The 57671-nt window shown below is 60.0% G+C and carries 38 protein-coding genes and 2 tRNA genes (2 of these 40 cut by a window edge); 13 read left to right on the forward strand and 27 right to left on the reverse strand.

Annotated elements, in window-relative coordinates:
* From M3090_RS03260 to M3090_RS03295, 8 genes are all read right to left on the reverse strand, one after another.
* Positions 1 to 240, reverse strand: partial view of an endonuclease/exonuclease/phosphatase family protein gene (locus M3090_RS03260; RefSeq protein ID WP_249053959.1) — the beginning only. Its footprint begins 627 nt before the window's first position; the window shows 240 of its 867 coding nt (coding positions 1-240); its start codon is at positions 238 to 240; its stop codon lies off the left edge, out of view.
* Positions 241 to 676: 436 nt separating this feature from the next.
* Positions 677 to 3004 carry a beta-glucosidase BglX gene (bglX, locus tag M3090_RS03265; RefSeq protein ID WP_249053960.1) on the reverse strand — a complete coding sequence of 776 codons (2328 nt, stop codon included), beginning with the start codon at positions 3002 to 3004 and terminating at the stop codon, positions 677 to 679.
* Positions 3005 to 3472: 468 nt separating this feature from the next.
* A tRNA-Leu gene (locus M3090_RS03270) sits at positions 3473 to 3557 on the reverse strand.
* Between the two features lie 78 nt (positions 3558 to 3635).
* Positions 3636 to 4649: a S41 family peptidase gene (locus M3090_RS03275; RefSeq protein ID WP_249053961.1), complete on the reverse strand. Its 1014-nt coding sequence runs from the start codon at positions 4647 to 4649 to the stop codon at positions 3636 to 3638.
* A gap of 6 nt (positions 4650 to 4655) precedes the next feature.
* Positions 4656 to 5480, reverse strand: coding sequence for a DUF3316 domain-containing protein (locus M3090_RS03280; RefSeq protein WP_249053962.1), 825 nt, complete (start codon positions 5478 to 5480; stop codon positions 4656 to 4658).
* Positions 5481 to 5491: 11 nt separating this feature from the next.
* Positions 5492 to 8170, reverse strand: coding sequence for a DNA gyrase/topoisomerase IV subunit A (locus tag M3090_RS03285; protein WP_249053963.1), 2679 nt, complete (start codon positions 8168 to 8170; stop codon positions 5492 to 5494).
* 69 nt (positions 8171 to 8239) lie between these two features.
* Positions 8240 to 8644 (reverse strand): HEPN domain-containing protein, encoded by a 405-nt coding sequence (locus tag M3090_RS03290; protein WP_249053964.1) that lies wholly within the window; start codon positions 8642 to 8644, stop codon positions 8240 to 8242.
* The gene (locus tag M3090_RS03295) at positions 8641 to 8955 is read right to left on the reverse strand and encodes a nucleotidyltransferase domain-containing protein (RefSeq protein WP_249053965.1); all 315 of its coding nucleotides are present in this window, start codon (positions 8953 to 8955) and stop codon (positions 8641 to 8643) included. The genes M3090_RS03290 and M3090_RS03295 overlap by 4 nt, the downstream gene beginning before the upstream one ends.
* 191 nt (positions 8956 to 9146) lie before the next feature.
* On the opposite strand from M3090_RS03295, the gene M3090_RS03300 reads away from it, so the two are divergent.
* Positions 9147 to 9222: transfer RNA gene (locus M3090_RS03300), tRNA-Pro, on the forward strand.
* A gap of 142 nt (positions 9223 to 9364) precedes the next feature.
* On the forward strand, positions 9365 to 10582 hold the full coding sequence (locus M3090_RS03305; RefSeq protein WP_249053966.1) for an anaerobic sulfatase-maturation protein: 1218 nt from the start codon (positions 9365 to 9367) through the stop codon (positions 10580 to 10582).
* Between the two features lie 468 nt (positions 10583 to 11050).
* Here the strand turns inward: M3090_RS03305 and M3090_RS03310 are convergent, their stop codons facing one another.
* The 4 genes from M3090_RS03310 to M3090_RS03325 form a co-directional block, all read right to left on the reverse strand.
* Positions 11051 to 12340 (reverse strand): MgtC/SapB family protein, encoded by a 1290-nt coding sequence (locus tag M3090_RS03310; protein WP_249053967.1) that lies wholly within the window; start codon positions 12338 to 12340, stop codon positions 11051 to 11053.
* 195 nt (positions 12341 to 12535) lie between these two features.
* Positions 12536 to 13066, reverse strand: coding sequence for a CYTH domain-containing protein (locus M3090_RS03315; RefSeq protein ID WP_249053968.1), 531 nt, complete (start codon positions 13064 to 13066; stop codon positions 12536 to 12538).
* 5 nt (positions 13067 to 13071) lie between these two features.
* On the reverse strand, positions 13072 to 13209 hold the full coding sequence (locus M3090_RS03320) for a hypothetical protein (protein ID WP_249053969.1): 138 nt from the start codon (positions 13207 to 13209) through the stop codon (positions 13072 to 13074).
* Positions 13210 to 13301: 92 nt separating this feature from the next.
* On the reverse strand, positions 13302 to 14201 hold the full coding sequence (locus M3090_RS03325) for a helix-turn-helix transcriptional regulator (protein ID WP_249053970.1): 900 nt from the start codon (positions 14199 to 14201) through the stop codon (positions 13302 to 13304).
* A 313-nt stretch (positions 14202 to 14514) separates the two neighbouring features.
* Here M3090_RS03325 and M3090_RS03330 point away from each other — a divergent pair, with 313 nt between their 5' ends.
* On the forward strand, positions 14515 to 16398 hold the full coding sequence (locus M3090_RS03330; RefSeq protein ID WP_249053971.1) for a TonB-dependent receptor: 1884 nt from the start codon (positions 14515 to 14517) through the stop codon (positions 16396 to 16398).
* A gap of 172 nt (positions 16399 to 16570) precedes the next feature.
* Here the strand turns inward: M3090_RS03330 and prfB are convergent, their stop codons facing one another.
* On the reverse strand, positions 16571 to 17689 hold the full coding sequence (prfB, locus tag M3090_RS03335) for a peptide chain release factor 2 (protein ID WP_249053972.1): 1119 nt from the start codon (positions 17687 to 17689) through the stop codon (positions 16571 to 16573).
* 484 nt (positions 17690 to 18173) lie between these two features.
* On the opposite strand from prfB, the gene M3090_RS03340 reads away from it, so the two are divergent.
* Positions 18174 to 21101, forward strand: a complete 2928-nt coding sequence (locus M3090_RS03340; protein WP_249053973.1) for a M16 family metallopeptidase — start codon at positions 18174 to 18176, stop codon at positions 21099 to 21101.
* A gap of 410 nt (positions 21102 to 21511) precedes the next feature.
* Here M3090_RS03340 and M3090_RS03345 read toward each other — a convergent pair whose 3' ends face one another.
* The gene (locus M3090_RS03345) at positions 21512 to 23125 is read right to left on the reverse strand and encodes a DUF6377 domain-containing protein (RefSeq protein ID WP_249053974.1); all 1614 of its coding nucleotides are present in this window, start codon (positions 23123 to 23125) and stop codon (positions 21512 to 21514) included.
* A 211-nt stretch (positions 23126 to 23336) separates the two neighbouring features.
* Here M3090_RS03345 and M3090_RS03350 point away from each other — a divergent pair, with 211 nt between their 5' ends.
* The 8 genes from M3090_RS03350 (at position 23337) to M3090_RS03385 (ending at position 32193) form a co-directional block, all read left to right on the forward strand.
* Positions 23337 to 23909 carry a sugar O-acetyltransferase gene (locus M3090_RS03350; RefSeq protein ID WP_249053975.1) on the forward strand — a complete coding sequence of 191 codons (573 nt, stop codon included), beginning with the start codon at positions 23337 to 23339 and terminating at the stop codon, positions 23907 to 23909.
* Positions 23910 to 23920: 11 nt separating this feature from the next.
* Complete coding sequence (locus M3090_RS03355; protein WP_249053976.1) at positions 23921 to 24628, forward strand: hypothetical protein; 708 nt, start codon at positions 23921 to 23923, stop codon at positions 24626 to 24628.
* Between the two features lie 183 nt (positions 24629 to 24811).
* Positions 24812 to 25216, forward strand: a complete 405-nt coding sequence (locus M3090_RS03360; protein ID WP_249053977.1) for a hypothetical protein — start codon at positions 24812 to 24814, stop codon at positions 25214 to 25216.
* Positions 25217 to 25265: 49 nt separating this feature from the next.
* Complete coding sequence (locus M3090_RS03365) at positions 25266 to 25967, forward strand: hypothetical protein (RefSeq protein WP_249053978.1); 702 nt, start codon at positions 25266 to 25268, stop codon at positions 25965 to 25967.
* A gap of 123 nt (positions 25968 to 26090) precedes the next feature.
* A complete protein-coding gene (locus M3090_RS03370) occupies positions 26091 to 26963 on the forward strand; it encodes a helix-turn-helix domain-containing protein (protein WP_249053979.1) in 873 nt (290 codons plus the stop codon).
* Between the two features lie 135 nt (positions 26964 to 27098).
* Positions 27099 to 29462, forward strand: a complete 2364-nt coding sequence (locus M3090_RS03375) for a TonB-dependent receptor domain-containing protein (RefSeq protein ID WP_249053980.1) — start codon at positions 27099 to 27101, stop codon at positions 29460 to 29462.
* A 345-nt stretch (positions 29463 to 29807) separates the two neighbouring features.
* Entirely contained in the window at positions 29808 to 30383 is a 576-nt protein-coding gene (locus M3090_RS03380) for a helix-turn-helix domain-containing protein (protein WP_249053981.1), read from the forward strand.
* Positions 30384 to 30546: 163 nt separating this feature from the next.
* Positions 30547 to 32193, forward strand: a complete 1647-nt coding sequence (locus tag M3090_RS03385) for an AMP-binding protein (RefSeq protein WP_249053982.1) — start codon at positions 30547 to 30549, stop codon at positions 32191 to 32193.
* A 54-nt stretch (positions 32194 to 32247) separates the two neighbouring features.
* Here the strand turns inward: M3090_RS03385 and M3090_RS03390 are convergent, their stop codons facing one another.
* From M3090_RS03390 to M3090_RS03400, 3 genes are all read right to left on the reverse strand, one after another.
* Entirely contained in the window at positions 32248 to 32472 is a 225-nt protein-coding gene (locus M3090_RS03390) for a winged helix-turn-helix domain-containing protein (protein ID WP_249053983.1), read from the reverse strand.
* 131 nt (positions 32473 to 32603) lie between these two features.
* Complete coding sequence (locus M3090_RS03395) at positions 32604 to 33095, reverse strand: S-ribosylhomocysteine lyase (RefSeq protein ID WP_249053984.1); 492 nt, start codon at positions 33093 to 33095, stop codon at positions 32604 to 32606.
* Between the two features lie 15 nt (positions 33096 to 33110).
* On the reverse strand, positions 33111 to 33818 hold the full coding sequence (locus M3090_RS03400) for a 5'-methylthioadenosine/adenosylhomocysteine nucleosidase (RefSeq protein ID WP_249054020.1): 708 nt from the start codon (positions 33816 to 33818) through the stop codon (positions 33111 to 33113).
* A 290-nt stretch (positions 33819 to 34108) separates the two neighbouring features.
* Between M3090_RS03400 and M3090_RS03405 the strand changes: the two genes are divergently transcribed.
* Positions 34109 to 36664, forward strand: a complete 2556-nt coding sequence (locus M3090_RS03405) for a YfhO family protein (RefSeq protein WP_249053985.1) — start codon at positions 34109 to 34111, stop codon at positions 36662 to 36664.
* Between the two features lie 288 nt (positions 36665 to 36952).
* On the opposite strand, the gene M3090_RS03410 is transcribed toward M3090_RS03405, so the two are convergent.
* From M3090_RS03410 to M3090_RS03455, 10 genes are all read right to left on the reverse strand, one after another.
* Entirely contained in the window at positions 36953 to 37684 is a 732-nt protein-coding gene (locus M3090_RS03410; RefSeq protein WP_249053986.1) for a helix-turn-helix domain-containing protein, read from the reverse strand.
* A 303-nt stretch (positions 37685 to 37987) separates the two neighbouring features.
* Positions 37988 to 40144 (reverse strand): glycoside hydrolase family 97 protein, encoded by a 2157-nt coding sequence (locus M3090_RS03415; RefSeq protein WP_249053987.1) that lies wholly within the window; start codon positions 40142 to 40144, stop codon positions 37988 to 37990.
* A gap of 100 nt (positions 40145 to 40244) precedes the next feature.
* Positions 40245 to 42743 carry a glycoside hydrolase family 31 protein gene (locus tag M3090_RS03420; RefSeq protein WP_249053988.1) on the reverse strand — a complete coding sequence of 833 codons (2499 nt, stop codon included), beginning with the start codon at positions 42741 to 42743 and terminating at the stop codon, positions 40245 to 40247.
* 31 nt (positions 42744 to 42774) lie between these two features.
* Positions 42775 to 44592, reverse strand: coding sequence for a glycoside hydrolase family 66 protein (locus tag M3090_RS03425; protein ID WP_249053989.1), 1818 nt, complete (start codon positions 44590 to 44592; stop codon positions 42775 to 42777).
* Between the two features lie 171 nt (positions 44593 to 44763).
* On the reverse strand, positions 44764 to 46263 hold the full coding sequence (locus M3090_RS03430) for a SusF/SusE family outer membrane protein (protein ID WP_249053990.1): 1500 nt from the start codon (positions 46261 to 46263) through the stop codon (positions 44764 to 44766).
* 256 nt (positions 46264 to 46519) lie between these two features.
* Positions 46520 to 48016 (reverse strand): RagB/SusD family nutrient uptake outer membrane protein, encoded by a 1497-nt coding sequence (locus tag M3090_RS03435; RefSeq protein WP_249053991.1) that lies wholly within the window; start codon positions 48014 to 48016, stop codon positions 46520 to 46522.
* A gap of 26 nt (positions 48017 to 48042) precedes the next feature.
* Positions 48043 to 51045 (reverse strand): SusC/RagA family TonB-linked outer membrane protein, encoded by a 3003-nt coding sequence (locus M3090_RS03440; RefSeq protein WP_249053992.1) that lies wholly within the window; start codon positions 51043 to 51045, stop codon positions 48043 to 48045.
* Positions 51046 to 51249: 204 nt separating this feature from the next.
* Entirely contained in the window at positions 51250 to 52905 is a 1656-nt protein-coding gene (locus tag M3090_RS03445; protein WP_249053993.1) for a DUF6377 domain-containing protein, read from the reverse strand.
* 115 nt (positions 52906 to 53020) lie between these two features.
* On the reverse strand, positions 53021 to 55354 hold the full coding sequence (locus tag M3090_RS03450) for a glycoside hydrolase family 3 N-terminal domain-containing protein (protein ID WP_249053994.1): 2334 nt from the start codon (positions 55352 to 55354) through the stop codon (positions 53021 to 53023).
* A gap of 89 nt (positions 55355 to 55443) precedes the next feature.
* Positions 55444 to 57671 carry the 3' portion of a beta-glucosidase family protein gene (locus tag M3090_RS03455; protein WP_249053995.1) on the reverse strand. It continues 100 nt past the right edge of the window, so 2228 of the gene's 2328 nt are visible here — the last part of the coding sequence; its start codon lies off the right edge, out of view; the stop codon is at positions 55444 to 55446.

A 57671-nucleotide genomic window follows, 5' to 3' on the forward strand; every position in this document is an offset into this window, starting at 1 on the left:
CAGGGCTGTCATCTGTTGGGGCAACACTTCCTGCATGCCCAGTAGGTCGGGGGCATAGTAGCCCAGCATCCGGCCTACTTCGGCACGGCGGTGGGGCCAGGCGTTCAGGCTGTCCGACTCGGTGTCGAGGCGGATGTTGAAGGTCATGACGTTCACAGACTGGGGAGCGTCGGAGGTTTTCGTCCCGCAACTGCTCAGCAGGAGCAGGGCGGAAGCAAGGGTAAGGAAGAAGGTTTTCATAAATTGAGAATTGAGAATTGAAAATTAAGAAATAAAAGATGAGTAAATGGAGAATTGAGAATTGAAAATTAAAAAATAAAAGATGAGTAAATGGAGAATGAGAAATTCTTTAATTGAGAATGGAGAATTAGGAATTGAGAAATAAAAGACGAGTAAATGGAAAATGGAGAATGGAAAATTAAGAAATAAAAGATGAGGATGTTGAGAATGGGAAATTCATAAATGGAGAACTGAGAATTAAAAATTAAGAAATAAAGGCGGAGGGTATTCCACTGTGAAACAAACTAAAGACATTTCGGACAAAGGCTACGAAGCCTCTCGCAGAAGCAAACTCCGAAGGACAAGCGCGCCCCGTGTCCGGACGAAGCGCGCCCCGTGTTCGCCGCAGCCTACAGCCCTCGCCTTTATTTCTTAATTTTTAATTCTCAATTCTCAATTAAAGAAGCGTAATCCGCGCCGTCTTCACGCGGTCGCTGCTACCGCCAATCATCACGTCGAAGTCGCCCGGCTCGCAGACGAAATCCAGGTCGTAGTCGTAGAACTTCAGCAGGTCGGCCGTAATCTTGAAGCTGACCTCGCGGCTTTCGCCGGCCTTGAGGAAGACTTTCTGGAAGCCCTTCAGCTCTTGCACGGGACGGGTGATGCTGCCCACGCGGTCGCGCAGGTAGAGCTGGACCACCTCGGCCCCGTCGCGCGAGCCGGTGTTGGTCAGGGTGACGGTGGCGGTGATTTCGCCGTTCTGGTTCATCTGCGTCTTGTCCAGGCGGATGTCACTGTACTGGAACGTGGTGTACGACAGGCCGTAGCCGAAGGCGTAGAGCGGCTCGTTGGGCACGTCAAGGTAGTTGCTGCGGAACTTCGTAAACCAGTGGCCCTGTTCGAGCGGGCGTCCGGTGTTCTTGTGATTGTAGTAGAGCGGAATCTGCCCCACGTTGCGGGGGAAGGTCATGCTCAGCTTGCCGCTGGGGTTGACGTCGCCGAACAGCACGTCGCCGATGGCATAGGCGGCCTCGCTACCCCCGAACCACACGTTCAGGATGGCCGGCACGTTCTCCTGCTCCCAATCCAGCGTCATGGGACGTCCCGCGAAGAGGGTCAGCACGACGGGCTTGCCGGTCTGCAGCAAGGCTTCGAGCAGGCGGCGCTGCGTGTCGGGGATGCCGATGTCGCTGCGGCTGGAGCTCTCGCCCGACATTTCGGACGATTCGCCCAGGGCGGCCACGATGACGTCGGCACGGGCAGCCACGGCCAGCGCCTCGTCCAGCAGCTCCTGGTCGGTGCGGTTGTCACGGTTCAGCGAGCGGCCGAACATGGTGGAGTTCTCCTCTTGCTTGGCGTCGCTCATCAGGTTGCTGCCCTTGGCGTAGAGGACTTCGACCTTCTTTCCGGCGACTTCTTTCAGTCCTTCGTACAGCGAGGGATAGTCGTTCAGGCGGGCGGCCACGCTCCACGTGCCGGGCATGTTGCTGCGCGAATTACCCATCGGGCCGATGACGGCCACCGTGCCCTGCTTCTTCAGCGGGAGTACGGGCGCCTGTCCGGCCTGGGCGGGCTCGTTCTTCAGCAGCACGAAACTGCCGGCGGCGATGCGTCGGGCAGCGGCGCGGTGTTCGGCGTTGAACACTTCCTTGGCCGGACGCTTCAGGTCGCAATACTTGTAGGGGTTGTCAAACAGGCCGAGCTTCCACTTCGCCTCGAGGATGCGGCGGCAGGCCTGGTCGACGTATGCCATGCTGATTTTGCCTTCGTCGAGCGACTTCTTCAGCGTGCCGACGAAGCCGTTGCTGACCATGTCCATGTCTACTCCCGCTTCGAGGGCGCGGGCCGACACCTGCTGCAAGTCGCCTATGCCGTGGGCAATCATCTCATAGATGCCCGTGTAGTCGGTCACGACAAAGCCGTCGAACTTCCACTGGTCGCGCAGCAGGTCGGTCATCAGCCAACGGTTGGCCGTGGCGGGCACCCCGTCGACCTCGTTGAACGAGGCCATGACGCTGCCTGCTCCCGCCTCGACGGCTGCCTGGTAGGGCAGGAAATATTCGTTGTACATGCGGTTGCGGCTCATGTCGACCGTGTTATAGTCGCGTCCGGCCTCCGAGGCGCCGTAGAGTGCGAAGTGCTTGACGCAGGCCATGATTTGGTTGTCGGCCTGGAGCTGTGTCGCACGGTCGGCGCCCTGGTAGCCACGCACCATGGCCCGTGCAATGGCGGCGCCCAGGAAGGGGTCTTCACCGCTGCCCTCGCTGACGCGTCCCCAGCGCGGGTCGCGGCTGATGTCAACCATCGGGCTGAACGTCCAGCAGATGCCGTCGGCGCTGGCTTCGGTGGCCGCGATGCGGGCCGACTCTTCCACGGCGTCCATGTCCCACGAGCACGACAGGCCCAGGGGGATGGGGAACACCGTTTCGTAGCCGTGTATGACATCCATGCCGAACAGCAGGGGGATGCCCAGGCGCGAGTTCTCGACCGCCAGGCGCTGCACGTCGCGTATGCGTTCGACGCCCTTCAGATTGAACAAGCCGCCCACCAAGCCTTGCTCGATAAGCTTGGCCACGTCGCTGCTCTTGGCCTGCCCGGTGACTATCTCGCCGGTGACGGGCAGGTTGAGCTGGCCGATTTTTTCTTCTACTGTCATCTTGCTCATCAGTTCAGAGATGAACGTGTCCATGTCGCGAGGCGTGGTCGTCGGGGTTTCGCCCTTGGGCGAGGCCGAGGCCAGCAGGGCCGACACAGAAGCTACAGCTAATAAGGATAATCTTTTCATGTTTCTTCAGTTTGTTTATCAGGTTTATTAATATTAGGTATCCGGTCCGTCTGCCTGCCCGTTCGGGCAAGCGGGGCACGGCGGGGGCGGACGCTCGCCCGGCTGCCAATGCTTCGTACAAATATAAGAAAGAGAAGGCGATGAAAGCAAAAAAAAAGATACGTATTTAATACGTTTTCCGCTTTTTTTACTGAAAGGGCACTACTGTTTTATTGCTCAAACGCGTGTATCTGGCTGTATGACAAAGACTTGAAAACAGGCTCCCGACACGGCGGAGAAAACCGGGGAAACACTCCGGCCCGACCCCGCTGCGGCCGCCACGCGCAAGAGCCGCGCCCCGTGCGGACAAGAGCCGGCGCCGGAACGGACGGGAGGCAACAAAAAAGCCCCCGCGTCGTCACGACGCGAAGGCCCATTTATGCCATATTATAAGAAATCAGAAAAACCTCAACGGAAGTAGAGGCCATCTGGTGCGGGTGACAGGACTCGAACCTGCACGCCTCGCGGCACCAGATCCTAAGTCTGGCGCGGCTGCCAATTACGCCACACCCGCTTGTGCTTGCGTATGCGGGGCAAAGATAAGGAGTTTTTTCTTTCCGACCAACATTCCAGGCAGGAAAGTGCACGGCGGTCAGTCCGAAGGGCTGTTCAGCAGGGCGCGGGCAGCTTCGATGAGGGTGTCGCGGCCCTGGTCTTCGTCTTCGTCGGTCATGTCGAGCTTGACGTCGGGGTCGATGCCGAACTCGATGTGCTGCTTCTGCGCGTCGAGCATGGGGCTGGCAGAGAAGCGCACACCCCAGCCGTTGGGCAGTTCGGAGGAGAAAGGCAGGCCGGAGCCGCCGCCGGTCTTGTCGCCCAGCAGGGTGACTTGGGGCAGGCAGTTCATGGAGTTGACGAAGTCGTTGGTGGCGCTGTACGCATGGCGGTTGGTCAGCACGACGACGGGTTTCTGCCAGCGCACGCCGTCGGATGGGTCGAGGTAGACGGGTTCGGGGTCGGAGAAGTCGGAGTGTCCGGGGCCGGTTTTGTGCTGGATGTAGCCGGTCAGCACCCGTTCGTTGGTGAAGCGGGCGGCCAACTGCGAGGCGGTGGTCAGATTGCCGCCTCCGTTGTTGCGCACGTCGATGATGAGCCCGTTGCACACGGCCAGGTAGAGCAGCATCTCGTCCAGGTTACCATCCCCAATGCCGGAGGAGAAATCGCCGTAGCGCACGTATCCGATGTTGTCCTGGAGGATGGTATATTCCGCCCCGCCGCCGATGCGGTAGTCACGGCCCAGGTACTGCTCTACGAGCGCCTCGTCGAAGTTGCGCGGATAGTCGAGGTACCAGTCCCAGTAGCGGGCCGTGTTCCAGGCGGAATAGAGGTTGACATGCCCGTCTTTCAGCTCGGCCAGCATATTGCCCAGCACTTCGAAGAGGGCGTCCTGGCCCATGTCGTCCGTAATCTGGACGCGGTATTGCTCGTAGATGGCATCCCAGTCGATGCCTTTGTAGTCCAGGAAACAGTAGTGTTCGTCGATGAGCTTCCAGAGGGCTTCGAAATTGCCCGTAGGACTGTTGTCGTATTCGTCTTCGCGGATGCAGCCGCCCAGGACGAGGGGCAGCGCACACATTATATAAATATAGGAAAGCAATCGTTTCATACGGCATCAGCGGTTAGGGAGGAGGGAGAATTGTTTGACAAAACCCACCATGAAGATGTGCCCGTAGGCGTGCGTCTCCAAGTGGTTGAGTTTGGATTGCCGGACATCCCACAGGTAGGTGAAACGCATCTTGAGGCGCCCGGCCGGAAAGTCGAGCGAAAGACGGTGCCGCCAGGAGGGAGCATTGTGCAGAGACGTGAACTTCACCACGCCTCCGGCATTGCCCAGCGAGAAGATTTCGTAGTACGATTGCCCGTAGTGGGGCGAGAAGGCCATGCCCAAGAGGGGTACGTCGAGCTGGTAGCGGAGGGTCAGGGGCACACGCCGCACGCGGAAGTCCCACACGGCGGCCACCGAAGCATCCAGCGCCACGGAGGCACGGGCCGAGGCAGGGTTGTTGCCGTTGCGCAGGTTCCACACGAAGCCGCCCGCCGCATCCACCAGTCCGCCGGCCAGCAGGCGCAGGCCGCCCGTGCGGTAGAGGCGGTAGTGCAGCCCGTAGTTCCAGTTGACGAGAGCAGACAGCGTGTTATTGTTGTCCACGTGGTTATGCGTGTAGTTGGCGTAACCCTGAAAGAAAGCTTGACGCATCCACCGGCCGTCGCCCCACTTGGTCTGACGCAGGCTCTCGCGCGACAGACGGAACTCCACACCCCGGTATTCCTGGGGCGAGAGATAGGTGTCGTACATGTTCGCCCAGCCCAAACCGTACATCGTGGCCCGCTGGATGGGGCGGTCGGGCACGGAGTCGTTCGTCTCCTCCTCCGGTACGGCGGCAGCCCGCACGAGCGGCAGGAGCAGTAACAAGAAGAATAATGCGTTTCGTTTCATCGGCAGTCAGATCAGAATAGTTTCATTTGTCCGGTCAGCTCGTCCAAGATGTCGCCCGGCGTCTTGTCCTTGTCCGGGTCCAGGTCTTCGGGCTCTTCTTCAGGCTCTGTCGAGGCCGGGCCGACAGGCTCGGGAAGGCGCGTCGGCTCCAGTTCGTTCACCGTGTCGAGCGTGTAGGTGGTCAGGCGTTTGCCCTTGGCCTTGAAGCCCTTGACGCCGATGAAGTCGTCGGCCTCGATGACCAGGGGGTCACGGAAGGCATCGTGCCCGCCGAACACCACCTCGAGGCGCGGATACGGCTCGTCGGTCAGCAGGATGAGGCGGTTCTTGCGGTTCTCGCCCAGGTAGTTCTGCTTGCGGGCCGTTGCCTCCAGGCAGAAACGCTTGATGTAGGGATAGTTCTGCTGGTCGGCGTCGTAGAGCACGGCGGTCCACACCTTCCCGGAGTCGAACTTCTCCAGCAGGCGGATGTCCGGCTCGTAATGGTTGGCCAGGTCGAAGTTGGTGGTATAGAAGTCGCCGCTTTCCAAGATGACCAGGATGCGGTCGTCGGTCTGAAACTCGCCCACGTATTCGCCCCGCCCGTCGTAGTTCAGGCGCAGCACGTCGCGGTCGAACCATACCTTGCGGCCCCCGAGCGTAGAAGCGCCGCGCTGCTTCAGCACAATCTTGTGCACCGGCAGCCGTGTCAGGATGTTGCCGATGGCTTGCCGGCCCTTGATGGCCAGTTGACTGAAGTCTTCTTCAAATACTATCTTGCGCACCCTGGGGTTCGGTTTGAGGGTGACTTTGATGACTTCGGCCTCGCCGTTTGGATTGGCGCTGAAGTAGAGGATGCGCGAATCGGGCTTGCCTTGGGTGAGGTCGTACTCGCGGTCGCGTACGACGCCGGTGACGAAAAACCGCTTGTAGAAACACGTACCTTCCTTGCCGTCGCGGTACGCCACGTTATAGATGGTTCGCTTGTCGTTTTTCTTGAAGACGTTGACGTAAAGGATGTTCTTGCCCACGAACTTCTTGTCGGCCACGGGGGTCACCAGGTAGCGGCCGTCGCGGTAGAAGATGATGATGTCGTCAATGGGCGAGCAGTTGGCCACGAACTCGTCTTTCTTCAGCCCCGTGCCGATGAAACCCTCCTCGCGGTTGATGTAGAGCTTTTCGTTGGCCTCGATGACCTTGGTGGCCTCAATCACGTCGAAGCTGCGCAGCTCGGTGCGGCGGGGGAAGTTCTTGCCGTATTTCTCGCGGAGCATCCGGAACCAGTCGACGGTGTATTCGACGAGGTTGGCCAGGTGGCGGTCGGTCTCGGCCACGTCGGCCTTCATGCGGGCAATCTGCTCTTCGGCTTTGTCGCTGTTGAACTTGAGGATGCGGGCCATCTTTATCTCCATCAGGCGCAGGATGTCGTCCTTGGTCACTTCGCGGATGAACGAGGGGTAGTAGGGCGTCAGCCGCAGGTCGATGTGCTCGCAGGCGGCATCCATCGACTTGGCCTGTTCGAACTCGGCGTCCTTGTATATCCTTTCTTCGATGAATATCTTCTCGAGCGAGGCGAAGTGCAGCGCTTCCATCACTTCGGCACGGTGAATCTCCAGCTCGCGTTGCAGGAGGTGCTTCGTGTTGTCCACCGACTTGCGGAGGACGTCGCTCACCGTCAGGAAGTGCGGCTTCTGGTCATCAATGACGCAGCAGTTGGGCGAGATGTTCACCTCGCAGTCCGTGAAGGCATAGAGGGCGTCGATGGTTTTGTCCGACGACACGCCGGGGGCGAGGTGGACGAGTATCTCGACGCTGCCGGACGTCAAGTCTTCTACCTTCCGTATCTTTATTTTCCCCTTCTCGCTGGCCTTGACGATGGAGTCGCACACGCCGGCCACGGTCTTCCCGTAGGGTATTTCGCGAATGGCGAGCGTCTTGTTGTCCACCTTTTCTATCTTGGAGCGGACGCGCACGGAACCGCCGCGCTCGCCGTCGTTGTACTTGGACACGTCGATGCTGCCGCCCGTCTGGAAGTCGGGATAGAGGGCGAAAGGCTCGTCGTGCAGGTAGGCGACGGCAGCGTCGCACAGCTCGTTGAAGTTGTGCGGCAGTATCTTCGAGGAGAGGCCGACGGCAATGCCCTCGACGCCCTGTGCCAAAAGCAGGGGGAACTTGACGGGCAGGGTGACGGGCTCGCGGTTGCGACCGTCGTACGACTGCTTCCACTCGGTGGTCTTGGGGTTAAAGACGACGTCGAGGGCGAACTTCGTCAGGCGCGCCTCGATGTATCGGGCAGCCGCCGCATCGTCGCCGGTCAGGATGTTGCCCCAGTTCCCCTGGCAATCGATGAGCAAGTCTTTCTGCCCCAACTGCACCAAGGCGTCCTTGATGGAGGCGTCCCCGTGAGGGTGGAACTTCATGGCTTCGCCCACGATGTTGGCCACTTTGTTGTATCGCCCGTCCTCCATGCGGCGCATGGTGTGGAGGATGCGCCGCTGCACGGGCTTCAGGCCGTCCATGATGTGGGGCACCGCACGCTCCAGGATGACGTAGGAGGCGTAGTCCAGAAACCAGTTCTGGTACATGCCGTTCAGCCGGTGGCGCACCTCGCCGTCGCCGATGTCGGCCGGTTTATAGTCGGTATGTTCGGCACCTTCCTCGTGGAAGGGGAGCTGGTCTTGTTCGTTGATGTCGTCTATATCTTGGCTCATAAATGGTTACAATGCGTTCGAGAGGCAAATATACGAAAAAAAGCAAAAACAGGAAAAGACAGGCACAGGTTATTTGCCCAACAGGGCACGCACGAAATCAATAAAGGCTTCTGCTTGCGGATATAGCGCATCGACGGTTTCTTCGTCGCAATAAGCAAAGTCGTCATAATCGCCGCTGTGCCGTTTCTCGAACAAGGTGCCGAAGACCTTCCCTATCCGCACGGGCATCTTCCCGGTTGCGACGAAATGCAATCCCAACATGGTTTTCACCCCGCTATGTGTCTGCGCCTGGATGTCGTTGGCGAGGAGCAATGCCACCGCCGCATAATAACAGGCATAGTACAGGCGGTTGATAGCCGCATTGCAGAAGCCTTCGCGCCTCATCACGGCGGCTTCCTTCAATGTGCCATACGCACGCTCCAGCCGGTAGGCCACCAGTGCCCGTCTGCTTTCTTCGTCTAATTTCTCTTTCATAGCCTCACTCCTTCGTTTATTACATTGATATAGAACGGCGTCTTGAACGGCCTGTCGCGCCACTGTTTCTTCAGCAGGACGATGGGGCTGATGCAGACGCCCGTCCGCAGTTCCAGCTCATAGAGAGGAAGGGTCACCGTCTCTTCGCGGGCCAGCGTGAGCCGGTCGCCATCCAGCAGTATGAGCAGGTCGATGTCGCTGTCGGGACGCGCGTCGCCCCGCGCCTCCGAACCAAACAGGACGACTTCTGCCGTAGGAGCCGTCTGCCGGACCACTTCCTTGATCTGCCTGATGATTTCCGGTCGTCTCATTCCGTTCCTTTCTTTTCCGAATAGATGCACAAATATAGGCATTTTCCGCCAATCACGCAACCCGTCAAGGCAAAAAAGCCCCTCCCCTGCCCTCACTTCTGCCTTCCGGACAAAAATAAATCCTCCTTCGCTTGGCAGTATCGAAATCTTTGCGTACCTTTGCGCCGTCAAAACAAAACGAGACAAAGCATCGGAATGTAGCGCAGTTGGTAGCGCACTACGTTCGGGACGTAGGGGTCGGGCGTTCGAGTCGCCTCATTCCGACCAAGCCAAAAGGGCAAGCCACTGCACCCCGCAGCGGCTTGTTTCGTTTATGCCCCGCGCCCACGCCGGACAACGGCCGCGCTTCTTGCGAACAGTAGCCGCGCCCGCATCGGACAAGAGGCTTCACACCTTAATACCTGATTGTATGACACCTACCTACGCACCTTTCGCCCACCCGCTCTACGTCATGCCCAAGCCAGCCGGACCGCTGTGCAACCTGGCCTGCGAATACTGCTACTATCTGGAGAAGGCGAACCTTTACCTCGAATCACCCCAACACGTGATGAGCGACGAACTGCTGGAAAAGTTCGTGCGCGAGTACATCCAGGCCCAGACCCTGCCGTCGGTACTGTTCACCTGGCACGGGGGCGAAGCGCTGATGCGCCCCCTCTCCTTTTACAAGAAAGCCGTGGAGCTGCAACGGCGTTACGCCGGCGGACGCACCATCGACAACTGCATCCAGACCAACGGAACGCTGCTGACCGACGAGTGGTGCCAGTTCTTCCGCGAAAACAACTGGCTGGTAGGCATCTCGATAGACGGGCCGCAGGAGTTTCACGACGAATACCGCCGCAACCGCCAGGGACGACCCTCGTTCGTGAAAGTGATGCGCGGCATCGAACTGCTGAAGAAGCACGGCGTGGAGTGGAACGCGATGGCCGTCGTCAACGACTTCAACGCCAGCTACCCGCGCGAGTTCTACCACTTCTTCCGACAGATAGGCTGCCACTACCTGCAATTCGCCCCCATCGTCGAGCGCATCCTGCCCCATGCCGACGGACGCCACCTGGCCTCTGCCGACGACGGGAGCGACGCACGCCTGGCCCAGTTTTCCGTATCGCCCAGGCAGTGGGGCACGTTCCTCTGCACACTGTTCGACGAGTGGGTCAAGCAAGACGTGGGCACGATATTCGTCCAGCTCTTCGACGCAACCCTGGCCAACTGGGTGGGCGAGCAGCCGGGCGTCTGCACCCTGGCACCCACGTGCGGCCACGCCGGAGTGATGGAGTTCAACGGCGACGTCTACGCCTGCGACCACTTCGTCTTCCCCGAATACCGCCTGGGAAACATCTACACGCAGAGCCTCGTGGAAATGATGTACGGCGAACGGCAACTGAAGTTCGGGCAAGCCAAGCGCGACAGCCTGCCCCGCCAGTGCCGCCAGTGCCCCTGGCTCTTCGCCTGCAACGGCGAATGTCCCAAGAACCGCTTCTGTCAAACGGCCGACGGCGAACCGGGACTGAATTACTTGTGCGAGGGATACCGCATGTTCTTCGCCCACGTCGCCCCCTACATGGACTTTATGAAGCGCGAGCTGCTGGCCGGACGGGCGCCCGCCAACGTGATGAAGGAACGGTTTTAGGCTTCAGGGACGAGAGACAAGGGACGAGGAGACGAGAGACAAGAGACGAGGGGACGAGAAATCAGGGACGAGGCCGGCCAATCCCCGCTTCCCGCTATCCTGAGCGGAGCAACGAAGCTCCACCCCCATCATGCGCTGTCATCCTGAGCGGAGCAACGAATCCCCACCCCCATCATGCACTGTCATCCTGAGCGAAGCAACGAATCTCCACCCCCATCATGCACTGTCATCCTGAGCGGAGCAACGAATCCCCACCCCCGTCATGCACTGTCATCCTGAGCGGAGCGCAGCGGAGTCGAAGGATCTCACTAAAGACACAGAAACCCTTAGTGAGATGTCTCGACTCCGCTGCGCTCCGCTCGACATGACAGGAGAACGAAATTCTTCATTCTTCGTTCTTCATTCTTCATTCAATGACGCTCCGCTCGACAGGACAGGGCCAAAGAAACAGAGGGAAAACAGCAAGCGTCACACCAGATAGAACACCGCCAGCAGGCACACGTTCACCCCAATCACCACGCCAAACCCCGCCAACAACGGACGGCGCAACGCACTGCCCCGCCCGGCAAAGAACAGCGCATAACACAAGTTCACAACGATGTTGCTCACGATGGCCTGCAGGCTGCACGCCGCAATCATCTCCACCGAGACGCCGCCCGTGCCCTGCACCAAGTTCAGGATGAACGGGGTGATGTCGCTCACGCCCGAGACGAAAGACAACGCCGTCAGCCCGCCCGTGCCGGCATACACCAGCGTGTAGTGCGTCAACAGCGTAAACACCACGAACAGCAGGGCGAAGATGAGCGCCACCTTAAACTCCAGCGGGTTGCCCGTGTCGTCCGCATCGGCCTCCGCCCCCGGCGTAGCCATCCGCCGCCGGTGCAGCCACCACGCCACGCCCGCCGCCACCAGCGACATCGCCAGCAGGTAGGGATAGATGGCCTCCAGTGCCTCCAGGCTGAAGATACCTATCAGTATAAGGAACCTCAGAAACATCATGCAGACCGCTAACAGCATGGCAGCGGCATACTCCGGAGCCTCGGCAGCCACCGCCGTGCGGCTTTTGCGCGCCAGCACGGATATGGTGGCGGTGCTGCTGTACAGCCCGCCCACGATGCCCGACACCAGGATGCCCGACTCGCGGAAGACGTAGCGACGCAGCAGGTAAGACAGGTAAGAGATGCCCGACACGACCACCGTGGCCAGCCACACGTTGTAGGGCGTCAGGTTGATGCCCGCCACCAGCGTCTTGTCCGGGAGCATGGGCAGGATAATCCCACTGATGGCAAGGAACTTGGCCAGCGTAATCATCTCGTCGTTCTTCATGCGTTGCGCCAGCTCGGTAAAGGTGTGCTTCAGCTCGGTCAGCAGCAGCACGACCACCACCACGAGGACATAGAACCACGAGGGCTGGGTACAGACGATGGGCGCCAGGCAGTAGGTGATGAGGGCAATGACGATGGTGGTCACCCCGAACACGTGGTAGCGCGTCTGCTTCACGTAGTAGTTCAGCGCCAGCAGCAGTCCCAGCACCGCGCCGCCGCCCAGGAAGAGGCGGTAGTCCGTCGGGTCGAGGATGTAGAGCAAGTATCCCAGGATGCCGATGAACGTAAAGGTACGGTCGGTGCCAAACAGTGTGGCCTCGCCCTCGCGCTTCAGGCTGATGCGCCGTTGCGAAAGGCCGATGAGCAGGGAAAAGAGGGTCACCAGCACGAAAGTGACGAACTCCTGTGGCAAGTATGCGTAGATTCTTTCCATTTCTTGAACTGAAAAAAGGGTTAGTTAACGAGGGGACGAGTTGACGAGGGGACAAGGGGGTGTGGACAAGTTAACAAGAACGAAGGGACAAGTTAACAAGTTGACGAGTTGACGAGGCTTTGGAAACGAATTGACACGGTGGCGGACAAACGAAGCGGCGAATACGCCCTTGTTGCCTGACGCCTTGTCAACTTGTCAACTCCCCCTTGTCCACTCGTCCACTTGTCTACTCGTCCACTCCCCGCCCGGTGCGGCATCGGCCCACGTGCGGTAAGGGTGCTGCATCAGTTGGGAGTTGTAGTAACGCCGGTCGCCGGTCACCTCGCGGCCCAGGAAGGGCGGTCGTCCGAACGGTTCGGCGGGGTCGGACAGCTCGACTTCGGCCACCACCAGGCCCTCGTTCTCGCCGTGGAACTCGTCTACCTCGAACACGTGTCCGTCGTAGGGCACGAGGTGTCGCGTCTTGTCGATGACGCCGCCCCGGCAGAGGCGCATCAGTTCCGAGGCATCGGCGGGGTCAATCTCCTTCTCCCACTCGTAGCGGCTCAGGCCGCCGTCTGCCGAAGGGCCTTTGATGGTGAGGTATCCCCGCCCGTCGCGCAGGCGGACGCGCACCGTGCGCCCGCTGTCGGAGCAGATGTATCCTTGTGCGATGCGGCTGGACGAGGCCACGAGCGGCCGCCAGTCGCCGTCGACCAGGAACTTTCGTTCAATCTCCTGCGGCATGGCGTTCAGGCCCAGAGGGTGTAGGCCACGAAAGAAAGGAGGATGAGCACGACGGCCACGATGGTGATGGTGCGCATTACTTTTTTGGCTTGTTCTTCTTCACGTTGCGTGTGCGTCACGCGGTTTCTGTTGCTTCTTCCCATGGTGTTTAGTTTTAGTTTATCGTTCAACGGAGAGCAAAGTAAGGGGAATTTCCGGAAGATTCCAAGGAAAAGCGGTAGAAATTTACGCGAAGTCAGTTCAGGTTGTATTCCGAGGGTGCCTGGCCGGTGTATTTCTGGAACACGAGGTTGAAGCGGGCGATGCTGTTGAAGCCCAGTTGCCGGGCCACTTGCGCGGGCGTATGCGTCCCCGTCTGCAAGAGCCGTTTGGCCATCTCCAGGCGGCGCAGTTGGAAATATTCGGCCAGGTTCTGCCCCGTCTCGAAGCGCAGCAGGTCGCCGAAGTAGGCCTCGCTCAGCCCCAGCAGCCCGGCACAGTCGGCGGCTGCCGGCATCCGCCCGCCCGCCATGCGTCCGGCGCCGATGTAGTCGTCGGCCCAGCGCCCCAGTTGCGCCAGCAGACGCTTGTTCTTGTCCTCGCGGGTGATGAACTGCCGTTCGTAATAGCGCGCGCAATAGTCCAGCAGCAGCTCGATGAGCCGGGAGAGGAGCGTGCGGCTGTGGCCGTCGATGGCGTGGTGCAGCTCTTCGTCGATGTCGTCGAAGTAGTGGCGCACGCGCTCCGTCTCGCGCTGCGACAAGTGCAGGGCCTCTTCCTGGCGGTAGTGGAAGAAGGTGTACTGGTCGATGTGGCGGCACAGCGCGGTGCTGAGCAGCAGCATCGGGTCGAAGGCCAGCAGCAGTCCGCGCGGGGGCAAAGTGTTTTCCTTGCTCATGCGGAACGCCTCGCCGGGAGTGAGGAACACCATCGTGGCGTAGGCAAAGTCGTAGTAGCGGCGTCCGCAGCAGTCGCCGCACCCGGCACTGTCTTCTATCAGCAAGATGGCGTAGAAGTCAAACTTCACCGCCTGCTGTTCCAGCCCGGGATTCTCCAGGTTGATGACGGCAGCCTGCGGGTGCCACGTCTTGCTGCCCAGGCAGCGGTTGCACTCGCACACAGTCTTTATGTCCAGCACATTTTCCTTTTTCTTCATATCGGCTCGATTCCCCGCAGGGGGACTGATGGTTTTCCGGCGGCAAAGATAGCTGTTTCCCGCCAACACCCCCCTACCCGCTTTACAGATTCTTTAACCTTTCTCACCGATTTTTATGCCCCGGCGCAAGCACGCCCGCCCGTGTGCGGAGTGGACATGGCTACAGTTCGGAGGAATGACGCCCGCTCCGCACAAGAGGCAGACAGTAATTCGGGTAAAAACTTCTGTAATCCGGATAAAAGGCGGAACGGACAAATGACTTACCTTTGCAGCGTCTGAAACGATTATCCATTTTATACACTTTACAGAAGATATGAGACAACGATTCACTCTTACTCTCCTGTCCCTCGCGCTGGCGACGGCGGTCGCCGGGGCGTCGGACAAACAGGAAACTGACTCCGTGCGCCACGATTACCGGCTGAACGAAGTGGTCGTCACCGGCACACGCAACGCGACCGACATCCGCCACTTGCCCATGACCATCAGCGTCGTGGGACGGACACAACTGGCCGACCGATACCAGCCCTCGCTCCTGCCCGCGCTGACGGAGCAGGTGCCGGGACTGTTCGTCACCAGCCGCGGCGTGCTGGGCTACGGCGTGTCCACCGGAGCGGCGGGAGGGCTGAGCATCCGCGGACTGTCGGGCAGCGCGCAGATGCTGGTGCTCATCGACGGGCACCCGCAATACATGGGACTCTTCGGTCACCCCATCTCTGATTCGTACCAGACGATGCTGGCCGAGCGCGTGGAGGTGCTCCGCGGCCCGGCTTCGGTGCTCTACGGCTCGAACGCCATGGGCGGCGTCATCAACATCGTCACCCGACAGATGCACGAAGACGGGGTGCGGACCGACATCAACCTAGGCGCAGGCTCCTACGGAACGGTGCAAGCCGAGGCCGTGAACCGCGTGCGCAGCGGACGATTCGGCAGCACGGCTTCCTTTTCGTACAACCGCACGGACGGACATCGCGCCGACATGCCTTTTGAACAGTTCAGCGGCTACGCCAAGCTGTCGTACGAAGTGACGAAGAACTGGCGGCTGTGGGGCGACGTGAACGTGACGCACTTCAACGCCTCGAACCCCGGCGAGACGTTTGCCCCGCTCATCGACAACGACTCGCGCATCACCCGCGGCATGGCGTCGGCCATGCTCGAAAACCACTACGACCGCACCTCGGGCGCCCTGAGCTTCTTCTACAACTGGGGACGGCACAAGATTAACGACGGCTACGGCCCCGGCGAAGAGCCGCAAGAATCGCTGTTCCACAGCAAAGATCTGATGATGGGCGTCTCCTGGTACCAGAGCGCCGAACTGTACCGGGGCAACCGCCTGACCGTGGGCGTGGACTACCAGCACTTCGGCGGCGAATCGTGGAACGTGGCCGTGGCCGACGGCGAACGCATCCCCGGCGTGGAGAAGAAGCAAGACGAAGTGGCTGCCTACGCCGATTTCCGCCAGGATTTCGGACACTGGCTGTCGCTGAACGCCGGCCTGCGCGTCGACCACCACTCGCACGTGGGCACCGAGCTGGTGCCCCAGGGCGGACTGGCCTTCCACCTGCCCCGCCAGGCCGAACTGAAGGCAATGGTCAGCAAAGGCTTCCGCAACCCCACCATCCGCGAGATGTACATGTTTCCCCCGCAGAACCCCGACCTGCGCCCCGAACGGCTGATGAGCTACGAGCTCAGCTTCACGCAGACCCGCCTGGACGGCGCCCTGACCTACGGTGCGAACCTCTTCTACATCGACGGCGACAACCTCATCACGACCGTCCGGCAAGACGGCCGCCCGCACAACGTGAACAGCGGCCGCATCGAAAACTGGGGCATGGAAGCCAACGTCGGCTGGCGCGTCAACCCGCACTGGAGCGTCAACGCCAATTACAGTTGGGCACACATGGAACACCCCGTCATCTCCGCCCCCGAGCACAAGCTCTACGCCGGGGCCGACTTCCGGCGAGGCCGCTGGACCGCCTCGACAGGCCTCCAGTACGTGGGCGGACTATACACCTCCGTGGGCGAAGCACCCACGACCGAGGACTTCGTCCTGTGGAACGTCCGCGCCTCCTACCGCCTCTGCCCCTACGCCCGCCTGTTCGTGCGCGGCGAAAACCTGCTGGCACAGCGCTACGAAGTGATGCTGGGCTATCCCATGCCGAAGGCCACGTTCTTGGGAGGCATCAGCCTGAACCTCTGAAAGCGCGGCCACGGGCCGCAGGCGGTGCAGCCACAAGCTACGGGCCACAAGCTGCGGGCAGGCTGCCCAACAGGTAACGGCTAACAAAAAACGAGCTACGAGTACGTCACCGGTGACATTCTTCCGGTAACTTTACTCGTAGCTCGCAGTTTATAGCCCGTGGCAGGACAGGTCACGCTTCACCCTCGCCCGCAAACTCCATGAGGTAAGCCTTAATGAAACCGTCGATTTTGCCGTCCATCACGCCGGTGACGTCCGAAGTCTGGTAATTGGTGCGGTGGTCCTTGACGCGGCGGTCGTCGAACACGTAGCTCCGTATCTGCGAACCCCACTCAATCTTCTTCTTACCTGCTTCGACTTTGGCTTGTTCGGCCATACGGTGCTTCATCTCCTTGTCGTAGAGCATGGAGCGGAGCAGTCGCAAAGCGTTCTCCCTGTTCTTGGGCTGGTCGCGCGTCTCGGTGTTCTCGATTAGAATCTCTTCTTCCTCTCCCGTGTACGGGTCTTTGTACTGGTAGCGCAGGCGCACGCCCGACTCCACCTTGTTGACGTTCTGTCCGCCGGCACCGCCGCTTCGGAAGGTGTCCCACGACAGGCGCGCCGGTTCGATGGTGACTTCGATGGTGTCGTCTACCAGCGGAGTGACGAAGACCGAGGCGAAAGACGTCATGCGCTTTCCTTGCGCATTGTATGGCGACACGCGCACAAGGCGGTGCACACCGTTCTCGCCCTTCAGGTATCCGTAGGCGTACGGTCCGCTGATTTCGATGGTACAGGTCTTGATGCCCGCCTCGTCGCCTTCTTGCAGGTTGGCGATGGTTGTCTTGTAGCCGTGCGTCTCGGCGTAGCGCAGGTACATGCGCATCAGCATGCTGGCCCAGTCCTGGCTTTCGGTGCCGCCGGCACCGGAGTTAATCTTCAAGACGCAGTCCATCTGGTCGGCTTCATCACGCAGCATGTTCTTCAGTTCGAGCGCCTCGACGGCGGACAGGGCTTTGGCATAGGCTTCGTCCACTTCTTCTTCGCTCACCAGCTCGTCTTTGTGGAAGTCGAAAGCCAGTTGCAGTTCGTCGGCCAAGGTCTTCACCTCGTTGTAGCCGCTAATCCACTGCTGCAAGCCTTTCACCTTCTTCATCTGCGCTTCGGCGGCCTTCTGGTCGTCCCAGAAGCCGGGCGCCTGGGTGCGGAGCTGTTCTTCTTCCACTTGTATCTTCTTGCCTTCGATGTCCAGGTAACGGTTCAACGCGTCGGTGCGTTCTTTGATGTCCTTCAGTTGCTCGGTAGTTATCATTCCTTTCTGTCAGATTTATGTAATTCTTTATATGTATCTTCTTCGTGCACGATGTTGCCGCCGGCCGTCCGCGCCTGCGGGAAACGCATCTCATACGGGCCGGGCAAAAATCCTGCATTTCAGTGCAAAGGTATGAAAAAAACGCATATATTTGCAGGGCAAGCCGAAACTAAATACAACTGAACCGCCATGAAACGACTGAAACGTCAGCGATGGGCCTTGCTGGCAGGGCTGTCCCTCTGTTGAGCAGGACATGCGCAAGTGATTTACATCGACGATGCCAGACACGGAAGGGGCCTTCATCCAGGCCGGAATGGTGGAGAGGAACGCAGTCGCACTACCACACCACGGGACAGAGCCGGAACATCCGCCTCGTTCCGCTCTACGAGATAGGTGACGAAGGCTACGAAATCTACTTCCCCCTGCGGAAGACGAGGCCGTAGGCCAAGGAGTACGAATCACACATTATATAATCTTATCGCTTATGAACAAATTTCTGAAACGGATGGGCGTGCCGGCCCTCGCACTGGCCGCCCTGGCTTTGGCGGGATGCCAGCCGAAGCATGACTACGAAACGGTGCCGGGCGACCCGCTCCAGGCACGCATCTACACGCTGGAGAACGGGCTGAAGGTCTACATGACTGTGAACAAGGACGAACCGCGCATCCAGACTTTCATCGCCGTGCGTGTGGGCGGCAAGAACGACCCGGCGGAGACGACCGGCCTGGCCCACTACTTCGAGCACCTGATGTTTAAGGGGACAACGCACTTCGGCACACAAGACTACGAGGCGGAGAAGCCCTTGCTCGACCAAATCGAACAGCAGTTCGAGGTCTACCGCCACACGACGGACGAGGCCGAGCGCAAGGCCATCTACCACACCATCGACAGCCTGTCGTTCGAAGCCTCGAAGCTGGCCATCCCCAACGAGTACGACAAACTGATGGCCGCCATCGGGGCCAACGGCACCAACGCTTACACCAGCTACGACGTGACGTGCTACACCGAGGACATCCCGAGCAACCAGGTGGAGACGTGGGCAAGGATTCAGGCCGAACGCTTCCAGAACTGCGTCATCCGCGGATTCCACACGGAGCTGGAGACCGTGTACGAGGAGAAGAACATGTCGCTGACGCGCGACTCGCGCAAGGTGGGCGAGACACTGCTGGCCGCCCTCTTCCCCCATCATCCGTATGGCACACAGACGGTGCTGGGCACGCAGGAGCACCTGAAAAACCCGTCTATCACCAACATCAAGAACTACTACAAGACGTGGTACGTGCCCAACAACATGGCCATCTGCCTGAGCGGCGACTTCGACCCGGACCAGATGATTGAAATCATCGAACGCCACTTCGGCGCGCTCCGCCCCAACCCCGACCTGCCCAAGCTGAATCTGCCCAAGGAGGAAGAAATCACGGCGCCCATCGTGCGCGAGGTGCTGGGACCGGAAGCGGAACAGGTGGTGCTGGGATGGCGCTTCCCGGGCGCATCCAGCCACGAGGCGGAGGTGCTGGACATTGTGGGGCAGGTGCTCTACAACGGGCAGGCCGGACTGTTCGACCTCGACCTGACGCAGCAGCAGAAACTGTTGTCGGCCTTCTGCTACCCGGACAACCTGGCGGACTACAGCGTGCTGATGATGCAGGGACGCCCCAAGGCCGGGCAATCGCTGGAAGAGGTGAAAGACCTGATGCTCGGCGAGCTGAAGAAGCTGCGCGAGGGCGACTTCGACGAGAACCTGCTGGAAGCTGCCATCAACAACTTCAAGCTCAACCAGCTACAACGGTTGGAGAGCAACGAGGGCAGGGCCGACTGGTTCGTGCAGTCCTTCGTCAACGGCACGGACTGGGCCGACGAGGTCAGCTCGCTCGAACGGCTCTCGAAGCTGACCAAGCAAGAGGTGGTGGACTTCGCGAACCGCTTCCTGAAGGATGACAACCTGGCGGTGGTGTACAAACGGCAGGGAACCGACCCGAACGAGAAGAAGATAGACAAGCCGCAAATAACGCCCATCGTGATGAACCGCGACACAGCCAGTGCCTTTCTGCGCGACATCCAGGCAGCCGCTTCGCAGGCAGCGCCCATAGAGCCGGTCTTCCTGGACTACAGCAAGGACCTGGCGCAGCTCTCGGCCAAAGACGGAGCCATCCCCGTGCTGTACAAGCAGAACACGTCCAACGACCTGTTCCAACTGACCTACCTCTTCGACATGGGCAACAACCAGGACAAGGCGCTGGGACTGGCCGCAGAATACCTGGAATACCTGGGCACGAGCGAACTGACGCCCGAAGACGTGAAGAAGAAGTTCTACCAGATGGCGTGCAGCTTCTCCGTATGGCCGGGCGCCCGCCGCACGTATGTCACGCTGAGCGGACTGAACGAAAACTTGCCCCAGGCGCTGGAGCTGTTCGAACAACTGCTGGCCGACGCGCAGGTAGACCGCGAGGCTTACAGCAACCTGGTGGGCGACAAGCTGAAGGCGCGCAAAGATGCCAAACTGAGCCAAGGGCAGAACTTCTCGCGCCTGATGCAGTACGTGTTCTACGGGCCCGAAAACCCGTCGACCCACCTGCTCGGTGAAGCCGAACTGAAGAAGATGGACCCGCAGGCGCTGGTGGAACGCATACACGGGCTGAACGGCTACAAGCACCGCATCCTGTACTACGGGCCCGACACGAGCGACGAACTGATTGCCTTGCTGGATCGCGAGCACCGCACGCCCGACACGCTGAAGGACGTGCCCGAAGGAGGCAACTTCGTCAGCCGCCAGACGCCGGAGACGCGCATCTTCCTGGCGCCCTACGACGCGAAGAACATCTACCTGGCGCAATACTCCAACCGGGGCGAGCGTTTCGACCCCGCTTCCGAACCGTCGCGGCAGCTCTACGGCGAATACTTCGGCGGAGGCATGAACAGCATCGTCTTCCAGGAGATGCGCGAAAGCCGCGGACTGGCCTACTCGGCCTGGGCCGGGCTGAACAGGCCGAGCTACAACGACGAGGCCTACTACTTCCTGTCGCAGATTGCCTCGCAGAACGACAAGCTGATGGACGCCATACACACCTTCAACGACATCATCGAGCAGATGCCGCAGTCGGAAAACGCCTTCCGGCTGGCCAAGGAGGGCATGATGGCACGCCTGCGCACCGAGCGCATCACCAAGGACGGGGTGCTGTGGAGCTTCGTCAACGCACAAGACTGGGGCCTGACCGAAGACAGCCGCATCAAGCTGTACAACGACGTGCAACGGATGACGCTGCAAGACGTCGTGGACTTCCAGCAAAAGTGGGTGAAGGGACGCACGTACTACTACGGCATCTTGGGCAACAAGAAAGAGCTTGACATGGACGCTCTCCGCCGCATAGGCCCCGTGACGGAACTGACCACGGAGGACATCTTCGGATACTAAGCGGGCGACCCCCGCACATGCCACGCCCCGGCCGCGCATCATTGGCGTCGGTCGGGGCGATTCTGTTTATATGAAGAAGTGTTTGTGGTCGTTATCCTGAACGACCCGTAGGGTCTATCTTTCCCCTTAAAAGCTCGTATGCAAAGTTAACCAACGGCAAGAGCGAATAAAAGCACGTGTGGAAAGAAAGTGGATGGCGAAAAACAACATACTCTTGTATTCCAGCGAATTAAACCCATTCACCGATATGCAAAAAGTGGACGGAATACAGAAAAAACGCTCCTCCGGAAGCCCGGAACGGCCGTTGTCCGCACGAAGCGCGCTCCACTCGGACACGGGGCGCGGCCGCCACGGACAAGAAGCAAACGAGGGTCGGACGGAGACCGGCGCGAAGACGGACAGGCAGGCGGTCAGCCAATGCGCGCGACGTCCTCCTCGAAGCAGTCGCGGCAGCGTGCCTTGTTTTTCACCTTGGCGCGGTAGTTGTAGATGGTGTTGACGGAATAGTGCAGGAACTCGGCTATCTGCGAACTGTCCGTGATGCCCAGCCGGATGAGGGCGAAGATGCGCAGCTCGGTGCAGAGTTGCCCCACAGCCTTGGGCTGTATCTGCTCGCCCGGGCGCAGCAGGTCGTTGAAGCGCTCGACGAAGTCCGGGAAAATGTGCAGGAAGACGGCGTCAAAGTTCGCATACAGCTCGTCCAAGGCTTCGTCCATCGCCGAGGGCGTGCGCGCCATCTTCAGCAGCTCCGCCGTCTGCCCCGCCACCAGCTTGTTGGCCACCATGCGCCGGTAAGCGTCCAGGCGGTCGACATAGGTCGAACAGAGCTTGATGAAGCGGGCCAGGTAGTTTTCCTTGACGGCATTGGCCTCGCGCAGTTGCAGGTTGGCCGTTTGCAAGTCGCTGTTCATCGCGTGCAGGCGTTCGTTCAACGTATGCAGGCTGTCGTTGGCTTCCTGCAGCCGCCGGCGTGCCAGAGCCAGCTTCTTCACCTGCCGCCAGATGCAGAACAGGGCCAGGACAAGCAGCAGCAAGAGCAGCGACGAGAAGAGCGTATAGTCGGTCAGCAGCGTGTTGCGGCGCGACAGCATCATCTGGTAGGCATCTTCTATCAGCGACAGTCCGCCCACACTCTGGAGCACACGCAGGCGGGCGTTGAACGACGAGGTCTGGCTCCACGAGAAATCCATGTAACGATAGGCCCGCTCCAGGTCGCCATCCTTGAACAGCGCCTGGGCCAGCAGCAGCAACGACACGTGGTCCTGCACGGCCGCCCGGATGTCGGCCGTAGCCGAACGCGCCAGGCAGCAACGGTATTCCTCGTCACGCCCCATCTGGTGGCAAATCAGCGAGCGCAGGTGGTAGGCCACGGCCTGTTCCCGCGTGTCGGGCTGCACGTGCTTCAAGCGCAGGTCGTTCTGCCTCAAAGCTTCTTCCAGGCGCCCGGCGTTCAGCAGTTCCACCTCGCCCGGCTGCCGCGACGGGTCTGGCTCCGATGCGTCATACAGGCGGGCAGAGTCCCGGTACTGTTCGGCCAGCATGCGGTAGCGCCGCTTCAGCCGGAGGTCCTGGGTGTTGCCGTACAGCTCGTCATACACGCGCACATAGGCCGAAAAGTAACTGACCGCCTGGGCACTGTCCAGCCCGCTCCGCTCCACCTCGTGCAGCACGTCGGACGCTTCCATGTACATCCCCGTGGAAGCAAGCAGGAAACTCAGGCGGATGCGGCTCTCCGTCCGCAGGCGGGGCGCTCCCATCGCGTCGGCCAGCTCGATGTTGCGATTCAGGCAGGCGATGGCCGAATCGCAGATATACGGTTCATACAGTTCGTAGAGGCGGTTGGTCAGTTGGTAGCGCCGCTCGTCCGACAGGCCGGGCGCACGCAGTTGCCGCCCCAGCAGCTCAATCTGCTTCTCCCGGCGCCCGGCATATTCCCGGTGCGAGGCGATGGCCTCGTCCAGCACCCGGAGCAACGAGTCGAGCGGTGCAGCCCCGCCCGTTGCGGGCCAGGATAACACGAGCATAAGAAAGAGAAGTAACCGTCTGATGCACATAACACAAGGGCCGGCCGCATGAGGCCGGCCGGGCAAAGGTAAGACAAAAAACGTACAATCGCACACATCGGCTTCCTTTTTCACCGCAAAATCCCTATATTTGCTCCCAGGGACTGCCGCCGGATGGGCGAGCCTGTCCCGACACATACTTATATATGTATCTCCAAACACCCCGACAACTATGGACACCGAGAAACAAAAGATGCTGCGCGGCGAATGGTACGACGCCAACTACGACGCCGCGCTCTGCGCCGAACGCGACCGCTGCCGCCGCCTCTGCGAGACCTTCAACCACCCCGACCGCACCGACGCCGAACGCCGCGAGGCCTTGCGCCAGGCCCTGCCCGCGATGGGCGAACGCACGGTATTCACGCCGCCCCTGCACGTGGACTATGGCTACAACGTCGTGACCGGCACGGACTGCTTCTTCAACTTCGGCACCACGATGCTGGACGAGGCACCCGTCCGCTTCGGCAACCATGTATTCGTGGGGCCCGACTGCGGATTCTACACCGCCATACACCCGCTGGACGCCGCCCGGCGCAACGCGGGACTGGAGCGTGCCCGGGGCATCACGGTGGAAGACGACGTATGGATAGGCGGACATGTCACGGTGTTGCCGGGCGTCACCATCGGCCGGGGCAGCGTGGTGGGGGCTGGCAGCGTGGTGACGCGCGACGTGCCGCCGGGCGTGGTGGCCGCGGGCAACCCCTGCCGCGTGCTGCGCCGCATCGAAGAAGACGAGACACACTGAAGCCTATCCCTATGGACAGAAAGATGCCCGCCGTGCTCGTCGCCTGCCTGTTGTCGGTGCTCGTCGTCCTCTGCGCCCGCGCACAGGCCGTGCCCGTCCCGCCGTATGCCACCACCCCACACGACACGCAGCTCGAACTGACAGAACTGGCCGAAGAAGAGCGCGACTACGCCAGGTTGCTGTTCTACCGCCTGCTGTCGGCCACGCTGCTGACCTCCGTCATCCTGCTGGCACTGTTCATCCGGAGCAAACGCCACCAGGTGCGCCTGAAGATTCAGAAGATGCAGGCCGACCTTGCACGCCGGCAGGCCGAGGCCGCCTTGTCGCGCGAACAGGAAGCCCGCCGCCGGCAAGAGCTGGAAGCCGCGCAACGGAAGCTGGAGTACTACCGCAGCCTCAACGCCATTACCATCCCGATTCTCTGCGGCAGGCGGAACGAACAGGGCGCCCTGCACCTGGGCGACGACGACTGGGAAGCCGTGACACGCAACACCGACGCCTGCTTCGACCGCTTCACCGAACGGCTGCGCGCCCATTGCCCGCTGCTGACGGAGGAAGAAGTGCGCTTCTGTTGCCTGGTCAAGATGGAACTGCCGCTGGCCGTGCTGGCCGACATCTACCACATCGCCAAAGGCAGCATCTCGCGCCGGAAGATGCGGCTGAAGGAGAAGCTGGGCGTGGCCGACGGTTCTTTTGACGAATTTATCGCCGGATTCTGACAAAGCGGCGTTTCTCCCCTGTTTTTCTTCGCTCCAAAGGCCGATGTACATCGGCTTTTCTTCTTTTTCATCTATCTTCCAACGGTTTACGCATTTTCTTTGTACACCGTGTTTCCTTGGGTGAGCAGAAATCTCACCGTAACTTTGCCGCCGTAAACCTAACCAAAAAACGAAGAAAGAAGTATGAAAAAGTTTTGCACAGCTCTCGTGTCCTGCCTGCTGCTCTCGTCGTGCTGCACGCTCTTCACGGACACGAAACAAACCATCACCTTCCGTGCACCGAACGGCACGAAGATTTACGACGCCAACAACAATGTCAAAGTGGCCGAAGTGACCAGCAACCAGACAGTCACCGCCCGCCTGCGCAAACGGCGCGAAGAACGCATACTGGTCGCCCAACTGCCGGGCCACCTGCCTACGACCTTCGCCCTGGAGCCGGCGTTCAACACCACCGCCCTCTGGAACCTGCTGTTCTGGCCGGGCTTCCTGATTGACTTCGTCTCGCAGAAGATGTTCAAGTGGGACGAAACGGTCATCCCCATCGAACTGGAGCCGGACGTGGATGCCGAGAAATACCTCAATGAATGACCCTTTTTCTTTTTAATCATAAACCTGACCAACCCCCCAAATGACGAGTATGAAAAAACATACTTACGCCATTGCAATGAGCGTTTTCTGCCTGACAACGCCCCAACTTGCGCAAGGACAAGAAAGACAAGAAGAAGAGAAACGTCAGCGGTGGAACATAGAGGTGAGCGGCGCGCTGAACAACTACGACCTGTGGGAGCTGGAAGCGTCAGCCACCTACCAGGTCTTCCGCCATGCCGGACTGACACTGGGCCTATGGTCTGCCGGCGAATGTCATAGCCGCTCTTTCGGCGGCACCACGGCCGACAAGCGATGGCGCTGGCAAAGCGATTGGACATCACCCCTATGCTGTCTCGCCCTGCGCCCCTCTATCCTACTGAGCACGCCTACCTGGTGGCTGGGAAGCGACCGTGACTGCGGACTCAGCCTGGCTTTGTCGCCCGGCGTCACCTTGCCCTTGCCGCCAAACCGGACTTTACAGATTGATTATTTCCCTAACCAAGCAGGCGCGTGGACAGCCATCCGCAGCGAACGTGTGAAAAACCACGGCGCCCGGTGGCTGTCTGCACACGCCAAAATAGCGCTCTGCGCAATGATTGACGAACATCTCCAAGTATCTGTCGGTTACACTTGCTCCAGCTTTGACCCCTATGAAAATGTACGTTACATCACCGTGGAAGGCGAACGCCCGGACATCAAACGCCACAAGCTGATGCACAGCGTGTCGCTGGCTGTAGGAATCTGCTTCTGACAGCCGCCTTGCCCGCCCCGGCCTGCGTTGCACCCCAAACAACAGAAAAAACACGGCCGGCATGAACACGGCATCGACTTATTGCGTATCTTTGCCCCCACAACCTATCATCTGCAAAGAGACATGAATCCGCATAAAACCCTGCTCATCCCCCTGCTGATGGCCGTGCTGGCCGTGGCCTTCGGCTACCGCAGTTACGACGAAACGCGCCGCCGCATCGCCGAAGACCTGAGCCAAGCCGTCCGCCAGACTGTCATGAACGAACGCCGCATCACCCAACAGCCCGACACGCTCCGCGCCTATGCCCATCTCCGGCAGGCCCTGGACACGTCCGTCACCGTCAGCGGCAGCTATCCGGCCTTTGCCCGGGCACTGACCATCGAAGCCCTGCGCGAACGAGCCGTGCTGACCGTCAGCGTGCTGTCGGCCGACAAAGCCCAGACAACGGCCGGAGACATACCGGCCGGCTGCCTGCCAAGCGACACCGTGCTGTGGCTCACCCCCGGGGCCGACGGACTGGCGCTCTCATTCCGCGCCTATGCCCGCTGCACACCGTGGTTCATCCTCACGCAGTCCGACCAGACCCCTTCAGTCTTGCTGCTGGCCGTCGCCCTGCTGTGTGGCGCAGGACTGTCTTTGCGCAAACGCTCGCAACGCAGCCACACGGCCGACGCGCCGGAAGACGGCGATGACGGACGCCTCATTACACTGGGCAACCTCTCGCTCTCCACGCGCGACGACTGCTTCTACGACGACCACCGCGAGCGCCTGCACCTGACGCCCATGCAGTACGCCCTGATGGAAATGTTCTACCTGAACGACGCCCACCGCCTGACGAAGCCACACATCTGCCGTGCCCTCTGGCCCGGCAAGGACAACGCCGACGAGACGCTCTACACCCTGATACGACGACTCAAACCTATCCTGGAGGCCCACAGCAACCTGCGCATCAGCAGCGACCGCGGCCGGGCCTACGTGCTCGAAGTCTGCGAATAAACCGTTCTTCCACAGGCTGATGCACCACCGTCAGGCGGTTGTCAGACAAATGTCAGGCAAGTGTCAGCCTTTTGTTTCCGCCCGTCGGCCGGCATGTTCCTACCTTCGCGCCATAAACCAAAAAGACGCGAAAACATGCTCAGACAACTTTGCTTGGGCTGCCTCCTGGTGCTGACGGCGGGAGGCCTCCTCACAGCCCAGACCCTTCCGACCCCTGCCGACAGCACGGCCGCCCTGCACGGACGGGTGCAGACCACCGAAGGCACACCCGTCGAACTGGCCAACGTCGTCCTGCTCAGTGCCGCAGACTCCACCTTCCTGCAAGGCACATGCAGCCGCGCAGACGGCAGCTTCGCCCTCTCTCCCGCCTCGCCGGGACGCTACCTGCTCCAAGTGTCGTGCGTGGGCTACGAGACCCAGCTCCGACCCACCGACGGACAGGGCAGCATCACCTGCACGCTCCAGCCTGTTTCGACGGCGCTGGACGAAACCGTCATCACCGCCCGACGGCCACAGTACCGGCTGAAACAGGGCGGCACACTGGAGACCGACGTGCGCCACAGCCTGCTGGCACGGCTGGAGACAGCCGCCGACGTACTGGCGCGCCTGCCTGGCGTGCGCGGTTCGGCCGAAGAAGGCTTCACGGTCTTCAGCAAGGGAACGCCGCTTATCTATATAGACAACAGGCGGCTGCAAGACGTGACGGAGCTGCTCCGGCTGAACGCTGCGGACATTGACCGCGTGGAGCTTGTGACCAACCCCGGGCCAGAATACGACGCCGAGGTGAAGGCCGTCATCCGCATCCGTACCATCCGGGGACGGGACGACGGCTGGGGCGGCAACGTGCGCCTGGTCCTGACGCAAAACCGGCGCCCGGGACATGCCGAGCAAGTGGGCGTGAACTACCAGCGCGGCGGCCTGTCGGTGCAGGCTTCGGCCTATGGCAACTTGAGTCAGGAACGGATGGGGAGAGATGCGCGCTACCTCATCGCCCCGGCTGACGGCAGCGGACAGACACGCGACGTGCGCGACTCGTTCGACCGCCGGCTGAAGGGGCACTCGCTGGCGGCTTCGGGCAGCGTGGACTATGCGTTCAACCCGCGGCACAACGTGGGGGCGTCGTACCAATTCTTCCGCACGCCCGACCTGCGCATGGCGTTCGACTCGTGGTATGCCACCATGCAGCCCGACGGCAGTCCGCAGGAACGGACGGACATGACGTCGCACAACCTGATGCAGGACACGTCGCACCAACTGAATGCCTACTACCAGGGCGATGCGAAGGACTGGCACATCGACCTGACCGCCGACGCCCTTATCGGCAGCAGCCTGGACACACAACAGGTGCACGAGACACGCGACGACGGCACGGCGCGTGACATAGACAGCCGCAACCGTTCGCGCAACCGACTCTTCGCCGCCAAGCTCATCCTGAGCCATCCGCTGGGACGGGGCACCGTGAAGTTCGGCGCAGACCACACCTTCATCCGCCGCCGCGACCGCTTCCTGAACCCGCAAGACCTGCTGCCCACCACCGACAGCCGCATCGACGAGCGGAAGACAGCCGCCTTCGCGCAGTATGTGTTGAACGTGGGAAAGGTGGGCGCATCCGCCGGCCTGCGCTACGAACACGCCCGCTCGCGCTACTACGAGCAAGGCATCCTCGTGCCCGAACAGAGCCGCACCTACGACGACTGGCTGCCCACGCTCTCCGCGGACTTCCCCTTGGGCAAGGTGCAGGCCAGCCTGAGCTACACGGCCAAGACCACCCGGCCGAGCTTCATGCAACTCCGTACTTCGATGAACTACAACAACCAGTATATATATGAGGGTGGTAATCCCCTGCTCCAACCGGAGACGGTGCACAACGTGCAGTTGCTTCTGCTGTGGCGGTGGCTCCAGGGCAACGTGAGCTACACGCGGCGGAAGAACGCGATAGAATTTCAGTCGCGGGACTACGAGGGCGATGCGGACGTGGTGCTGTTCTCGTCGGCCAACTATCCGAAGCAGGAAATGCTGGACGTTTCCCTGTTCGCCTCGCCGAAGATAGGGTGCTGGGAGCCGACGTGGGGAGCGCTCTTCATGCAGCCGTTTTTCAGTGTGATGAACGAGGGCGTGCGCCGGCGGCTGAACCGGGCGTCTGTCTACGTCGTGTGGCGCAACAACTGGACGCTGCCGGGCGGATGGATGCTCTCGCTGGACGCTTCGGCGCAGACCCGGGGCGACCAAGGGACGGCACGCATCGACAGATTCTGGGCCATGGACGCGGCAGTGCGCCGCTCGTGGCTGGACGGACGGCTGACGCTCTCGCTCCAGGGACAAGATTTGTGGAATACGCGGCGCGTCAATACGCAACTGTTCGGTTCGCGCCTGACCTACGAACGGCAGACTCGGCCCGACTCGCGGCGCTTCCTGCTAACGGTGAGCTACCGCTTCCGGGCAAAGGCCAAGGCATATCAGGGAAAGCCGGCGGCGGCAGACGACTTGAGAAGGTTGTAAAAGAAAGGTTTGCTCTGTCATTTCGAGTGGAGCGCAGCGGAATCGAGAAATCTCACTATGCGCAGAAAAGACACGCGGGAAATAAGCGAAAGACGTTAGGAAGATGTCTCGACTGCGCTGCGCTTCGCTCGACATGACAGGAAGCGATGTTTATCTGCACTTGAAGCCAAGGACATCCCCTGAGTTACCATTCATCGAGCAGTGCCTCTCCGATTCTTTATAAAACGTCCACGGGCAAAGATACGGAAAAAAAGGGAGATATTGTTGGAATACGAGAAACTTTGTCTTACTTTTGCACCACAGTGAAACAGTTAGATACCGAAAACACATCAGAACAATACAACTATGGATACAAGTAAGATTGTGGGCGCAAAGATAAGGACGCTCCGCGAAAGCCGCCGCATCAGCCTGGAGGAACTCGCACAACGCTCGGGGCTGGCCGTCGAGCAAGTAGAACGCATCGAGAACAACATCGACCTCCCTTCCCTGGCGCCACTCATCAAGATTGCCCGTGTGCTGGGTGTCCGTCTGGGCACGTTCCTGGACGACCAAGACGAGACGGGACCCAGCGTATGCCGCCACAACGAAGCGGGCGATACCATCAGCTTCTCGAACAACGCCATACAAAGCCGCAAGCACATGGAGTATCACTCGCTCTCGCGTGCGAAAGCCGACCGGCACATGGAGCCTTTCATCATCGACGTGGCGGCCACGGAGGACACGGACTTCGTACTGTCGTCGCACGAGGGCGAGGAGTTCATCTACGTCCTCGAGGGACAAATGGAAATCTGCTACGGCAAGCACACCTACCTGCTGGAGCCGGGCGACAGCATCTACTACGACTCCATCGTGCCCCACCACGTGCACGGCTACGAGGGACAGGCCGCCAAAATCCTGGCTGTGGTCTACACGCCCGTCTGACCCCCTGCGCAGGCCGCCTGCCCGCTCCGCGCAAGGGCCGCACCCCGTCCGGACACGAGGCCCGCTTCTTGTCCGGAAGAGGCAAGCCCCTGCCTTGCAGGCACATTTTTCAAGTTTCACACATTCCTGATTCTTCATTCTTCGTTCTTCATTCTTCATTCAGATGTTATCCGAACGCACCCTCGGCCAATGGCTGGAACATTGGGCCGAAACAACTCCCGACAAAGAATACATCGTCTACTCCGACCGCAACCTGCGCTTCACCTGGAGCCAGTTCAACCGACGGGTGGACGACATGGCGCGCGGCCTCATCGGCATCGGCGTCACCCGCGGCACGCACGTGGGCATCTGGGCCGCTAACGTGCCAGACTGGCTTACACTGCTGTATGCCTGTGCCAAGATAGGGGCGGTCTATGTCACCGTCAACACCAGTTACAAACAAGCAGAGCTGGAGTACCTCTGCCGTGACTCGGACATGCACACGCTGTGCATCGTCAACGGCGAGAAGGACAGCGACTTCGTGCAGATGACCTACGAGATGCTGCCCGAGCTGCGCACCTGCCAACGCGGACACCTCAAGAGCGAGCGCTTTCCCCGCATGAGAAACGTGGTCTACGTGGGACAGGAGAAACACCGCGGCATGTACACCACGCACGAACTCCTGCTGCTGGGCGAGAACACCCCCGACAGCGAGCTGCAACGGCTCAAGGCGCAGGTGACGTGCCACGACGTGGTAAACATGCAATACACCAGCGGCACCACGGGATTCCCCAAAGGGGTGATGCTGACGCACTACAACATAGCGAACAACGGCTTCCTGACCGGCGAACACATGCGGTTCACGCAAGACGACAAACTCTGCGTCTGCGTCCCGCTGTTCCACTGCTTCGGCGTGGTGCTGGCCACGATGAACTGCCTGACACACGGCTGCACGGAGGTAATGGTCGAGCGCTTCGACCCGCTGGTCGTCCTGGCCTCGGTGCACAAAGAGCGCTGCACGGCACTCTACGGCGTGCCCACCATGTTCATCGCCGAGCTGCACCACCCGATGTTCGACCTGTTCGACCTCTCGAGCCTGCGCACAGGCATCATGGCCGGGTCGCTCTGCCCGGTGGAGCTGATGAAGCAGGTGGAAGAGAAGATGTTCATGAAGGTGACAAGCGTCTACGGACTGACCGAGGCGTCGCCCGGCATGACGCACAGCCGCATCGACGACCCCGCCGAAGCCAGATACAACACGGTAGGGCGCGACTTTGAATATACCGAAGTGCGGGTCATCGACCCGGACACCGGCCGCGAGTGTCCTCCGGGCGTGCAGGGCGAGATGTGCTGCCGGGGCTACAACGTGATGAAGGGCTACTACAAACGGCCCGAAGCCACGGCCGAGGTCATCGACGCCGAAGGCTTCCTGCACTCGGGCGACCTGGGCGTGAAGGACGAACAGGGCTACTACCGCATCACCGGACGCATCAAGGACATGATTATCCGCGGCGGAGAGAACATCTACCCGCGGGAAATCGAAGAGTTCATCTACCAGATGCCCGGCGTACGGGACGTGCAGGTGGCCGGCATACCCTCGCCCAAGTACGGCGAGGCGGTGGGCGCCTTCATCATCCTGAAGGAAGGCGTCGAGATGGAAGAGAGCGACGTGCGCGACTTCTGCACGGGCAAAATCGCGCGGTACAAGATACCGAAGTACATCTTCTTCGTCCCGCAGTTCCCTATGACCGGAAGCGGCAAGATTCAGAAGTTCAAGCTGAAAGACCTGGGACTGGAGCTGTGCCGCAAGCAAGGCATCGAAATCATCTGAGCGGACAGCCGGCAACCACGAAAAAAGGAGCGGTCCGCGGCCGCTCCTTTCTTTTTATCCTATATATAGGTTCAGTTCCAAATACAAGTAGTCATGCCCGTCCACCTGGCTCGTTTCAAACTGAATCTTGTCTTCCCGGGCCAGCCAGCCGATGGCGGCGTTCAAGTCGCGGTCGGACAGACCCGTTGCTTCCTTCAACTCGTTGTACTCCCACTTGCGGTTGTGGTCCAGCAATCGCCACACTTTGCCCGCGTTGTTTCCGATAGTCTGTGCATCCATGATAATTACAGTTTAGAATGAAATGTAAATAAGGTTATAATAATCTGTCAGCCAAAGATAGGAAAAACCTCGCACGCGGGCAACTATCCGCCGCTATTTAACAGCCGTTAATGCAAAATCCGACCAACGGGTCAGTCATCCGCCTTGGCAGGATAGCTCATGTTGGCGTCGGTCATCTGCTCCAAGACCTCGTGCAGATACTTGGCCGCTTCCAGGCGTGCCATGGGCAGGTCGTGCAGCAGGTAGTTGCCGCAGTCCTGCGGGGCTGCTCCGGGCACCTCGCCCTCGTAGCCGGCCACGAAGCGGAACGTCTCCTGCATCAGCGGCAGGATGTCTTTCGGCTCCAGTTCGCCGCGCATCAGCAGGTAGTTGCCCGTCAGGCAACCCATCGGCCCCCAGTAGACCACGCGGTCCTGCCAGTCCGGCTGGTTGCGCAGGTAGGTGGCAGCCAAGTGCTCGATGGTGTGCAGTGCACCCGGATGCAAGGCGGGCTCCCGGTTGGGCTCCTTCATGCGGATGTCGAAGGTGGTGATGACTTCGCCGCCCACCTCGTCGCGGCGCGACACATAAATGCCCCGCAAGAGGCGGATGTGGTCAATGGTAAAACTGGGAATCTTCTTCATATCTTATATAGTCATTTAAAGAGTTTGCGGCAGGCGCGAGAGAAACGCGCAGGTGGTGCGGAACGAGCGGTCGGCCACCGTGTCCCAGAAGTTGAGGTACTGGTCCCAATGTCCGTCGGCGCCGGGCGTGTCGCTAATGATGCGGAAGCTGATGAAGGGCACGGAGTACAGGTGACACGTCTGCGCGATGGCGCCCGACTCCATGTCGACGGCCAGTGCTTCCGGGAAACGGCCCTTGATGTCGTTCAGTTCGGCGCGGGCGGTGATGAACTGGTCGCCCGTGCAAATCAGGCCACAGTGCACACGGCTCTCCAGCGCGGCCTCGTCGTTCAGGCGGCGGGCACAGTCCAGCAGCGCAGGATGGGCGTCGAACCTTGCCGGCAGGCCCTGCACCTGCCCGTACTCGTTGCCCTCGCCGCACCAGACGTCGTGATAGCCCACCTGCGCCCCGGCCACCACGTCGGTGACGGCCAGCGCGGCGTCGATGCCTCCGGCTACGCCCGTGCTCACCACACAGTCCGGCGCGAAGCGGCGTATCAGCTCGGCCGCGCCCAGGGCGGCGTTCACCTTGCCTATCCCGCAGCGGGTCAGCACGAGGCGGTTGGCGCCCAGTTGTCCTTCCACATAGTTATAGATGCCATGCGCCCGCTCCGTGGCCCCCTCGAGGCGCGAAGCCAGTTGCGCATGTTCATTCTCCATTGCGTTAATCACTCCGACAATCATGTTTCCGTATTTTAAGAGTCTGTTCAATTCTTCATTGGCTCTGTCATCCTGAATGAAGCGAAGCAAAACCCAAGAATCTCACAATGCCGGCAAAAAGCATGAAGGAGATGTTTCGACTGCGCTGCGCTCCGCTCAACATGACAAAAGACGATTTTCAAGCAGAACCAGAGTTCCGCCGGCAAAGGTACGACAAACTGCGGCAATTAATCTGTAATAAAGCCAAATTTATTTCCGTTTGCGGCCGCTTTGCGCTATCTTTGCCCGCAAATAGCTATCCAAAAACGACTACAATGAAGAAATACCTTCCCGACCTCCTGGTCCTGGTGGCCTTCGTGCTGCTGTCATTCATCTATTTCTACCCTGCCGACACGGAGGGGCGCATACTCTTTCAACACGACACAGAGGCCGGAGCCGGAGCCGGCCAGGAAGCCATGGAATACTACCAAAAGACGGGCGAACGCACGCGCTGGACAAACGCCCTGTTCGGCGGGATGCCCACGTACCAGATTTCTCCGTCGTACGACTCGACACGGCCCTTGACGTGGGTGCAGACAGTCTACCACTTGTTTCTTCCGAACTATGTCTACCTGACGTTCATCATGATGCTGGGCTTCTACATCCTGCTGCGGGCGTTCGGCATCCCCGCGTGGTATGCGGGCATCGGCGGCGTGTTGTGGGGCTTTTCGTCGTACTTCTTCATCCTTATCTCTGCGGGACACATCTGGAAGTTCATCACCCTGGCCTACATTCCGCCTACCATCGCGGGCATGGTCCTTGCCTACCGCGGACGGCTGCTGGCCGGCGGACTGGTGACCGCGCTGTTTGTGGCCCTTCAGATTGTTTCGAACCACGTGCAGATGTCTTACTACTTTCTGTTCGTCATGCTCTTCCTGGCCGTGGCCTACGGTGTGGAGGCGTGGCGGTCGCACACCCTGCCCCGGTTCTTCCGGGCGACGGCGGTGCTCGTCGTGGCCGGACTGGTGGGCGTGGCCATCAACTTGTCGAACCTCTACCATACCTATACGTACAGCAAGCAGACCATGCGCGGGCCGAGCGAACTGGTACAGACGGGCGACGCCGCTGCCCAACAGACGGATGGTGGATTAGAACGAGACTATATCACTCAGTGGAGCTACGGCATCGGCGAGACTTGGACGTTGCTCATCCCCAATTTCAAGGGAGGCGCCTCTGTTCCGCTGGCCGACAACGAGCAGGCCATGCAGAAGGCCGACCCGCGATACGCCGGGCTGTACCGCCAACTGACGCAGTACTTCGGCACGCAGCCGATGACGGCCGGGCCGGTCTACGTGGGGGCGTTCGTACTGTTCCTGTTCCTGCTGGGCTGCTTCGTGGTGAAAGGACCGCTGAAGTGGGCGCTGGTGGGTGCCACGGTGCTGTCCATCCTGCTGTCGTGGGGGAAAAACATGATGTGGCTGACCGACCTGTTCATCGACTATGTGCCGATGTACAACAAGTTCCGCGCGGTGTCGTCCATCCTCGTCATCGCCGAGTTCACCATTCCCTTGCTGGCCGTGCTGACGTTGGTCAAACTGATGCGCGAGCCCGAGTTGCTCCGGAAGAACCTCAAGCCGCTGCTGGTCTGCCTGCTGCTGACGGCGGGCGTGGCGCTGTGGTGGGCCGTGCCGGGCAATCCCTCGCCTTCGGACTATGTCCCTGCCCAAGAGATGCAGATGTTCCAGCAGGCGGCCGACCAGGGCTATCTGCCAAGCCAGGAACTGCCTGCCATACTGCAGAACCTGTCGGAAGTCCGCGCGGCGCTGGTGCAGTCGGATGCCCTGCGCAGCTTCTTCATTGTGGCCGCCGGGCTGTTGCTGTTGATGCTGTATGCCGGAGGGCGTCTGCGCCGTTCGTTCACCGTGGGCGGCATCGCGCTGCTGTGTCTGGTGGACATGTGGGGCGTGAACAAGCGCTACCTGAACGACGCACAGTTCGTCCCGGCCTCTGTCACCACCACCAGCTTCACGCCGACCGAGGCCGACAAGCTCATCCTGCAAGACACGGACCCGGACTACCGCGTGCTGAATCTGGCATCGAACACGTTCAACGAAAACAAGACGTCATACTGGCACAAGAGCATCGGCGGATACCACGCCGCCAAGCTGCGCCGCTATCAGGAGCTTATTGACCGGCGCATCCTGCCGGAGATGCAGGCCGTCTACGCCGAGGCAGCCCGCGCGGGCGGACAGGCGGACAGCCTGGATGCCTCGAAGTTTCCGGTGCTGAACATGCTGAACACGCGCTACTTCATCTTGCCTGCCGGGCAACAGGGCGAGACCGCACCGCTGCGCAACCCCGCGGCACTGGGCAACGCCTGGTTCGTGGACCGGGTGACGTATGTAGAGAACGCGAACGAGGAAATCGCGGCCCTGGACCATCTCCGTCCCGCACACGAGGCAGTGGCAGACCGCCGCTTCAGCGAGGCGCTGGGGGGCATGGAGCAGGCGTACAAAGACAGTCTGAGCACGCTCCGACTGACTGCCTACGAGCCTAACCGCCTGACCTATGAGTCGGAGAACGGGGGCGAAGGTGTGGCCGTGTTCTCGGAAATCTATTATCCCGACGGATGGCAGGTGACCATCGACGGCGAACCGGCCCCACTGGCGCGGGTGAACTACGTGCTGCGTGCCTTGCGCGTGCCGGCGGGCAAACACGTGATAGAGATGCGCTTCGACCCGAAGAGCCTGCACGTGACCGAAGGCATTGCCTATGCGGGACTGTCGCTGCTGGTGCTGGGAGCGGCTGCGGGAGCCGGGCTGTGGGCTGTGCGGAGAAGGAAGAAAAACGCAGAGAAAGAAACTCATGTACCCCTCAAAAAAGAAGACTAAGAACCAGCACAAATCATCATTAGCAATGTCATGTTGAGCGGAGCGCAGCGCAGTCGAAACATCTCCCTACGCGAAAGAAAAGTATTAGGAAGATTCTTCGACTGCGCTGCGCTCCGCTCAGAATGACAGATAGCGTTCTTTAGACAATCCGTAAGCCAAACGCCCACATGAACGCACTACTCTTACTATTCATCACTACCAGCATCATCGGTGCCGGCATAGCTATTTGGCTAAACAGCAAAGCTGGGAAAAAGTGGCTGAACAACTTGTAGCCCGGCCACCCTCTTCTTACATCATCAGATTCTTCCGAATCGAGAACTTCACTATCGCCATGGCGTTGATTTGCTCCAGCGGCAAGTCCATAGGCTCGTGGTGCGTGTTGTAGCTCACCAGTCTGACACATCCCTCTTGGTCCGAACGGTTGACGTATTTCACCGTCAGGTACTCGTCGCCCCCGCGCTGGAAGGAGACGAGATACATCTCGCCGTAGATGACCGCGCTGAAGTCGCGGATGAAGCGGAAGCCCACAATGTCGCCCGCCTTCAGGATGGGGTACATGCTGTCGCCGCTGACGTAGACCGCGCCGTCGCACAACGGGACGTTCGGAATCTGAATCTTCCCAAGGGCGTATTGCGGACGGGGTTCGAGCAACGTCTTCAGGTTGGCAGCGGCGGAGATGTCATACAGTGTCACGCTGCGTTCGTCCAACGCCTCCGGGCTCTTCGGCTGGTGCAGGCGCTCCACCGGCCCGCTGGCCAGCTCGCTGTCGCAGAAGTTCTCTTGCAGCACGGGCGAACCCTTGCCGGTCAGCAGCCAGTTGTAGTCCACCTGCGACATCCGGCCCAGCAACAGCGGAAAGTCGATGCTTCCCCGGGCCACCCAGTTGCTCAGCGTCGAGCGCGAGATGCCCAGGTAACGGGCCAGTTCGACGTCTTTCTTGAAACCCATCACCAGCTTGGTGCGTTTCACGATATCGGCCACGCTGAACGCCTGGCTCTTGTCAGTCTTCTTGTTTTCCATACAGCTTGTTTTTGTTTCACACGGGTTCCCGTCCGGCGAATCCGGGGCGGGCGTCGGAAACAGAATCCGAAGAGTGGTTCCAAATTGAAACCACATCCCGCCTTAATCTGCACAAATATAGAAACAAAGTTTCAGATACGCAACATTTCCGGAGAAAATCGCTCAAAAAAAACGCCTCCCTTCCCGCCCGCACACTGTTTGTTTCCTTCGTGCGGACAAGAAGGGAGGCTGTTGCGCACACGGGCCGCGCTTCTGTCGGACAAGGGGCAAGTGCCTTCAGGACACGCCCCTCGCCCGACTTGCTCAGCGGATGCGCCCGGAGAGGCGTTTCAGGCCCTTCGTGTCGGCCTTGTCTGCCGCTTCGAAGAGGCTGATGGCATAGCCGCCGCCCGGGGCTGCCTTCAGTTTGAGGGTAGTCTTCGAGGTGACCACCCCTTTGCGGATGATGTAAGCCTGCGTGTTGGTCTTATAGTCAGCGTCTGGCGCATCGGCATAGACCGTGGCGACGTATTGCTTGCCCGGTTCGAGGAAGTCGAGCGTCAACTCAGACTCGTGCCCCTGCTCGCCGGCGGTACAGCCCACGAACCAGTTGCCCGTGCCCTTCGCGCGGCGGGCGGCAGTAACGTACTGTCCCGGCTCGGCCTCGAGGTAACGCGAGTCGTCCCAGTCCACGGCCACGTCTTTGATGAACTGGAAAGCGTCCATGAAGCGCTCGTAGTTCTCGGGCAGGTCGGCCGCCATCTGGAGGGGGCTGTACATCGTCACGTACAAGGCCAGTTGGCGTGCCAGGGTGGAGTTGACGTGCGAGTGGTTGGAGGGATTAATCTTCGACATGTCCATCTCGAAGATGCCCGGCGTGTAGTCCATCGGACCGCCTTGCAGGCGAGTGAACGGCAGGATGGTTGTATGGAACGGCTTACTGCCGCCGGTTGCTTCGTATTCGGTGCCACGGGCCGACTCGTTCCCGATGAGGTTGGGCCAGGTACGGCACAGGCCGGTGGGGCGCACGGCCTCGTGGGCGTTGACCATGATGTGGTGTTTGGCCGCTTCCTGCAAGGCGTAGAGATAGTGTTTGACCATGAACTGGCCGTAATGGTGCTCGCCGCGGGGAATGATGTTGCCCACGTATCCGCTCTTCACGGCGTTATAGCCGTACTTGTCCATCAGGTCGTAGGCTTCCTTGAGGTGGCGTTCGTAATTGACGACGGACGAGGAAGTCTCGTGGTGCATCATCAGGCGCACGCCCTTACTGTGGGCATAGTCGTTCAGGCCGGGCAGGTCGAAGTCGGGATAGGGAGTGACGAAGTCGAACACGTAGTCCTTGCTGTTGCCGAACCAGTCTTCCCAACCCACGTTCCAGCCTTCAATCAGCACCTGGTCGAAACCGTGCTGCGCGGCAAAGTCGATGTAGCGTTTCACGTTCTCCGTGTTGGCGCCGTGCCGCCCGTTGGGGGTGGTCTTCGCGTAGTCGAGGTCGTCCAGCTTCACCGAGGGCAGGTCGTCGGTGTACGACCACGAGCTCTTTCCCGTAATCATTTCCCACCAGACGCCCACGTACTTCACGGGCTTTATCCACGAGGTGTCTGCTATCTTGCAGGGTTCGTTCAGGTTGAGGATGAGCTTCGATGCCAGGATGTCCCGCGCGTCATCGCTCACCGTCACCGTGCGCCAGGGCGAGTGGCAGGGCGCTTGCAGATGGCCCTTGTTGCCCTGGGCGTCGGGCGTCAGCCAGGATTCGAACACCAGGTTCTTGTCGTCCAGGTTAAGGTGCATGCACGCATAGTCCACCAGCGCCGCTTCGTGCAGGTTGATGTACAGTCCGTCGTCGGTCTTCATCTGAAGGGCCGTCTGCACGCCCGTGGGGGAAAAGACAGTCTGCGACGCATTGTAAGAAACCGCCCCCGGCAGCAAGTCGCGTATCTCCGACAGGCGGCTCTCAGTATAGTCGTATTCCTGCGTGTCGTAGTCGCCCGGTATCCACCACGCGGTGTGGTCGCCGGTCAGGGCGAACTGCGTCCTTTCTTCCTTGACGACGAAGTACACGAGGTTCTTCTGCCGGGGGAACTCGTAGCGCAACCCCATTCCTTCGTCGTAGACGCGGAAGCGAAGGTTCATGTAGCGGTCGGTGGAAGGTTGACGCAGCTCGACCAGCAGCTCGTTGTAATGGTTGCGGATGTCCTTCACCTCTCCCCAGACGGGTTGCCACGTCTCGTCAAAAGTCGAAGTGGAAGTCTTCACCACTTCAAAGCCATCCAGCAGGCTTGTCTGCCCGGCCAGTTCGATTCCCAGGCGGCTGGGCTTAATGACCGGACGCTCCTTGTAGCTCACGGCATAGGTGGGCACCCCGCCTTCGGACAGGGTAAAGTCTACTTTCACAGTGCCCGACGGAGACGTCACTCCCTCGGCTCGCCCCGTCCACGCCATCAGCAGGCACAGGGCACAGAAAATCATTCGTTTCATTGCAGTATGTTTTAATGTAAAGTAAAGAGTCTATTTTCATACAAAGAAAAGTTTTCCCGTCCGCAGTCCCAGGACTGACGCACAGCACATTTCCAGCCGCTCAACGCAGTTCGAGCGTGTGCGGCTGTCCGTCGTCGGGCAGGCGCAGGCGACAACCATCGTCCGTCACACACCAGACGGCAGTCTGGAAGTCTGTGTCAGCCCCTGCGTCGAGCTTCGCCTCTTTCACCTTCTTCAGCTTGCGGCCGTCCAGCCACACCTGGCGGGGTGCCTGTTCCTTGTCCACGTAGACCGAGAAGAAGAAGTTGCGCGGCCCGGGTGCCCGGAAACTGCCGCCTTCGCGACGTCCCACCTCAATCACGTAGCCCTCGGACTCCGTACGGCACGACACCGGCGTGCGGACATACTCGCCGCGCAGATAACCCTGGTCTGTCCCTTCGTCTTCATAAAGGCTGAAGCGCGCTTCGCCCCCGGCTGCGGCGGGAAAGACCTCGAACGTCAGCGGACAAGCCGGATGCTGGTCGGTATAGTCGGGCACGGGCATACGGGGAATGATGCTGCCCCGGCGCACGAACAGGGGGATGACGCTGAGCGGTGCGTCGACCGTCGTCCACTGTTCGCCGGCATACTCCGTCCTTTTGTCGTTGTAGTCAATCCACGTGCCTTCGGGCAGGTAAACGTTCTTCGTGCGTGCCCCTTTCTTGACCACGGGAGCCACCAGCAGCTCGGCGCCGAACATGAACTGGGCATCGGTGCGGAACGTCTCCGCGTCTTGCGGATACTCCAGAAACAGAGGACGCATGATGGGCAAGCCTGTGTCGTGCGCCTGGCGTGCGTAGGTATATATATAAGGTAGGAGCGAATACTTCAGCCGGATGGCAGCGGTGGCATCGCGTTCCGCCTCCGGGCCGAACAGCCACGGCTCGACGGCCACGTTTCCCTCGTGGTGGATGCGGCTCAGCGGCGTGAAAGCACCCAGTTGCACCCAGCGCGTGTAGAGTTCCGCCGTGCCGGGATAGTCGGTGATGTCTCCGCAATAGCCCGAGATGTCGCACGTGGTGAAGGGGATGATGCCCAGTCCGGCCGACAGCAGCACCGGTATCTGGTTGGCCATCTGCCCCCATCCCTGGTTCACGTCGTCGGCATTGCCGCAGTCTCCCGTCCAACCGAAGGTGTAGCGTTGCAGGCCGGCGAAGGCGGCGCGTGTCATCTGGAAGATGCGCCGGTCGGGGTTACGCTTCTCGAACTGCTCCTTCACCACCTTGTCCCAGGTGAGGCCGTAGACGTTGTGCATCTCGTCGTGCATGCCCAGGTAGTGCTTCATCGTGAGGCGTTCCGTCTGGTCTTCGTTGCTCCAGGCCGGCTCGCCCATGTCTGTCCAAAAGCCGGCGACGCCGTCGTCCAAGGGTTTCTGCTGCAGCTCTCCCCACCAGTCGGCCACGCCGGGACGGGTAAAGTCCACCACGCCGCAGTTACCGCCCCAGGGCCAGGGCATGTCGTAGGTCTTGCCCGTCAGAGTGTCCGTCACGAAGTAACCGAGGCTGTCGGCCTCCTGCCACTGGGCGCGGTTGGCCTGCGCCACCACGGGGTCTTGCGACACGACGACCTTGAAGCCCATTTCTTTCAGGTCGGACAGCATCTTCCGGGGGTTGTCGTAATTGCCCGGACGCCACTCGAAGTTTTGCAGGTATTCCGTCCAGCCGATGTCCTGGTAGATGATGTCGCAGGGAATACCCCGCTGGCGATACCCCTGGGCTATTTCGCGGGTCAACTTCTCATTCGTCAGCAATCCGCGCGACTGGGCAAAGCCGAGCGCCCAGCGCGGGGGCATGATGGGCTTGCCGGTCAGGGCGACGTACTGCCGGATGATGTCTTTGTAGTCCCGCCCAAAGATAAAGTAATAGACCATCTGCCCGCCGGGCACCTCGAAAGAGTAGTAGTCGCGGCTCTCGGTACCGAACTTGAACTCGCTCTTGTACGTATTGTCCACGAAAATGCCGTATCTGTAGCTGCTCAGAAAGAAGGGAATGGACTTATAAAGCGGGTCCTCGACGGTGCTGTAACACGGTTGGTCGCTGTTCCACATCTTATAGGCTTCGCCCCGTCGGTCCAGGGGGCCGGTCTTCTCGCCCAGCCCGAAGAAGTGTTCGTCGCGGCGCAGGGTCTTGTACTCCGTCTTGCGCTGTCCGCCGCTCAGGTGTCCGCGGTCGGCGTGGTCGCTGAACAGGAGTTTCTGGTATTTGTCGAACACTTGCAGGCGGAAGGGCGCTTTGCCCACGCGGATGCGCAACTTGGCAGTGAAGATTTCGTAGCAGGCGTTCTGCTCGTCCACCCGGATGTCGCCCACGTCCTCCAGGTCTTCTTCGACCACTGCGAACGAAGGGTTGCTGCGCTGGAAACGGCCGTCGGGCGCAAACCACACGCGCACCACCGAGGGACTGCACAAGCGCAGTTGCACGGCCGACGAATCGTTGAGCAAGAAGGTGACGGCACGGCCCTCCTGCCGGTAGGACAGGCAGTTGCCCACCCGGTCGGCGGCACGGAGAGTGAGGCTGACGAAAGCCAGCAACAGGGCACAGAGATAAGCGGTATGTTTCATTGTCAATGCTGTGTTTAAATATCGTAACGTTTTATTCCAATACAATCATCGTCCAGTATTTCAGGGCGGGCAGGGTGAAGTCCACACGACCGTCGGCCTGCGTGAAGGCCAGCTCTTCGGGGGCTCCGGCGTGGCGGTCGGGCGAAGCCACCCAGACCTTGCTTACGGCCCGGTTGCAGTCCAGGCTGATGCCCAAGAGATTGAGTTGCCGCGGTTCGGGCATGGTGCCGTCGGCGTCGCGCCAGCTCAGGCTGTCCGCATCGCGGAAGTTGAGCAAATGGATGACAGTCTTCCCGTCTACGGTCTTCGCATACGTGGTCAGTCCGCCCAGGCGAGGCGGCCAGGCGTTGACGCTGAAGGCGGACGAGGCAGTGGACGCCGTGAGCGACACGTCGGTCTCGGCCCCGGTGTCCGCACCGCGCAAGAGGTTCTGGTAAGCGGTGAGGAAGTCGTAGTAACGCACAATGGACGTGCGCAGCGCATCGTCCATCTGCAGGTTGCTGTTGGGGAAGTATTCTTTGCAGAGCATGTGGTCGCCCAGCTCCAGGTGAGAGGCACCGAGGGCGAACATCACGGCGTCGGCCAGCAAGACGCCGGGGGTGTTGAACAGGCCTTCGCGGTCGGCCACGTTGTAGTTCATGTAGGCTGCGAAGACGGTCTGGAGCGTGTGGTTGCTGTATTGGTCGTTGGCCATGACGGCCGTGCGCAGGTCTTCGAAGTCACCTTCACCCCCCCACATCTCGTTGTAGAGGAAATCCACCTGCCCGGTGGAGGCAATCTGCGAGGCGCCGTAGCCGGAGACGGCGTTCATCACCAGGCGCTTGGCGGGGTGGCGCGTCTTCATGGCTTCGATGAACGAGGCGTAGCCCCGAGGCAGGTTCACCGTGTTGCTCTGGTAGTCGTAGCGCGTGCCCCGGTCGCCGAGCTGGTCTATCTGGTAGCCATCGAAGTCGAACGTGGCGTAGACGTCGTCGTTGCGCTGCCCGATGTAGTCCTGCCACTCGGAGTTGGAGGGGTCGAGCAGGAAGATGTCGCTCTTCCACGAGTCGGGCAGGTCGTGCACGTCTTTATCCGTGCGGCCCGCGCCCTTGAAGATATACCAGTCTTCCTTCACCCCGTCGGCGGCGGCATCGTCCAGGGCGCCGAAGCAGAGGTTGTAGAACATCGACTTCATGCCCAGCGCATGCTGCGTGTCGATGTAACGGCGTATGACCTCGGCGCTGACGGAGCGGTTGGCGATGTCGGTGTACGTCTCGGCCGGGGCTTCGCGGGTGCCGCCCAGGGGCCAGTGGTGCTTGTTGTGCCAGTCCTGAAACTGCACGCCGTTGATGTGGCAGCGGCTGAGGAACTGCATCTCTTCGTCGATGACGCCGGGCTGAAGCTTGGAGTCGTCGAACGTGGCGACAAAGCCGTAGCGCGGGAAGCGGGTCCAGTCGCTGGAGACGTCCACGCCGATGGTGCCCAGAATGACCTGCGTGCCGTCGTCGCGGGTGCGGTAGACGTCGGCCAGGTAGCCGGTGAAGTCGGTCGAGGGCGGTGTCCACGTCCAGGTGTTGCCGCCCAGGTTGCCCTCTTCCACCACCTCGGTGCCGCGCCGGTAGCGCACGCGGGCATCGGCCGGCAGGGTGCCGTCGACCGTGAAGGAAACGACGTCGCCGGGGAGGTAGCAGGCTTTGTCGGTGGAGAGTTCGACGGTGAGGTCGGAGATGACGTTGACCACGTCGGTCACGCCGCCCGAAGGGCCTCCGCCGGGTTCGCCACCTCCGCCGGGATTGTCGGAAGGGCTGTCGTCGCCGCAGGCACAGAGCGAGGCGGCCAGAAGCATCAGAGGGAGATAAAATTTCTTCATGTCAGAATTTGTTTTTAATTGATTGATAGAGGGGGTTCCGGACAGAGGGTGCTTCTTGTCCGAAGGAAGCGCGCTTGCAGTGCGGACGAAGCACGGCTCTTGTGCGGAAGGGGCGGCGGGGGAAAAGGCTCCGGCCGGAAGGGCCGAGCCATCCCGCCCGCCTGCCCGGGCTTATTGCTTCACGATGGACACCGTTTCTTCCAACTGGTTGAGGGTGATGGTATAGGTGCCCGCCTCGTCCAGCTTCCACTTGTTGTCGATGCCGCTGATGGACGTGTCGAGATACTGGTCCTTGCAGGCGTCGCTCGACTTGTCGATGAAGAGCATCTGTTCCGTCGTGCCGGTGGGCGCGGCGCCGTTGGTGGCGGACATGAACCAGGCTCCGTTCCAATCGTCCTGACGGTCACAACTGAATTTCAGTTCGCCGGCATTGAGGCTGCCCGTCCAGGTGAATACGCAGGGGTCGTCCGTGGCCTGCATGGGCACGGCGTCTGCCAGGGTCCAGCCCGCCGACGTGGCGTCGCCAATCATGTAGACCATCGGGTAGGGCGTGAACTCGCTCATGAGCATGCGCTCTTGCCCGGGGCGTATGTCGAGGCAAATCTTATAGTTCTTGCCCACCTCCGAAGCCTGGAGCATCCACTTGTTGTCGGGGTCGAAACCGCTGACAAATTCCACCGTCGTGTCCGTGATGGGGGCATTGGGCTGCGTGGCCTTGTAGTTGTTCTCCCAACTGCCGTCTGCCGTGGCAAACTTGAAGTCGCCCGAAGCGGCAAAGTAGTGGCCGTAGCGGAAGAGGTAGGGGTCGAGCGCGTCGCGCGTCATGGCGGTAAAGCTGTATCCGTCCGTGCCGTCGATGAAGTAGATTTGGTCGTAGGGAGGCTGCGTGCCGTCGGTCTGGCGCAGGCTCAGGGTCGAGGTGAAGAGGTTGACGTCTACCTGGTAGAAGTGTTCTTCGTCGACGGTGAAGTTGATGTCCGGCGTACCGTCTTCGGTGTAGTACAGCGTGCCGTCTTCGCGCCCGTTGTTATAGCAAGGCGAGAAGGTGCCGGGCGAGAGGACAAACTTGAACTCTCCGACTTTCAGCGTGCCGCTCCAGGTGAAGATGCCGTTGTCGGAGCGGGTCATCTCGGTGACGGCATTGGCGTCCCATCCCCCGGGCGTGGCATCGCCCAACAGGTAAAGCTCGGTGGTGACAGGCTGGTAGGCAGTGACGCTCAGGGCGGTCTGTGCCACCTGCTCCTGTCCGGCATCCAGTCCGGCCACACGTGCCGTGACGCGTGCCTCGAGGTTGACGGTCTGTCCGCCCGTCGCGCCGAATTGGTCGCGCAACAGGTTGTTCAGGTCTTCCACCGTGGCCGTCCACGTGTATTGCTGCACGGCGTCTTCCACCACCGCATAGGGGGCGGCAAAGCCCGTGCCGGCCTCAGCCAGTTCGACGGTATAGGTGATACGGTTGCCCGTGCCGTAGTTGGTACCCGTGCTCCAGGTCAGTTCCAGGGCATTGTCGGCGTGATACTGTTCGTCCAGCACCACTTCCGTCTGGTTGGCACTGAGGACCAGCGTGTCGTGTCCTTTGTCAGTCTCCAGGTAATCGTCGTCCACGCAGGCCGTCAGAGCGGCTGCCGCCAGAAGGAACGACGCGGCGTAGTGTATGATATGTTGTTTCATGATTATACTGTTTGTTAAGTGAATAAAAATAAATGGTTTGTTTAGGGGACAAGTTGACTAGTTAACGAGGCTACCAGGTGTCCGGTCTGAGGACAAGTTGACAAGTTAACGAGGCTACAAGGTGTCCGGTCTGGGGACAGGTTGACTAGTTAACGAGGCTACCAGGTGTCCGGTCTGAGGACAGGTTGACAAGTTAACGAGGCTACCAGACGTCCGCGCCTTGTGGCCTGAAGCCTTGTCCCCTGGTCAACTAAAATTAATATCCCGGGTTCTGCGTCATCAGCGGGTTGGCGTCCATTTCGGTCTGCGGGATGGGGAACAGCAGGCGGTCGCGCGTGACGTTGGTCTTGCCGATGGAGTGCAGGAAGTCGATGGCATACTGCCCGTCCCCACCGATGCGGATGAGGTCGAACCAGCGGTGTCCCTCGAAAGCCAGCTCCATGCGGCGCTCGTGTATGATGCGCTCGCGCATCGCGTCTTGCGACAGTCCCGACACGTCGCCCAGCCCGGCACGGCGGCGCACGATGTTCAGCGGCGTCTCGGCCTGCTCCGTCTGCCCCATCTCGTTCAGGGCTTCGGCCTTCATCAGCAGCACGTCGGCATAGCGGTAGACCACGAAGTTGGCCGGATTGGTGTTGTACTCCGGCGAGACAGCCTTCGTCACCAGGAACTTGCGGACGTTGTAGCCCGTGTTGCTGTACGAAGCCTTATACTGCTTGCCGTCGAAGTCGGGGCAACCTTCGTAGAAGACGGTCAGGTCTTTTCGCAAGTCGCCTTCCTCCCATTCGTCCATAAACTCCTGCGTAGGCAGGTTCCAGCCGTAGCTGCCGGCCACGAAGTCTGAGTTGCGCGGACCCATGAAGGTGGAAAGCCACGACGATTGCGGGTTGTTTCCCCAGAAGTCATACTCCGTGCTGCCGGAATATTGCACCTCGAACAGCGACTCGGAGCTGTTGTTGAGGGTAGCGTCGAAGTTGTCGGCAAAGTTGCAGGCAGTCAGGTCGTAGCCCAGGGCGGCGATGTCGTCGCACAGGTCGACCACGTCTTGGTAATACTCGCTGTGCTGCGGAGCCAGCGTCAGCTTGATGTCGGCCATCATCGCCATGGCAGCTTCACGGCAAGCACGGCCCACGTTCTCGGCATCATACTCGGCCTTCGCGGGCAGCAGGTCGATGGCGTTCTGGCAGTCGGACAGGATTTGCTGGTAGGTCTCCTCCTTCGTGTTGCGGGCGATGGCCGTCGACTCTCCTGGATTGTAGGGCGTCAGGCGCAAGGGCACGCCGCCGTACAGGCGCACCAAGATGAAGTAATAGTGCGCACGAAGGAAATACGCCTCGCCCATGCAGCGGTTGCGCACGGCGTCGCTGACGTCGGCCGCACCCGGCAGGCTGTTGAGCACGATGTTACACTGTCCGATGCCCACCCAAGGCGAACGCCACATGTACAGAGCCATGGCGTTGTCGCTCTGCGTGATGAAGTCGGCCGCCTGTATGGTCTCCAGGCCGTCGGTGCCCCCGCCGGCACCCACTTCGCTGTTGCCGGCCACGATGTCCAACGTCCAAAGACGCTGGTTGTACATGTTCGAAGACTGGAGCGTGCGGTAGCAGGCAGTGGTCAGCGCCACGGCCACGTCGTCGGTCACGTTCGTTTCAGGGTCTACCGAATTGAGGGGCGACTTGTCCAGGAAGTCGCTGCACGAGGCCAGCATGCACGTGGCAGCCAGTCCCAGTATGAAATGATGTAGTTTGTTCATATCCGTATGATAAAAAGGTAAAAGGGTTAGAAATTGAAGTTAAGTCCCACGTTGAAAGTGCGCGAAATGGGGTAGCGCGACTGGTCGATGCCGTTGATGTCGACCTCGGGGTCAAAGCCCGAATAGCCGGTGATGGTGGCCACGTTCTCGCACGACACGGACAGGCGGGCGTTTTCTATCATCAGCTTCTGCAACCAACGCTTGGGGAAGTTGTAAGACAACGTGATGTTCTTCAGGCGCAAGTACGAGCCGTTCTCGACGAAACGGTCGGACACGCGGCAGTTCTGGTTAGGGTCGCCGTAGACGGCACGGGGCATGGAGTTGCTCGTCCCCTCGCCACGCCAGCGGCCCAGCACGTCCGTCGTCTGGTTGTAGGCCGCCGCCATGCCGGTGATGTCGATGTTGTTGGCATTGTAGATTTTGTTGCCGGCCACGCCTTGCAGGTAGATGGACAGCTCGAAACCTTTATACGTCAGCGTATTGTTCATGGAGAAAAGCCACGAAGGGTTCGGATTGCCGATGACCGTGCGGTCATCGTCGTTGATGACACCATCGTTGTTCAAATCCTTAAAGCGGATATCGCCCGCCTCGGCACCGGGCTGCACGGCATGCAGGCTCACCTCTTCGGGCGTCTGGAACAGGCCGTCGGTCACGTAGCCATAGAACACGTTGATAGGATAGCCCTTGTCCAGCATCGTCACGTATGAGTTGTTAATCTGGTTGATATAGTACGGCACGTCGCTGTTCAGGTCTTTAATCTTATTCTTATTATACGTAGCCGTCACGGTTGTCTCCCACCCCACTTCACCTTTCAGGTTGACAGAGTGCAAGCTCATCTCCACACCCTTGTTGCTCACGCGGCCAGCGTTGGTATACGTCGTACTGGTGTCCTCGAAGCCGGAAGTAATGGGAATGGAGGCTTTCACCAACATGTCGCGCGTCTCCTTAATATAAGCGTCGAACGAAAACATCAGACGCGAGTCGAACAACGAGGCATCGAAACCGATGTTCGTCTGGGCCACCTCTTCCCAATGCAGGTAAGGATTGGCCAGCGTCAGCGACACGAGCGCCGTCTGGTTATTGCCGGCCGTTCCCAGCGGATAAACACTGGTGTTGTACGTAGCCAGGTAGCCGTAATTGCTTACCCCGGCCTGGCTGCCGGTGACACCGTAGCCCACACGCAGCTTGAAGTCAGTCAGGTACTTGTTTCTTGGGAACCACTTTTCCTCGGACACCCTCCAGGCGGCCGACACCGAGGGGAACGTGCCCCAGCGGTTCTTCTTGCCGAAACGGCTGGAACCGTCGCGACGCACAGTGGCAGTCAACAAGTAGCGGTCTTCGTACGAATAATTCAGACGTGCCATGTACGACAACAGCGCCCACGCTGTCTCATTGCCGCCTATCGCGTACATTTTCTCACCGTTGTCCATCTCGTGCACGTTGTCGAACATAAAGACATTTTTCTGCGCGTTCAAGTAATCTGTCTCGTTCCATTGTGCGGACATACCGGCCATCAATCCCACATGGTGTTTCTCTGCAAAGGTATGGTCGAACAGGAAGTAGTTATCCCAGAGATACGTAAAAGACTTGTTGTCGCTCTTGTAGCGAGAGCTTTCCTCGGTCGGAGTGGGTGCCCAGTCATAGGCTGGCGTCCAGTTGTCGATGAACCAGAACTTGGCGTCGTAGCCGAAAGTGCTTTTGAACTTCAGCCACTTGGTAAAGGTCAGTTCGGCGGTCAGGTTGGCCAGGAGGTTGTAGCCCTTGGTCTCGCTGCTGTTCACTTCGGTAGGGCCGATGGGGTTGCGCGTACTGCCATACCAGTCGGAGTTGCCCTCGGGACCGGCCCACGAACCGTCTTCATTCTTGACGGGCAACACGGGCAGAGCCTTCAAGGCATCGCCGATGCTGAAGGTGCCGGAATCTTTCACGTCGGCACTGAAAGTGATGTTGTTCGAAAACTTGAGCCACTTGAAGACTTGCGCGTCGCTATTGCTCTGGAAAGTAAAGCGGCGGTAGCCCACGCTCTTGACGATGCCTTCCTGGTCCAAGAAGCCACCGGAGACGTAGTAGTGCGACGACTCGTTTCCACCGGAATAGCTGACGGTGTAGTTCTGCATGTGACCAGTCTGCAACAGCAGATCCAGCCAGTCCGTACCGGCTCCCAAGGTCGATGGATCAGCCCATTCAGGATTGGGATTGCGGCCGCTGTTGGTCATCATGTCGTTGTTCAGCTCGGCATACTGCGAGGCGTTGAGCAGTTCGGGCACGCTGGTGGCGTTCTGGAAAGAGTAATTGGCCGACACGGAGAGCCTGCCTTTGCCTTCGCTGCCGCGCTTGGTAGTAATCATCACCACGCCGTTGGCACCCCGCGAACCATAAATGGCAGTGGCCGACGCATCCTTGAGGACATCCAGCCGTTCCACGTCGGACATGTTCAACGAAGCCAGTCCGAGGTCGGTCGGCACGCCGTCTATCACGACCAACGGGTCGCAGTTGTTGATGGAACCCAGGCCACGAATCTTGATGGAGACGTTATCGCCGGGCCGTCCGGCATCGACCACCTGAACGCCCGAAATCTTACCCTGGATAGCTTGACCGAGGTTGGAGACGGGCGTATTCCGTAATTCCTTGTTGCCCAAAGAAGAGACGGCGCCGGTCAAGTCGCTTTTCTTCATCGTGCCGTAGCCCACGACCACAACTTCGTCCAGCATCTCGGTGTCCTCGCCCATGACTACTTGCAGGGTTGTCCGTCCGTCAACAGGCACTTCCAATGTCTTGTAACCCACGAACGAGAAGACTAAGGTGGCCTGCGGAAATACTTTCAGCGTGAAATCGCCGTCCAGACCGGAGATGACTCCGTTGGTAGTGCCTTTTTCTACTACGCTGGCGCCAATGACAGTCTCGCCCGCTTCATCCTTTATTATACCTTGCACTGTAATGTGTTGCTGCGCGAAAAGATGAGTTGCGCACAGAATCCCGGCCAACAATGCGAACAGCCGGAATCGGAATGGATTCTTGTCTTTTTGCATGACATTAAACTATATGATTAAACAAATGGTTCTTGGCTTCCTCTCTTGATTGAGAAAGCGTACAGCAAAAATATTAGGAAAAACAAGAAGCCATGGGAACGCATAGTAAAAAAGTAGTGCGTATGAGATGATAATACACTGCTTTACAGCAAAATAAGAATCGAAACAGAGCCCAATAAAGTAGTAAGAAAAGACAGCTTGGAACTACATATTCAACCGCCCTATGCGGGCAACGAGACCTTCCAGCTCCTCGCGGTTGCCGGCGGCCTTGTTCCGTACGCGGACACGGTAATTGTATATGGTAGTGACTGAATAGCGGAGGAAGCGGGCAATCTTCACGCTGTCGGTGATGCCCAGACGGACGAGTGCATAAATGCGTAGTTCGGTATTCAGGCGCTCACCCGGCTTAGGCAAGATGTGTTCATCGGGAAGGAGAAGCGAGTTGAAGTCTTCCACAAAAGTGGGGAACAACTGCAGGAAGGTGTCGTCGAAGTGTGCGTAGAAGTCTTCCAGTTCTTGCTCGACCAGGCGCGAAGACTTCAGGTTCTTGTACAGTTCCTGCACTTTGCCTGCGGCGGCCAGCTTGCCCAGTTCGCGACGATAGGCATCGAGTTTCTCTATATAGGCAGAGCACTGGTCCATGTACCTGCCGATGTATTCTTCCTTCAGGTAAGAGTTTTCGGCGATGCTCCGATTGGCCTCTTTCAGTTGTTCATTAGAGTGGTGCAGCTCGTCGTTCAGTTCCTTCAGCCGGGCGTTGGCTTCCATCACCTCGCGCCGGGCCTGTACGACGCGCTTCATCTGGCGGCGCACATAGACGACGGAGACGACGAGGAAGAGTGACAGCAGGGAGATGAGGGCCAATGCCCAAGCCATCTGTCTTTGCCGCTTTTTGATTTGTAGCTGGTACACGTCGTTGACGACGGGGAATATCTTCAGAATCTCGAGTATGCGGAGACGGGCGTTGCAGGCCACTGCGTCTTCCATGCAGCGTTTCAGGTAGACGTAAGCGCGTTCCACGTCTCCCTCGTGAAAGAGCAGTACGGCCAGGGCAGGCAGGGCCGCGTATTCCAGCACGGGCGCCTGGAGGTCGGCAATGGCGGCCACAGCCAGGAAGTATTTCTCATGTTCCGTATCGCCTTTCAGATGGTAGGATTCGGCCAGGGTATAGGCAGCGATGGCGCGGTAGTGCGTGTTTCCACGGGTGAGGTAGCGTGTCATGAGGCCGATGGCCTCGTCAGGACGGTTGTTAGCGTTGCACTGCTGGCTGCGGTTCAGCGCGTAGGACAGGGTATCGCCATCGGCCAGGCGGTAGTGCAGCAGCGAGTCGTTGTACGTCTCGCGCAGGGCACGGTAGCGGTCGCGCAATTCCGGCAGGACAACGTAGTCGGCCATCCAACTGTACAAGGTCCGCAAGTTGTGGAAGTAATAGCCGCGCAAATGTTCGGGCAGGGAGTCGTAGGCAACGGCCTCCATCTGTTCCAAGGCTTCTTTATACATGCCTGCGATGCCCATCAGCTCGGCCAGGTTCATGCGGGCGTTGTTCAGGTAGTCGCGGTTGCCGAGGTGTTCGGCCAGGCGAAGGCGCTCTTGCGTGACGGCCAGAGACGAATCGGCATTGTACGAGCGGTATTCTTCCAGCAAGGCATCCAAGCGTTCGAAGCGTTCTTCGCCCGGCATGCCGGCATAAAAGCCCTGCTTCAGCTTGTGCAAGCGGTCTTCTTTTTGGTCTATGTACCGGGCTCGTTCGCGGATAACGTCGTCGAGCCTCTCGAGCAGGGAATCCATCTTCAAGGTTCCGGCACTGAGAGCCGCAGCGCATAGCAGGAGGGAGCAAAGGCAGAACAGGGTTTTCTTCATGGCAACATGCAACTGTGTTTCTGCGGCCAAAGATACGTATTTTTAGCGGACGGAAGAAAAAAAGGAGCGCAAATCGCGCTCCTTTCCTTTGCCAGAGTCATTTCGCCTCGCCGGTCTATCGGTTGGCAGTCTCCCAACGCTTGGTGGCGGTGCAGGCGATGTTCAGTGTCTGGTCGCCGGCCTGGATGCGGAAGTCCCCTTGCTCGAGCACCCAATGCCCGTCGTAGCCCACGAAGGCCAGGTCGGAGGCTTTCACCTTCAGGGTGACAGTCTTGGTCTCGCCGGGTTGCAGCTCTACTTTCTCGAAGGCACGCAGACGGCGGTTGTCCGGGGTGAGCGAGGCTACCAGGTCACTGCTGAACAGCAGCACGCTTTCCTTGCCGGCCACACGGCCCGTGTTGGTGACGTCGACGGTGAAGGTCAGCACGTCGTCGGCCGTAAAGCGGGATTTGTCCACGCGCAGGTTGCTGTATTTATAAGAGGTATAGGACAGGCCGTAGCCAAAGGCCCACTGCACAGCCACCTGGGCGTCGTAGTTATATGCGCCCTCCATGGGCTTGCCGATGTGTTCGCAGGGCTTGTAGTCATAAGTAACGAGCGAATTGATTTCCTTGGGATAGGTATAGGGCATCTTTCCGCTGAAGTTGGCCTCGCCACTCATCAGACGGGCCAGCGCGTCGCCGCCGTAATTGCCCGGCAGCAGGGTGTGGACAACGGCCTTGGCCAGCGGTTCAATCTCGGCCAGGATGCGCGGACGCCCTTCGTTCAGCACCAGGATGATGGGCTTGCCCGTCTTGGCCAGCGCTTTCACCAGGTTTATCTGGTTGTCCGACAGGAAGAGGTCGGTCAGGTTGCCCGGCGTTTCGCAGTACGAGTTCTCTCCGATGCAGGCCACAATCACGTCTGCGCCCCGGGCAGCGTTCACAGCCTTGTCGATTTCGGGGGCATTTTCTTCCCACCACAGTCCGCCTTCCTTGTAGGTGACGCCCGGTTCGTAGGTGACGTTGGCGGCGCCGTACTTGGCGGTCAGTGCTTCGAGGATGGTGTTATACTGGCCGGCACACTGGTCTGCCTTGTCTCCTTGCCAGGAGTAGGACCAACCGCCGTTGAGCGTGCGCATCGAGTTGGCGTTGGGGCCGGTTACCAAGAGTTTCTTGCCGGGTGCCAGGGGCAGCAGGCTGTTGTCGTTCTTCAGCAGGACGATAGACTCTTCGGCAGCTTGCAGGGCTGCGTCGGCAAATTCCTTCGACCCGAATTTGGGGTAGTCCTTGAAGTCAGTCCAAGGCTGTTCGAACAGGCCGAGGCGATACTTCAGCCGAAGGATGCGGCGCACGGCGTCGTCGATGCGGCTCATGGGCACTTCGCCTTCTTCGACCAGCTCCTTCAGCAGCGGGCAGAAATCCCAGTTATAGGGGTCCATGCTCATGTCGATGCCGGCGTTGATGGCCAGCTTGATGGCTTCCTTCTTCGAGGCGGCGATGTGGTCGCGGCTATAAAGGTTGACGATGTCGGCCCAGTCGGTGACAATCATGCCGTCCCAGTTCAGGCCTTCCTTCAGCCAGCCGGTCAGCAGCTCGTAGTTGGCATGGAAGGGCAGCCCGTTGTTCATGGCCGAATTGACCATCAGGGACAAGGCTCCGGCGCGTGCCATCTCGACGTAGGGGGCGAAGTGCTTCTCGCGCATGTCTTGTTCGGTGATGGAAGATGGCGTGCGGTCTTTGCCGGAGACGGGGACGCCGTAGCCCATGAAGTGCTTCATACAGGCAGCCACGTGGTACGGGCCGACGTGGTTGGGGTCGTCGCCCTGGAAGCCCAGCACGGCTTCGCGGCCCATCTCGGCGTTCAGGTAGGCGTCTTCACCGTAGTTCTCCCACATGCGGGGCCAACGCGGGTCGCGGCCCAGGTCGACCACCGGGGCGTAGGTCCAGGGGATGCTGCCGGCGCGGGTCTCGTAAGCGGAGATGGCGGCGCCCCGGCGGGTCAGCTCGCGGTTGAAGGCGGCGCCCATGTTGATGCCCTGCGGGAAGAGCGTCCCGCCCAGGGTATAGGTAGTGCCGTGTATCTGGTCAACGCCGTAGATGTTTGGTATGCCCAGCTCGTCCATCGACACCTCTTGGATGCGCTTGATTATCTCGTGCCACTTCTGCGGGGTTACGGCCAGGCCGTCGGGCACGTTCAGGATGGAACCGACCTTGTAGATGCGGATGACGGTGTCCAGTTTGGCCTCGTCCATCTGCCAGCCCAAGGCGGGGTCGGCTTTCCAGTCTTTCAGCACGTCGATGGTCAGTTCGCACATCTGGCCGATTTTCTCGTCGAGCGTCATCTTCTTCAGCAACGTCTCGACTTTCTGTTCGATTTTCTCATCGCGCGGAATGGCCGGAGCCACGGTCTGCGCGGTAGCGGCCAGGATGGCACCTGCCGCTAAACCAGTCATTAAAAGCTTTTTCATTTCGTTTCTCATTAATATACTAACAGTATGTATTCTTCAAGCAAGGGCCTTCGTGCGCACCGTGTTTCCACTTCTTGCGGGCCGGGCGGTTACCTCCGCAGCAGCCACAATGTCTTGTTGGGGCGCAAGATATCGTTCACCTTTTCGGACGAGGCAGGGACGTCGGCCGTCAGAGTGGCCTTGATGTCGCGTGACGAGGTGGCAACCAGCAGGGAATACGTCCCCCCGTCTACGAGCCACGACGACGATGCCTCGTCGAACGAAGCCAGGTCGGCCGTACGGACGGTCATGGCTATGTTTTGCGTCTCGCCCGGCTGCAACAGGCCGGTTTTGGCGAAGGCTTTCAGTTCTTTGTCGGGTTTGTTGCGGGCAGCGGCATCGGGGGCAGAAACGTAGAGTTGGACCACTTCCTTGGCGGGCACGGTGCCGGTGTTGGTCACGTCGACCCGCACGGTATAAGCGCCTGCGGAAGCTTCGACAACGGGATTGGCAAAGTCGAAGGTGGTGTAGCTCAAGCCATAACCGAAGGGATAGGACACAGGCATGCCGAAGCTGTCGAAGTAGCGGTAGCCCACATAGATGTCTTCTTCATAGTCCACGTAATCTACGTTTCGGACGGCGGCTTTCTTCTCCTGCTTGTTCACCAGGTCTACTTGGGCGGTCTGGTTGACGGGGAAGTTGGCCGACGAGGATACGTCTTCGAAGCGCACGGGGAAGGTCATGGGCAGACGGCCGCTGGGCGACACTTTCCCGTCCAGCACGTCGGCCACGCTGTTGCCTCCTTCTTGCCCGGGCTGCCAGACACAGAGGATGGCGTCGGGCAGATGCTTCCACGAGGCTGTCTCGATGACGCCGCCGATGTTGAGCACCACCACCACGCGCTTGCCCGCGGCGTGGAAGGCGGAGGTGACGTCTTCCAGCAGTTGTTTTTCGTCTTTACTCAGGTGGAAGTCGGACAGCCAGCGGTCGAGGAACTCGCCCGAGGTCCGCCCCAGGGTAATCAGTGCCAGGTCGTTCGCCGAGGCCAGGTCGCGGATGCGGTCGGCAGTCAGCGGCATTTCGACGGGACGCTCTTCGGGCATGAGGGGGGCGTGTTCCAGCTTGGAGATGCGCTCTTTCTCGACAGCCAGGTGTGCCTCGTAAGCTCGCTTCAGACTCTCGTCGGGGGTATAGCCGGCTCCCTCCAGGCCGTCCAGCAAAGAGACGGTGTAGGCGCGGTTCACGTTGCCCGAGCCTGTCCCGCCGGCTATGAAGTCGTAGGACGTGCAGCCGAAGAGGGCGATGCGGCTGACGGCGGAGTCGAGCGGCAGCGTGTGTTCGCGGTTCTCCAGCAGCACCATGCCCTCGGCGGCCGACTGCCGGGTGACGGCGGCATGTGCCTTCAGGTCGGGCTTGTTGCTGAATGGATAGCCCTTGAAGCGGGGTGTGCGGAGAATCATCTCCAGGATGCGGCGCACGTTCGCATCCAGCACCTTTTCGTCCAGCTTCCCCCCTTTCACGGCTGCCAACAGGGCCTCGTATTGCTTGTCCAGGCCGGGCTGAATCATGTCGTTTCCGGCTTTCATCTGTGCCACCGCATCCTTACCGCCGAACCAGTCCGTAACGACCATGCCTTCGAAGCCCCATTCGTCGCGCAACAGTGTCGTGAGCAGCTCGGGGTTCTCGGACGTGTACAATCCGTTCAGGTAATTGTAGGAAGACATCACTGTCCAGGGACGCCCCTCTTTGACGGCAATCTCGAATCCCCGCAGGTAAATCTCACGCAGGGCACGCTGCGAGACGTGCGCGTCTACGGTGCCACGGTTGGTCTCCTGGTTGTTCACGGCGAAATGTTTGATGCTGGTGCCCACGCCGTTCTTCTGCACGCCGCGCACGTAGGCGGCAGCCGTCCGGCCGCTGAGCACGGGGTCTTCGGAGAAGTACTCGAAGTTGCGCCCGCACAGCGGGTTGCGCTGTATGTTCATGCCCGGCGCCAGGAGGACGTCTGCCCCGTATTCCAACAGTTCCTGGCCGATGGCCTGCCCCACGTTCTCCACCAAGTCCTGGTTCCAGGTCGATGCCAGCAGGGTGGCGATGGGGAAGTGCGTGCAATAGTAGGTGGCGGTGTCGTCCGGGCGTGTCGAGTCAATGCGCAGGCCGGCAGGGCCGTCGGCAAAGACCACGGCGGGGATGCCCAGACGTTTGATGGGATAGGAAGTGCCGGCGGCTCCGGGCAGCGACTTGTCCGTGCGGCCGATGACGGGTTGCTCGCCCGAGGCTTCGGCCATGCCGGTGCCGATGACCAGATGGACTTTTTCTTCCAGACTCATGGCATCCA

It is taken from the genome of Bacteroides sp. ET71 (genome assembly GCF_023336905.1).
Lineage (GTDB): Bacteria > Bacteroidota > Bacteroidia > Bacteroidales > Bacteroidaceae > Bacteroides.

Bases quoted from the DNA above. Each gene is read 5' to 3' on its own strand.
- bglX (WP_249053960.1), bottom strand. From the start codon at position 3,004: ATGAAAAGATTATCCTTATTAGCTGTAGCTTCTGTGTCGGCCCTGCTG.
- M3090_RS03275 (WP_249053961.1), bottom strand. From the start codon at position 4,649: ATGAAACGATTGCTTTCCTATATTTATATAATGTGTGCGCTGCCCCTC.
- M3090_RS03280 (WP_249053962.1), bottom strand. From the start codon at position 5,480: ATGAAACGAAACGCATTATTCTTCTTGTTACTGCTCCTGCCGCTCGTG.
- M3090_RS03285 (WP_249053963.1), bottom strand. From the start codon at position 8,170: ATGAGCCAAGATATAGACGACATCAACGAACAAGACCAGCTCCCCTTC.
- M3090_RS03290 (WP_249053964.1), bottom strand. From the start codon at position 8,644: ATGAAAGAGAAATTAGACGAAGAAAGCAGACGGGCACTGGTGGCCTAC.
- M3090_RS03295 (WP_249053965.1), bottom strand. From the start codon at position 8,955: ATGAGACGACCGGAAATCATCAGGCAGATCAAGGAAGTGGTCCGGCAG.
- M3090_RS03305 (WP_249053966.1), top strand. From the start codon at position 9,365: ATGACACCTACCTACGCACCTTTCGCCCACCCGCTCTACGTCATGCCC.
- M3090_RS03310 (WP_249053967.1), bottom strand. From the start codon at position 12,340: ATGGAAAGAATCTACGCATACTTGCCACAGGAGTTCGTCACTTTCGTG.
- M3090_RS03315 (WP_249053968.1), bottom strand. From the start codon at position 13,066: ATGCCGCAGGAGATTGAACGAAAGTTCCTGGTCGACGGCGACTGGCGG.
- M3090_RS03320 (WP_249053969.1), bottom strand. From the start codon at position 13,209: ATGGGAAGAAGCAACAGAAACCGCGTGACGCACACGCAACGTGAAGAA.
- M3090_RS03325 (WP_249053970.1), bottom strand. From the start codon at position 14,201: ATGAAGAAAAAGGAAAATGTGCTGGACATAAAGACTGTGTGCGAGTGC.
- M3090_RS03330 (WP_249053971.1), top strand. From the start codon at position 14,515: ATGAGACAACGATTCACTCTTACTCTCCTGTCCCTCGCGCTGGCGACG.
- prfB (WP_249053972.1), bottom strand. From the start codon at position 17,689: ATGATAACTACCGAGCAACTGAAGGACATCAAAGAACGCACCGACGCG.
- M3090_RS03340 (WP_249053973.1), top strand. From the start codon at position 18,174: ATGAACAAATTTCTGAAACGGATGGGCGTGCCGGCCCTCGCACTGGCC.
- M3090_RS03345 (WP_249053974.1), bottom strand. From the start codon at position 23,125: ATGCTCGTGTTATCCTGGCCCGCAACGGGCGGGGCTGCACCGCTCGAC.
- M3090_RS03350 (WP_249053975.1), top strand. From the start codon at position 23,337: ATGGACACCGAGAAACAAAAGATGCTGCGCGGCGAATGGTACGACGCC.
- M3090_RS03355 (WP_249053976.1), top strand. From the start codon at position 23,921: ATGGACAGAAAGATGCCCGCCGTGCTCGTCGCCTGCCTGTTGTCGGTG.
- M3090_RS03360 (WP_249053977.1), top strand. From the start codon at position 24,812: ATGAAAAAGTTTTGCACAGCTCTCGTGTCCTGCCTGCTGCTCTCGTCG.
- M3090_RS03365 (WP_249053978.1), top strand. From the start codon at position 25,266: ATGAAAAAACATACTTACGCCATTGCAATGAGCGTTTTCTGCCTGACA.
- M3090_RS03370 (WP_249053979.1), top strand. From the start codon at position 26,091: ATGAATCCGCATAAAACCCTGCTCATCCCCCTGCTGATGGCCGTGCTG.
- M3090_RS03375 (WP_249053980.1), top strand. From the start codon at position 27,099: ATGCTCAGACAACTTTGCTTGGGCTGCCTCCTGGTGCTGACGGCGGGA.
- M3090_RS03380 (WP_249053981.1), top strand. From the start codon at position 29,808: ATGGATACAAGTAAGATTGTGGGCGCAAAGATAAGGACGCTCCGCGAA.
- M3090_RS03385 (WP_249053982.1), top strand. From the start codon at position 30,547: ATGTTATCCGAACGCACCCTCGGCCAATGGCTGGAACATTGGGCCGAA.
- M3090_RS03390 (WP_249053983.1), bottom strand. From the start codon at position 32,472: ATGGATGCACAGACTATCGGAAACAACGCGGGCAAAGTGTGGCGATTG.
- M3090_RS03395 (WP_249053984.1), bottom strand. From the start codon at position 33,095: ATGAAGAAGATTCCCAGTTTTACCATTGACCACATCCGCCTCTTGCGG.
- M3090_RS03400 (WP_249054020.1), bottom strand. From the start codon at position 33,818: ATGATTGTCGGAGTGATTAACGCAATGGAGAATGAACATGCGCAACTG.
- M3090_RS03405 (WP_249053985.1), top strand. From the start codon at position 34,109: ATGAAGAAATACCTTCCCGACCTCCTGGTCCTGGTGGCCTTCGTGCTG.
- M3090_RS03410 (WP_249053986.1), bottom strand. From the start codon at position 37,684: ATGGAAAACAAGAAGACTGACAAGAGCCAGGCGTTCAGCGTGGCCGAT.
- M3090_RS03415 (WP_249053987.1), bottom strand. From the start codon at position 40,144: ATGAAACGAATGATTTTCTGTGCCCTGTGCCTGCTGATGGCGTGGACG.
- M3090_RS03420 (WP_249053988.1), bottom strand. From the start codon at position 42,743: ATGAAACATACCGCTTATCTCTGTGCCCTGTTGCTGGCTTTCGTCAGC.
- M3090_RS03425 (WP_249053989.1), bottom strand. From the start codon at position 44,592: ATGAAGAAATTTTATCTCCCTCTGATGCTTCTGGCCGCCTCGCTCTGT.
- M3090_RS03430 (WP_249053990.1), bottom strand. From the start codon at position 46,263: ATGAAACAACATATCATACACTACGCCGCGTCGTTCCTTCTGGCGGCA.
- M3090_RS03435 (WP_249053991.1), bottom strand. From the start codon at position 48,016: ATGAACAAACTACATCATTTCATACTGGGACTGGCTGCCACGTGCATG.
- M3090_RS03440 (WP_249053992.1), bottom strand. From the start codon at position 51,045: ATGCAAAAAGACAAGAATCCATTCCGATTCCGGCTGTTCGCATTGTTG.
- M3090_RS03445 (WP_249053993.1), bottom strand. From the start codon at position 52,905: ATGAAGAAAACCCTGTTCTGCCTTTGCTCCCTCCTGCTATGCGCTGCG.
- M3090_RS03450 (WP_249053994.1), bottom strand. From the start codon at position 55,354: ATGAAAAAGCTTTTAATGACTGGTTTAGCGGCAGGTGCCATCCTGGCC.